This is a genomic window from Sheuella amnicola (assembly GCF_010499255.1).
Taxonomy (GTDB): Bacteria; Pseudomonadota; Gammaproteobacteria; order Burkholderiales; family Burkholderiaceae_B; genus Zwartia; species Zwartia amnicola.
On sequence record NZ_JAAGRN010000003.1, the window covers coordinates 288,357 to 345,222 of the forward strand.

The window sequence follows — 56,866 nt, forward strand, 5'->3', positions numbered from 1 at the left end:
CCCCCAAAGGAAGATAACGGCATTTCGTACGTCAAGATTCCTTTAAACGCACTCTGATTCAATTGAAAATGCCGGAGAACATGTAATGAGTACTTTTGATCATGCAACACTGACGCAAAATATTAGTAAATCAATGGGCGCTTTGCGCAAAGCCCAACCGGAAGCGATGCAAGGTTTTGGGCTGCTTGCTAAAGCAGCCATGACCGAAGGCGCAGTCAGTGAGAAAAATAAAGAACTGATTGCGCTGGCTATAGGCATCACGCAACATTGTTCGGGCTGTATAGGTTTTCACGTTAAAGCACTACACAGATTGGGTTGTACGCGTCAGGAGTTGGAAGAAATGCTGGCGGTCTGTGTTTACATGGGTGGAGGTCCTGCACTGATGTACGCATCCGAAACGATTGCGGCCTGGGAAGCACTTGCTCCAGCTGCATAAAGTCACAAATGTCCACCCAAAATCGTTAATATTGAATTGCCGTTTCAAACAAAAGGAAACATCATGACTAAAAATGTTGGTGGTATGGACCGAGGCCTTCGCATTGTTGCAGGTCTGATTTTGCTTGCCTTGGCAGCAACAGGTAAAGTTGGCATGTGGGGCTATATTGTCGGCGGCATCGTGCTGGCAACTGGTGTCTTCAGTTTTTGCGGTGCATACACCTTGCTGGGTATCAATACCTGTTCGGTTAAAAAACCTTAAGGGTACGAATAAAGACCTAAAAGTACAAAGCCCGATTTAAAAATCGGGCTTTGTTTTGTTATGACGCAGTTAAGATCTATCAGGCTAGACGGACCATCCAGCCGTGACGATCCGGCAGTCGTCCATTTTGAATATCGGTAAGCTCTTGGCGCAACGACATCGTGACCTTGCCGGCCGGTGCGTTCGGATCACCTGCGACAAAATTACGGCCTTTCAAACACGCGATCGGTGCCACGACGGCAGCTGTTCCACAAGCAAAAGCTTCGACAATATCGCCCGAGGCAAAACCATCGATCCATTCGTCAATGCTGATCTTGCGCTCTTCAACCCGGTGTCCCCGGTCCTTTGCCAGTTGAATCAAGCTGGCGCGTGTTACACCCTCGAGAATGCTGCCGGATAAATCAGGAGTCAGAAGTGTGCCGTCTTTCTTGACTAGAAATACGTTCATTCCGCCCAGTTCTTCAAGATACTTGCCTTCGATCGGATCAAGGAACAAGACCTGGGGACAGTCGTTTGCATAAGCTTCTTGTTGAGGCAATAACGAGGCAGCGTAATTGCCGCCGCATTTAGCTGCACCGGTCCCTCCTTTGGCTGCGCGTGTGTAATCCGATGATAACCAGATCGAAACCGGAGCGACGCCCTTTGAAAAATAGGCACCGACAGGACTGGCAATCACGTAATAAGCGGCCTGTTGTGCCGAGCGCACTCCAAGAAAGCTTTCATTCGCGATCATGAAAGGACGAAGATACAAGCTCGTATCGGGAGCGGAAGGCACCCATGCGGCATCCACGCTGACCAGTTGCTTCAATGACTCGACAAAGGTATCAACCGGCAATTCAGGCAAGGCAAGTCGATGCGCAGATCGCTGCATGCGCAACCCGTTAGCCTGAGGACGGAATGTCCAGATCGAACCATCTGCATGTCGATATGCCTTCAGGCCTTCGAAGATTTCTTGAGCGTAGTGCAGAACCGAAGCGGCCGGATCCAACAGCAAAGGTCCATAAGGCTTGACCTGTGCATCGTACCAACCTTTTTCGACTGACCAGTCGATCGAAACCATGTGATCGGTGAAATATTTACCGAAACCGGGATTGGCAAGAATCGCATCACGCTCAGCCAGGGACTTTGGCGAGGCAGAGCGAATAGTTTTGAAATTCAGAGAGGTTTGAGCGGTCATGGTGGGTATCAGATAGAAAAGTTCAGCCAGTTCAACTGATTATAGCCATGTGCCGCCCTGGATCGTGCAAGCACCCCTTTTAGGGGATTTGCACGATCCAAGCCCTTACCTATCCACGGTATCGATTCCCGTGGCCGTGACCCTTTCCGTTTCCATTATTCCCACGCCCCCATTCGCGATGATGATGGTGGTGGTGACGATAAAACCCGGGAGGTGGCCCGTACCAGAAGGGCCTTGGGGCGACCGGAACTACAACAGGCGGGGGCGCAACAATCACACCGGGTGTGACATATCCGGCACCATACACCGGGCCATAAGCCGGTCCAACCGGTTGGGCATAACCCACGCAGCCTGTCAAAATCGTTGTCGCGGCAAAAACCGCTAGACGAACAACAACTGAACGATTGGTAGTCATGGCCACCTCCTCCTGTATTCATGCGGCTTGAAGACAAGTTACGCCTGAATTTCCGGGAGGTGAATAGGGGTGAGGCCTTTCAGATATTTCGAACGATTTCAAACACTTTCAGTTGATTGAAATCGTTCCGTGAATTCAATGCGGGCTTCGCCAAAATACCTATCAGCGCCCCAAAGTCGATTCAACCGCCAAAGCAACCGAAGCCAGTCTGGCATCATCACCATTGACTGAAGATATCATCAATCCCATGGGCAACTCGTCACCCTGATGACAGGGTACGCTGAAAGAGCAACCATCCAAGAAATTGAAGGCGAAAGTATTACGCAAAAGCAGCCCGTTCGCTTTGAAGAAAGCTTCATCTGAAGCCTCGAGAGCGGCAATTTCCGGTGCGATGATCGGAATAGTCGGACACAAAACTGCATCGTAGCTTTCGATGGCTTTCTCGACACGCGCAATCCAATCCCGGCGACCATCTAGCAAGGCAATGTACTGCTGCGCAGTAACAGACGATCCCAACATGATTCGTTGGGCGACACGGTGATCAAACTTATCGGAAGCTTTGGCCAGTCGGGCATGATGTTCGGCGTAGGCCTCGATGGGTGACAAGCCGCCCGGCGCATTAATTTTAGGAATTTCCGCTAATTCTGCTAACGGTATGTCAACAATCAGCGCTCCAGCGGCAGATAACGTGGACAACGTGCGCGCAAACGCCTTGGCAACCGCGGGCTCCATTGCGTCAAGCACGACGGTTTGCGGCACGGCAAAACGCATCCCGGCAAGCGGACGACGACGAACCCGCAGCATGGCTCCCGACAAAACCGCATCGACAGTCAAACAATCCTGCACGCTTCGCGTCATGGCGCAAACAGTATCAAGCGAGCGCGACAATTCAAGTGCGCCAGTCAACGGTACACGGCTTTGCGTACTTTTGAAGCCAACCAATCCGTGCACAGCGGCCGGGATGCGGATCGAACCTCCCGTGTCGGAGCCAAGGCCCGCGACAGCCAAACCAAGTGCAACCGACACACCAGCGCCGGATGAAGATCCACCGGGTATGCGAGCGACTTTCGTATCCGTTGGATTAACAGGCGTGCCATAGTGTGGGTTGATGCCGACGCCGGAAAATGCAAATTCGGTCATGTTGGTTTTGCCGATAATGGCTGAGCCTGAGGCACGCAAACGCGCAACTGCAACCGAGTCGACAGGTTGTACGGGTTCACCTTCGCAGACAATCGAGCCAGACATCGTTGTCTCACCCGCCACGCCATACAAATCCTTAATGGATACCGGCAGACCGGCCAACGCCGGCAAAGACACGCCGGCTGCTTGAGCTGCATCAGCGCTGCGCGCGGCCGCCATGGCGGCTTCGGGATATAACTTGGTGAATACGCTTTTAGCTGCTTTACCCGTTGCCTCTTCAAGCGCCTTGGCGACGAGAGCTTCGCGCGTGATCTCGCGCCGAGCCAAACGTGCATTCAACTGATCAATCGTTTCGGTAATGTGTGTCATGGGGATAAGTTTCAGTTCGATAGGAGAAAATTCGCAATCAGGAAATTACGGGCAGCATTTCAACTTCATAGCGATGTACGATGCGACGCTTGCTGCGGGGATCGAAAATTTCCAACTCCATCAAGGATGCCGGTCGAATGCCTTGCTCTTGCGCATTTTTAATCGCACCAAGTGTTCCGCAAGAAACAAAGCTTCCTTCATCGGGTGTTTCATCCGGATAACATCCATCACGAAGGGACTCCAAAGGACGAATTGAAGCGAACGTTCCCTTTTGATAATCCACCCATTGCCCGTTTTCGAAAATGCGCGAACGCAACTCGATTTCGTCCTGATACTTTGAAATGTCAGACCATCGCCAAGCAACCCGACCGATTGGCTTCGGACACATTTGTTTGGAAACAGCCACGGAATAGGTTTCAACTCTACGATCGGTATGATCCGATCCAACCGTCAACCACCACTCGCCTTGAGCAAAAAACAGTACCGGCTCAACCTCGCCGGAACTATCGGGGCCGAGCACCTCGATCGTGGACAACTGAGTCAGCATTTGAGCGCTTGCACGATAGTACAAAGGCACGGAGGAAGGTGCAGGAACGCCTAGCAGTTCAAGCTCGTGAATATGGTGACGAATGGCATCGGCATCCCGACCGGTCCAACCGGCGATCACGAAATGTTTAGCAGGAACACTGATCAGTTCGGTACGGATCGAACCATCGGAAGAGAGAGCCTCGCAGGCAAAATTTAGTTGATTCATCATTTTTTAATTAAGAAAGAACAGCCGGCAACCACAACGCGATCGATGGGAAGATCATCAGAATAATGATCGCAATCATGTAAACCAGCATGAAAGGCATCACGCCTGAAAACACATCGGTAATGGGCCCGGGCTGTCGCCTCATACCCTGTAATACATAAAGCACTGTTCCATCCGGAGGACTAATCATCGCTATCTCAACCAGCATGGTAATGACCACGCCAAACCAGACCGGGTCATACCCAAGGGCTTTGACCACCGGAAAAAGCAATGGGATGGTACAGATCACCATCGACATGCCTTCCATAAAGGTACCCAAGGCCAGATAGAATCCGATGATCACCAGCATGATTGCCCATCCCGGCAGAGGCAATCCCGTCAAAAACTTTGCCAGCATTTGCGGCACACCAAGGGATGACAAGATGTAGTTCAGTACATAGGCGCCAAAAAGAATCAAGGCAATCATCGACGTCGTTCGGGCGGTGGCGTGAAGCGATTCTGACATCATCTTCCAGCTCAATTTGCGATCCACCAGCGACAGAATGATGCTGCCGGCAACACCAAGCGCGGCAGACTCAGTGGGCGTCGCCCAACCCGCATAAATGGTTCCAAGCACTAATCCGATCAGCAACGCAGTGGGCAAAAGGTCGGACAAGCTGCCGATACGATCACGCCATGTCACGCGAACCCCATTGGACTCGCCGTGCAAACCGAGTTTGTAGCTGTAATACAAAATGACCAGAATGAACAACAGCACTACCAGGATGCTGGGACCAATCGCAGCGATATACAAGGCGCCGACAGACGTTTCGGTGATCAGGCCATAAATGATGAAAGTAATACCCGGAGGAATCAAATTACCTAATGCACCGCCCGCGGCAAGCGAACCCAAAACAAGCTTTGGCGGGTAATGACTCTTTTCGAAATAAGGAAGCGCTACGGATCCCATGGTGGCGGCAGTCGCCACACTCGAACCGGCTACTGCCGAAAAAACTCCGCATGCAAGAACGTTGGTATGCAAAAGTCCGCCGGGCATACGGCCCATCCAGATGTTCAAGCCACGATACAAACGCTCGGATAATCCGGCGCGCAACATGATCTCACCCATCAGCAGGAAGAGCGGAACCGAGACCAGCACAAAATTGGTCGAAGGTCCCCAGATCATCTCTCCGATGAAATTCCAGAACGGACGATCCGATAAACCAAAACCGGCCAACAGGGCTAAAGAAGACAATGCGGCGCCGACATAAATTCCACCGGCGAAAAATCCCGCAAAGGCAACCAATACAGCAACCAGCGCCCACCAAGGCACTGCTGAAGCAGTCGCAACCGAATTCGCATCGCCACCAAAAAGGGACACCGCACCGATTACGATACCCATTACAACAATGAAAACGATTGCGATCATTTGCGCACTCCAGCTTGAACCGGTTCGTGCATCATCGATTGCGCCTCAGCGACAGCTTCAAGTGTTTCGGCCGCTTCATCCTCGTAGGTTCGCGCCATCAAAGCACGATCCATTGCGTCTTGCTGGCCGGTCATCATCTGCTTGAGTGCACGAAACAACAACGCAAACCCCGCCAGTAGTAGTAGCGCAAAACCGGCTGCCCAGAGCCCTTGGGGCCATACTAAAGGTGTGCGAAGCGTCGTCAAGTCCGTTGCATTGAAAGCAAAGGAATCCATCGCCAAGCTCACCGATCCCCATACATAAAAGCCGGTGGAAACAATCAAGGCGATCAACGATAAAAGGTGAAGCCATACCCGTACGCGTAGTGGCATTTTTTGCACCAACACGTCGATACGGACATGACCTCTGTCGAACAAGGTACCCGCCAGACCCCAACTCATTCCGACCGCCATCAGGTAGCCGGTGAGTTCGATGGTCGCTTCAGTTGAAAAGCCGAGCAAATGGCGGGCAATGATGTCAAAACAAATCAGCACCGTGATCACTAGATAGCAGAAGCCCGCGATCGACATGGCGCGGCGACTGATCCATTCAAGACATTCGAACATATTTACTTACCTGCCACGTATTTGATGCCGGTGATCGGGGCAATCACTTCGTTGTAAACAGTGCCGCAACGATCGCCACAACGCTTAACCCATGCAGGCAGAACGGTTTCGGTCAAATCTTTTTTGACTGCCAGGGCTTCGTTTGGCTGAGGCTTGACTTCGATCATGGGTTTTTTCACAAGCGTAGCCAGTTTGCATCCGTCGGCACGCCCCACATTACAGGCTACGCCATCGGCAGTCGATTCAACACCAAGCTTCCACTGGGCGTCTTCGATCGCTGCAAAGGTTTTTTCGAACTCGGCGCGAACGGCAGGATCAAGTTTGTTCCACCATGCCAGATTGACGAAATAGCCCGATGTCGACCACGACAATGGCATGGCATACAAATGCGTCGTGACCTCAGGCCATTTCACGCTGTTGCCTGAACCTGAGCCGGTAATGCCACAGTCAACCGTGCCGCGTTCCAATGCGGTGTACACCTCGCCAAACGCCAGCGATACGGGCTGGCCACCCATTGCCTTGACCAGATCACCGGATGACGGACCGTTGATACGGACTTTCATGCCTTTCAGATCAGCCAGCGATGCAATCGGCTTGCGGCAAAACAACATCTGACCGGAAAAAGGGTAAGTCGCGACGAGCTTGATACCCAGGCGCTCCAACTCTTTGTTCGCCACCGGCTTCATCGCATCGGCGACCTTGCGAGCTTGATTGATATCCGAGTTCATGCCGGCCAGATCGATGCCATCCAGCATGGGAACGTCGCCAGACACGGTTGTCAGTGGCGCGGCTGCGATATCAACCTGCCCTGAACGCACAAGACGCAGAACTTCGGGACCGTTGACGTTACGCTCCGGCCAGGCTGCCAACGTCACTTGAACACGACCATTTGTGGCTTTGGCCATGCCATCACGCAACAAGGGCTGATCCACAGCGGAGTACTGAGGCATATTGGCTGTCACCTGGGTGATGGCCTGGACAGCGATTTTGGGGCCGGCGGTCTGCGCAGACACGGCGGACATCTGCATCGTTGCGGCCAATGCGGCCAGTACGAGCGAGGTCTTGAAGGACTTCATCGTTAGATCTCCTGAGTCATTATTAAAAACTTGCCAGCCGATGATTCAACAGATCGGTAATCAGCATCGAGCCAGGCGAGTGGGTGATACAAAAAGGCGGACGAGCCGCCATTGCAACTGACTGTGGCGTGACGCCACAAGCCCAAAAAACAGGTAATTCACCTTCTTTGACCGCAACAGCATCTCCAAAATCAGGGCGTTGCAAATCCTGAACTCCAATCTGCTCAGGCAAGCCGATATGCACGGGTGCGCCGTGAACGCGTGGAAAACGCGAAGTCACCTGCACAGCCCGAATTGCATCCGCAGGCTTCATAGGCCGCATTGATACGACCATCGGTCCGTGAAAAACACCGGCAGGTTCGGTCTGAATACTGGTGCGATACATCGGCACATTGCATCCTTGCTCGATATGACGCATGGGAATGCCGGCTTCGGTCAAGGCCTGCTCGAATGAAAACGAACATCCAAGCAAAAAACTCACAAGATCATCACGCCATACATCGCCGATTTCACTTTGCTCCGAAACCATGACACCATCTTTCCAAACGCGATAGCTCGGTATGTCTGTTCGTATGTCGATATCATGACCAAGAGCAGGCAACATGGGATTACCCGGTTCGGAAACAGCCAAAATCGGACAAGGTTGGGGATTGCGCTGGCAGAAAAGCAAAAAGTCGTGCGCCAGATCCTTAGGCAAAATCATGAGGTTGCCTTGCACATAGCCTGGCGCCAAACCTGCGGTATTTCCGCGAATTTCTCCGGCGCGAATTTGCAAACGAGCTGCATGGGCAGGATTGATCGGTGTCATTTTGGATTGATTCATTTCAAGTGTTTCCAGCTCGTCATTTCAGTCAATTAATCCTTACGATCCCACCTCACGGAGTGATCGGGCGCATCAATTTTCGATTTTGTAATCAGATACGAAGGAACCCGCAAATTCCAATGTATGGCGATTACCCTCATTGAAAAAGTGAAAAAAGCGCACGCCAACACTGTTTCGGTATGAGCCTCGGGGAATACGCCGAGGAGCAATACTAACGCAGAAGAACCTATCAAAACCGGAATGGCATAGATTTCGCTGGACATGAGCAAAGTTTGCCGACCTGCCAACACATCGCGCATCAGTCCGCCGCCAATCGCGGTCAACACCCCCAACATCACAGCCCCCAACAGCCCGCCAAAGCCCATTTCCCAGGTTTTCAATGCTCCCTGCATGCCAAATAAAGCGGCCCCGACTGCGTCAAGGTAAAGCATCAGAGTAAAAACCTGCGGCTGGGTAAAGAACGAACGCCCCACAAAAGCCGCAATACTCGCAAAAATGGCAATTTGTACCAATAGAAGATTGCCTGACCAGAAAACCGGCTCACCCAGAATAAGGTCGCGCATCGTGCCGCCACCCACCGCGGTGATCACGCCCAACACAATCACGCCAAAAATATCGACGCCACGATCTGCGACAGCCAATACAGCCGTGACGGCAAATGCGACTGTGCCAGCCACCGCAAGCCAGAAACTTAAGGTATCCAAAGACGTCATTTATTCAGACAGAACCCATTGAAATGACCGATATAGTGCCAGAGGGTATTATCTGACGAATATCCGGAAAAAGTCCGGAATACTAAAAAACATACGAAGGGAGATTTTTTGATGAAAGAGAGCAAACCCGCAAAACTGCGCGCCAGACTGAATCAACCAGGACTCATTACCGCCCCCGGCGTATATGACATGGTTTCTTTACGCCTGGCCGACTCCTTCGGCTTCGATGCCTTGTACATGACCGGTTTTGGAGCTGTTGCCTCTCATCTCGGGCTTCCGGATGCGGGACTGGCCTCATACACGGATATGGTCGGACGCGTCAACGCCATGGCAAAGATGGCATCCACTCCGTTCATTGCCGATGGGGACACCGGTTACGGCGGGTTACTGAATGTCAGGCACACGGTTCAAGGCTATGAGCAGGCCGGCGCATCCGGCATTCAACTTGAAGACCAGGAGTTTCCGAAAAAATGCGGCCATACTCCCGGTCGCCGTGTCATCCCAACCGAAGACATGGTTCGCAAAATCAAAGTTGCCGCCGAGTCCCGCGAATCTAAAGATTTTTTGATTATTGCCAGAACGGATGCTCGCACCACTTTAGGGCTAGACGAGGCGTTGCGCCGCGCTGAAGCCTATGCGCGTGCCGGTGCCGACATCCTATTTGTCGAATCCCCCGAGTCTGAAGAAGAGATGCGCACAATTGGCCGCAGCTTTGACCTGCCATTGCTGGCAAACATGGTTGAAAAAGGCCGAACCCCCGTGCTAACCAAAGATGAGCTTGAAGCGATCGGGTACAAGATGGCGATTTTCCCTGTTACCGCCCTGCTCGCCGCTGTTCAAGCAATGAAACAGGTCTACAGCCAATTGAAAAACACGGGCTCTTCTGTTGGTGCACCGGTTGATTTATATGACTTCACGGACTTGACCAAACTGATGGGATTCGAGGATGTCTGGGAATTCGATCGACGTCACGCAGACTGAATGAGAATCGTTCCGAAGTCCTTTTTACATATGTAAATACAGGACTTAAAATTGTCGTGCGGGTTCTATGGTGAGCCCGGCTTTCTTATCAGGATATCGCAATGAAATCGTCACGCCGCCAGTTCATTCTTTACTCAGCCGCAGGTCTGGCCACCATGTCATTGGCCAATCAAGCACAGGCTCAGGCCATGGTCGCCGAAACGGATCCACAAGCTGTTGGTCTTGGCTACAAAGCCGATGCATCAACCGTTGATAAAGCCAAGTTTCCTAAATACGCACCCGGCAACGACTGTGCCAACTGCCAGCTTTATGTGAGCAAGTCCGCCGATGCCGGCACCTGCGGAATTTTCCCCGGAAAACAAGTCGCAGCCAAAGGTTGGTGTAATGCTTGGGTTAAAAAGGCTTGATAACAATGCCTGCATTTACCTGATATGCAAACATGCTCTTAGGTAAACCCAAATAAAAAGCCGTTGCGATGCAACGGCTTTTTTACAACTTGGAACGGCACTTAACAGCTTGCCGTCCAATCGTAAGGCATTACTGGGGCACCACACGAGCATCCGTGCCCGAACCTTCGATGTAGACATGTTGTCCAACACGCAGGTTACCGGTAGGTTGTGTCACCGAGACCAGAACGCCGTTTGATGTGCGAACAAAAATCTGTTGTCCTGCAACAGGCTTGTCGTAATGCTTTTGGATCTCGTTACCGGCGACTGCGCCACCGATTGCACCCAAAACCATTGCAACGGCTTTACCCGTGCCCGAACCAATCAGGGCACCTACTCCCAAACCTCCTAGACCGCCAACCACTGCACCCACGCCGGTTTCGTGACTATTCTTAATCTCGGTCGCATTGATCTGCTCGATTACGCCTTTGCGGATTTCGACAGGTGCAGCCGGACCCGATGGCGCACAGGCGGTCAAGCCAACAAGCATCATCAGAGCAATTAAGGATGTTACAAGTCTTTTCAACATATAAATTTTCTCTTGAGTTGTTTAATAATGCATAACAGGCGTAAAGTTAACATATTGGCAACGGAAAAAGTAATTTGTTTCACAATAGCGGTATTAGTTAACAAATCATCTATCAAAACGGAGATCAATATGAAAAAAGTGCTACTTGCAACCTGCCTGACCTTGGTCGGAGCGGGTGCCTCGTTCGCTCAAACCCCGCCCAAGGCCGCCACTTCGACTGAAGCCTACGTCAAGATGTGCAACAACAAGCAAAATATGGCGGAACAAAACTTCTGCCATGGATTTGGTCAAGGCGTCTATGAAACTTATTTGATTTCCAGACACCCGAAAAACGCAAAACCCTTCATTTGCGCGGGCAATTCCCAAAAAACCCGTCAGGAGTATATCGATGGCTTTGGCGCTTGGACAGCCAAAAACCCTCAATACAATCAGATGTCAGCCGCAGATACGATTTTGCGTTATCTAGGCGAAAGCTATCCCTGCAAGAGCTGAGATTCACGCAACTTTCCGAAAGTTCTCAATTCTTGACACTGAATATTTATGGAGTTCAACATGAAAAAGCTACTTCTCGCCCTTCCCGTTTGCGCTGCACTAACGCTTGGTGGATGCTCGAACATGAGCACCACGCAACAGCGTGAGCTTTCCGGTGGAGCCATCGGCGCGGCAGCTGGTGCAGGCATTACGGCCATTGCTGGCGGCAATCCAATCTGGGGTGCGATAGGCGGAGCCGCAGCGGGTGTCGTTGGCGGTTACCTGTACGACAAAAACCAGAAGGGCAACTAAGCGCTGAACCGACTCGGCGGGCTAGAAAGGGTTTGAGCGTATATTTTTCGTAACCATCTTACAATTGGTCATTACAGAAAAGGAATGCTCATGTCCAAACAGCCCCCCATGCCCGCCATGTCCAATCTGGTTTCGCAGTGGATCAATGGCCAGACCGTGACGCAGCCAGGCGCACGTACGCAAGACGTTTTTAATCCGGCCACCGGTCAAGCCACCCGCAAAGTGGAACTTGCCACTCTCGATACCGTCAACGCAGCAGTCGCAAGCGCCAAAGCCGCTTTTCCCGCCTGGTCCGAAACCCCTCCCATCCGTCGCGCGCGGGTGATGAACAAATTCCTAGCCTTGCTAAACGAGCGCAAAGGTGAGCTCGCCTCCATCATTACGCAAGAGCATGGAAAAGTATTCACCGATGCCGAAGGCGAAGTCATGCGCGGCATTGATATTGTCGAATTCGCTTGCGGTGTGCCGCAATTGCTTAAAGGCGACTATACCGACCAAGTGTCAACCGGCATCGACAATTGGACCATGCGTCAACCATTGGGAGTGGTTGCGGGTATCACCCCCTTTAACTTCCCCTGCATGGTGCCTTGCTGGATGTTCCCCGTGGCCATCGCCGCCGGCAACACCTTCATCCTCAAACCCAGCGAAAGAGATCCCTCAGCGTCGATTTTCATGGCAGAGCTGTTAAAGGAAGCCGGCTTGCCTGATGGCGTCTTTAATGTTGTCCAAGGTGACAAAGTCGCTGTCGACGGTCTGCTCGAACACCCCGATGTGAAAGCTATCAGCTTTGTCGGTTCGACTCCGATTGCCCAGTACATCTACAGCCGCGGTGCCGAGCTCGGCAAACGTGTCCAAGCTTTGGGCGGTGCCAAGAACCATATGGTCGTCATGCCGGATGCGGACATCGAACAAGCAGTCGACGGACTGATTGGTGCGGCATACGGATCTGCCGGCGAACGCTGCATGGCGATTTCGGTTGCCGTTCTGGTCGGTGATGTCGCGGACAAGATTGTCCCTTTACTGGCTGAACGCGCTAAAACCCTTAAGATCAAAAACGGTCTTGAGCTCGATGCCGAAATGGGTCCGATCGTCACGCGTCAGGCGCTTGATCGCATTGAAGGCTATATCGACATCGGCGTCAAAGAAGGCGCCAAGCTAGTTGTGGATGGTCGAGGATACAAAGTAGCTGGACATGAGCAGGGATTCTTCACCGGCGGATCGCTGTTTGACCATGTCACGCCCAACATGCGCATCTACAAAGAAGAAATTTTCGGACCGGTATTATCATGCGTTCGCGCGAAGGATTTTGCCGAAGCGGTCGAACTGATCAATGCGCACGAATTCGGTAACGGAGTATCCTGCTATACCCGCGATGGCAACGTTGCACGCGAGTTCGGTCGTCGAATTCAAGTGGGCATGGTTGGGATTAACGTACCGATTCCCGTCCCTATGGCTTGGCATGGCTTTGGCGGCTGGAAGAGAAGTCTCTTCGGCGACATGCACGCCTACGGCGAAGAGGGCATACGTTTTTACACAAAGCAAAAGTCAATCATGCAGCGCTGGCCGGAAACCATCGGCAAAGGCGCTGAGTTTGCGATGCCCACGGCGAAGTAATTTTGAAGCGCGCCGTTTGCCTACTCAGTGGTGGACTTGATTCCACCACGTCTCTCGCCATTGCCCAGCACGAAGGCTTCGAGGTTTATGCCTTGAGCTTTCGTTATGGACAACGCCATTCAATCGAACTCGAGAAAGCCAAAGAGTTTGCGAAAGATCGCGAAGTCGCGCGACATGTTGTGATCGATATCGACTTACGCAGCTTTGGTGGCTCGGCATTAACGGATGATATTGCCGTGCCCAAGGGACACCGCGTGGAGGACATCGCCGATGAGATTCCCATTACATATGTTCCGGCACGAAACACGATTTTTTTAAGTTTCGCCTTAGGCTGGGCCGAAGTGCTTGGTGCGCAAGACATCTTTGTCGGTGTCAACGCTATGGATTACAGCGGCTATCCGGACTGCAGGCCCGAATACATTGAAGCGTTCGAAAACCTGGGCAATCTAGCCACCAAAGCCGGTGTTGAAGGCCGGCAACGACTCAAGATACGCGCCCCCCTGGTCAACATGACTAAAGCCGATATCATTCGCAAGGGAATCGAGCTTGGTGTGGATTTCGGTGAAACGACCAGTTGCTACGATCCGGGACCGACAGGACGGCCTTGCGAACAGTGCGACTCCTGCCTGCTTCGAGCAAAAGGGTTTGCCGAAGTTGGCATCACTGACCCACTATACAAAAAATTCGGAATCGTTCGATGAGCGATCAACTCCTCTTCGTAGCCGCAGCGCCATTCGAGGCGGCATGTCGAGTCGATTGTCTGCCCGAAGGACATCGCGCATCCCGATTGCATGGCCATAGCTTTCTGGGTGAAGTTAGAGCGGCATTGCCAAAAGACTGGGCTCCTTTTCCCGGGGCAGAGGTCGAATCGCTTTCGAGACATCTGTCTCAATGTGTATCCGTGCTTGATTACAGCGACCTCAACAAAACGATCCCCACACCGACTGATGAAAATATTGCGCGCTGGATCAGACGCAATCTGACAGTACCCGGCATTTCGGTTGTGGGCGTACAAAGCACCACGCACTCCGGCGTAGACCTGGACGCAAGGGATCACGCACATGTCTGGCGTCGGTATATTTTCCAATCCGCGCATCAACTTCCCAATGTGCCTAATGGCCACAAATGCGGTCGCATGCACGGGCATGGCTTCGAGGTGATCTTGCATGCGGATCAGGATGTGGGAACGCGAGACCTATCCATTGATTACGATCATTTGGATGCGCTTTGGGCACCTATCCATGAAGAACTGGACCACGCTTGCCTGAACGATATCCCTGGACTAGAAAATCCAACCAGTGAAAACATTTCGGCATGGATCTGGAACAGACTTAAGCCAATACTGCCTGAGTTGTCATGGGTGACGGTCTACGAAACAGGTAGTTGTGGAGCTCACTTTGATGGACATCACTACAGGATATGGAAAGAGCTGACGCTTGATAGCGCAGTGCGACTGAAGCACGCCCCCGAGGGCGACAAGAGGCGTCGGATTCACGGCCATACCTTTACCTTGAGACTGCATCTGCACGCGCCCCTTGATCAAGTTCACGGATGGACAGTGGACTTCGGCGATGTCAAAGCCGTTTTCGATCCGATTTTCAAACAGCTTGATCACCAGCCCCTTCATAAAGTTATGGATGATCGCGATGCCGATGTCGCGTCAATCGCAAGATACATCAAAGAACTTGTCGCGATGCAGCTACCCCAAATCGACCGGATTGACCTGAACTCTACACGAGGTTGCGGCGTGATTCTTCATTGGGGCGAACTCGGCCCTGCCCTACCAATCTGATTGTCATGACATACAGCGTCAAGGAAATTTTCTATACATTGCAAGGCGAAGGTGGTCAGGCCGGATGCGCCGCTGTCTTTCTCAGGTTCGCAGGCTGCAATCTCTGGACCGGCCTTGAAAAAGATCGAGCACAGGCAGTTTGTCAGTTTTGCGACACGGACTTTGTCGGTACGAATGGCACGCTTGGCGGCAAATACAAAACCGCAATCGAACTGGTCGAAGTCATCGATCGTGAATGGCCTGCAGGCTATTCGGAATCGAAGCTTGTTGTATGCACCGGCGGTGAACCTTTACTGCAACTGGATGATGCACTGATTCGAGAACTGCATGATCATGGCTTCAGAATCGCGGTTGAAACGAATGGCACAATTACAGCCCCATCTGGAATCGACTGGATCTGTGTGAGTCCAAAATCGGATGCTCCATTGAATCAAGATCACGGCCAAGAGATCAAGCTGGTATATCCCCAAAAAAACGTCCGGCCGGAGTTATTCGAAAACCTGAACTTTAAGCATTTTTTCCTGCAACCGATGGATGGACCCGATCAGGCAACAAACATTGCGCTAACAATTCAATATTGCATGAATCATCCGAAATGGCGGCTGAGCTTGCAATCACACAAGCTCACCGGCATTCGCTGAACTTCCAGGCACCCAATACTCTGTATTACTGAAATGCGAGAGAAAATCCGGGTATGTAAGTAACAAGCATCAGCACAATCATCATCATGGCCACAAAAGGCCAGATATGCTTGGATACATCACTGAGCTTGAGGCCGCTGATCGCCATTCCGACAAACAGACAATATCCGATCGGAGGAGCCGCCATACCGATCGACACGTTAGTGACAATGATCGTTCCGAAATGAATTGGATCGATCGAAAAGCTGTTGGCAATCGCAATCAGCAACGGCCCGAGCACAACCATGATCGCAATTTCATCCATCACTGCGGCAAGCAGGAAAAAGGCGATGTTCAAGATAAACAGCATGACCCATTTTTCATGAATATTCGCAGTCAGCCAGGCGGCAAGCTTGGGAGACAACTGCTCTTGCGCCACCAAAACACCGAAGCCAGTTGAAAAAATAATGATCGCCATGACGATTGCGGTGATTTTGGTCGAGTTCCAGACGAGCGCGGGAAGCTCCTTCCATTTCAAGCGCTTTTCGATGAATGCTCCTACCAGGATCGAGTATACGCAGCTAACCACTGCCGCCTCCGTTGGCGTGAACACTCCACCGTAAATCCCGCCCAGTACGATAACGGGAGCAAGTAAAGCCCAAATTCCATCACGCAGCGCATCCTTGATCTCTTTAAGCGAGGCGCGTTTTTGAGTCGGTATGTTTTTAGCCTTGGCATGCCACCAACAGATCACGGAAAAGCTCACTGCCATGATTAAGCCCGGGATGATGCCTGCGCTAAACAACCGGGCAATCGACTGCTCGGCAATCACTCCCCAGATCACAAATGCGATCGAAGGAGGAATCAAAGGGGCGAGCACGCCAGCACTAACAGACAAGGCGGTCGCAAATCCTTTGCTGTAGCCACGTGCAGCCATGGCCGGAATCATGATCGCGCCGATCGCGGCAGTCGTTGCGGGCGCAGATCCTGAAATAGCCGAAAAGACCGTCGCAGCCACAACAGTCACATGCCCCAGGCCACCGGTCAAATGACGCACAAAAACATCGGCAACCTTGATGAGTCGTTGCGAAAGACCCCCAGCCGACATCAACTCGCCGGCAAGCATGAAAAAGGGAATCGCCAACAAGGAAAACGATTGCGTGCCAGCAACAACCGTTTGCGACAACAAAAGAAAATCAATATCCGCAAACCAGAGGGACAGGGCAACCACAATACCGATCGCAAAGGCGAACGGCACCCCAATCAGCATGAGAAAGCCAAAACCGGCGGATAACAAGCAAGCTGTGCTACTCATCGAGAGACTCCGCCCACGGCATCAAACGTTCAAAAGAAAAGATTGCGATCAACACTCCAAAAAATGGTGCACATGCGTAAAGAAATTCGATCGGAAAGCCAATCGCGGCCGATGTCGAGCCCTTGGTTTGCTCGACATAATCCCAGCCCGCGAAAGTCATGAAGATTCCCAATCCCAACATCATCAGGGCGATAAGGCGATCAACCAGATAATGAACCGATCGGGGCAATATCGCCACGATAAGATCCATCCTCGCATGCGTCATGCGACGAATCCCGATCGCGGAAGAAATCACCACGACCCATGCAAAGCCAAGAAGCGCGACCTCTTCACTCCAGGAAAGCGACTTGCCGAAGACATAACGCAAGAACACTTGCGCAACCAATGAGAACAGCATGACGATCACTATCGTGACCGCCACCACTTTCAGCACGCGCTCTATCCAGTCAAAAACTTGACGCATGATGCAAATACCTTAGTCCAAGGATGTGAGAACGGCGACTTTATTTAACTGCATCAAGCGCTTGATTCACCAGAGGGTCGCCAACCGTTTTCTTGGCTTTGTCATAGATGGGTTGGACTGCTTTGCGGAAAGCGGCCACATCGTTGACCTGATTGATCTTCATGCCCTTTTGTTCAAGTCCCGCCAACAATGCTTTTTCGTTTTTCGCCGATTCAGCTCGCTGCTCAACCGTGGCGGTTTTACCCGCTGCAATCACGGCGGCACGTTGTTCCGGCGTGAGCTTATCCAGGGTTCTCTTGGATATCAACAACTCGATTACGGAATACGTGTGATTTGTCATCGACAAAAACTTGGTGACCTCGTACATCTTGCTGCCATCAATCACTGCAACCGGAATTTCAAGCCCATCGATCGTGCCTTGCTGCACAGCTGTAAAAGTTTCGCCCCATGCCATCGGTACGGCCGCACCACCCAGAGAGTTGAACATGTCGATAAACAGGGGGTTTTGCATCACCCGATACTTCACGCCAGTGACATCGGATGGCGCACTGACCGGCTTCTTGTTGTTGATCATCTGGCGAAATCCGCCTTCCATGTATCCAAGCACAATCATGTTTTTCTTGGCCAACATCGCGGCCAGATCTGCGCCTAGCTTTCCATCAAGCACCTTTTGCGCCTGTGCCTCGTTGGTATAAAGGAAAGGCAAATCATTGATCTGAAAAGCGGGTTCGATCTGGGCAACTACAGCGTTAGTGATGATGCCGGCATCAACCGTTCCGAAACGCACACCTTCCATGACTTGTTTTTCATCACCGAGTTGCCGATTTGGAAACAATTGCACCTGTACCGAACCGTTGGTGTTTTTCTCGACAGCAGCCTTGAATGCACGCGCCCCGACAGCATAAGGGTCAGTCGGACCATCGGTCGTGGTCCATCCAAGCTTGATGACCGTCTGAGCGGATGCAGTTGTAGGCACCGAAAAGCCAAAAGCGGCAGCGACAAGGGCGGAAACAGCCAATAATTTACGACGATTGATCATGATGTAGTCTCCTCGATACTGGACTTAAAGATGTTTTTTGTCTATGAAATAAAATGGGCTAGCGTTTAACAAACGCCGGAAAGTCATACAACACTTCAGGGTTACGAACTAGGATTTGCTGTCTTAATGCCTCGGTAGGCAGCCAATCGAAAACCGCATCTGCAATATCTCCATCATTAGGCATGGGAGCAGGAATATTCGGATGGGGCCAATCGGTGCCCCAAACCAGACGATCGGTTCGCGTATTCAATAATGCATCTACAAAGGGCTTGATCGCCGACCATTTATTAATCGGATCAACGACTCGATACGCACCCGATAACTTGACCCAGGCACCGCCTTCTTTAACTAGCGCGCACATATTGCGAAATCCGGCATCTTGTATGTCAGGCTTGGAAGGATGACCGAAGTGATCGAACACGACTGGCACACCGAGCTTGGATGACCAGGCAGGAATCTCGGGTTGAGTGGACACGTCAACAAGAAACTGTATATGCCAGCCGAAAGGTTTGATTTTTTTTGCCAAGGCCTCAGCATCGGCTAATTGATTGCCACCTGCGAAAAGAATATTGACTCGCGCACCACGCGTACCGGCCCGATGCAGCCTTTCGATTTCAGCTTCGGTTGTGTCGGTCGAAAGCACCCCCACCGCACGCAAACGATCCGGATGCGCGGCAAGCGTGTCATAAAGCGTACTGTGGTCGTAACCATATACGGAGGGATGAACGAGCACGGCACGATCGGCGCCGATAACATCATTCATCCTCTGAAACGCTTCCCAAGGAGCAAGCGTGGGCGTGTAGGATCGATTCGCGGTGTAGGGGTAGATTGCCGGATCTTCAAATACATGAAAATGACAATCCACAGTCCCCGCAGGTAAACGGTTCTTCGGTTCGACACGCGGATCGAATGGTAAATATTCAGCACTGCTCATATTTTGCCCCCTGGCTTCTTTTAGTATTTGTGAAACTCGAGCCAAATATGACACTAGCCGAAAAACAACTCCTTCGATAGTGTTTTTTTTACTTATTTACCCTGATTTCAAGACCCCAGAGTCTTGAGTTCATCCAGAATCGCCTGAGTGTGCTCGCCTAGTTTAGGGGCTGGACGCCTGAAACCACCCGGAGTTTGCGAGAGCCTTGGCACTATATTGTGCATCGGCAAACTGCCCAGATCCCGATCCTCCAGCTCCACAATCGCCTCTCTTCCAGTCACGAATGGATGACCCATCAAGTCCGCCACCGAACACACCGGTCCGACAGTTACACCCGCCGCCTCGAAAATATCAAGATTTTCTTGCTGCGTACGCGCACCGATGTAAGCTCCGATCAGTTGATCGAGTTCATCACGATTGATAACGCGCGCATCATTGGTGGCAAACTTAGGATCCGACTTTAATTCTGGCCGACCTATCGTATCGAAGATCTTCATGGCCATGGATTGCATTGATCCGGACATTGCGACAAACTTCGAATCCGAACAAGCGTAAATATTTCTAGGCGCAGTATGCGTGGATTGATTTCCAGCCCGCATGGTTGCCTCGCCCGTGACTTTATATTTGGCAGCCTCGGAAGAAATGACCGAAAATATGGGTTCAAACAAGGACAGATCAATCACCTGACCACGCCCCTCTTTTTCAGCGACTCTTAGTGCGGTTAAAACACCAGCCGCACCATATACCCCTGCGATCATGTCAGCCAAGGCTAGTGGCGGCAGCACCGGCGGGCGATCTGGGTAACCATTCAGGTGAGCAAATCCGGACATCGCTTCAACTAGGGTGCCGAAACCCGGCTTATGGCTATAAGGTCCGGTTTGTCCCCAACCCGAAACGCGCACAATGACCAAAGCAGGATTGAGTTCCAGCAAAAGGTCGGGCGACAGGCCGATTTTTTCGAGACCACCTGGAACAAAGTTTTCGATCAAGACATGCGAATGGCGAACAAGCTTTTTAAACGCATCCATGCCATCCCCGGACTTAAGATCCAGGACTAAAGAACGTTTATTGCGACCATAAACTTTCCAGTAAATATCCCAGCCTGCTTCACGCCAGTTGCGTAGATCGTCCCCCCTCCCCTCACGCTCAATCTTAATGACATCCGCCCCGAAATCGGCCAGATAGGCCGACAACATATTGCCGGCCACCAGTCTGGACATATCAAGCACGCGCACATCGGATAAAGGACCTGTCTGGGAGGGGTCGAACTTTTTCACTTCAAACTCCGGGATTAAAGTAGGCTACAAGATCTTGCGCAGACCTGTTGCCGCATCGAAATAATGTACCTTATCGGAACGCGGCGCCGCCAAAATCGATGAGCCGATCGCAGGGACCGGTTCATCCTCCTGGATTCTGACGATCAGTGAATCCAGACCCATTTTGCAGTACAAAAGCCTTTCCGCACCTAGCAGCTCGACCGCCTCAACCTCAAGCCGCCAATCACCCCGCCCCACATCGATATGCTCGGGCCGCACTCCAAATATCGTTCCTTCGGTCAATCCCGATACATGCTTGAGCAGATTCATTGGAGGCGAGCCGATGAAACTTGCGACAAAGGTCGTTGCAGGCTTGTTATACACCTCTTCTGGCGTGCCGAATTGTTCCATCACCCCGCCATGCATCACCATCATGCGTTGGGCAAGCGTCATCGCTTCAACCTGATCGTGGGTCACAAACAAAGAAGTGATGCCAAGCTCGCGATGAAGCTTCTGAATTTCAAGCCGTGTTTGTGCACGCAGTTTTGCATCCAAGTTTGATAGCGGCTCATCGAATAAAAAAACCTGTGGCTGCCTCACAATGGCACGCCCCATTGCAACGCGCTGCCGCTGTCCGCCGGACAGAGCTCGTGGCTTGCGATCCAAAAACGGCATCAACTCTAGAATACCTGCTGCTTTTTCAACACGTGCGCGAATTTCGTCTTTCGGTATCTTGGCAATTTTCAAGCCATACGCCATATTTTCAAAGACCGACATATGGGGATACAGCGCGTAATTCTGAAACACCATCGCAATGTCGCGTTCGGCGGGCTCAAGGTCGTTGACAATGCGATCGCCGATGGAAATCGTTCCCTCGGACACTTCTTCAAGTCCCGCCACCATGCGCAATAACGTGGATTTGCCGCAGCCTGAAGGCCCCACAATGACGACAAATTCGCCATCGCGTATTTCGGCCGAGACATTGTGAATGACCTGATTCGTGTGCTTGCCCGAAGCATAGCGTTTGATAATGTTTTTTAGCGAGATGGCTGCCATATTATTTCTCGGTCTCTACAAGGCCCTTGACGAACCATTTCTGCATCAGAATCACAACGATTGCCGGCGGCAACATCGCCAGCATGGCTGTGGCCATCACGACGTTCCATTCAGTATAGACATCCCCGGAAATCAAACGCTTTATACCCATCACCACCGGATACATATCTTCATTAGTTGTCACCAACAATGGCCACAGATACTGATTCCAACCATAAATAAACTGAATCACGAATAATGCAGCGATACTGGTTCGCGAAAGCGGAAATAAAACATCCTTGAAAAACCGCATCGGACCGGCGCCATCCATACGTGCAGCTTCGACAAGCTCGTCAGGCACCGTGAGGAAAAACTGGCGAAACAAAAAAGTCGCCGTGGCCGAAGCGATCAGCGGCACAGTCAAGCCTGCATAGGTATTGAGCATGCCAAGACTGGCGATCACCTCATAGGTCGGCCCGATCCGCACTTCAACTGGCAGCATCAGCGTGATGAAAATCATCCAGAACACTAGTCCCCTGAACGGAAACCGGAAATACACGATCGCAAACGCCGAGAGCATCGAAATAGTGATCTTCCCAACCGTGATGACAAGAGCGCTGATCAGACTTACCCACATCATGGGCCATGCCGGTGCGATCTTACTGCCGGCCGCGGTCTCTCCGCCAAATAGCGCAACCCGATAAGTGTCAATCATATGAGTACCGGGCAATAAAGACATGGGTACGGTCTGGGCGATTTCGACCGAGCTTTGCGTGGATGCGATCAATGTGATGTAAACAGGAAACGCGATGATCAATACACCAAGCAATAGCACCAGATGGGATAAGACAGTCAGGCCGGGACGACGCTCGATCATGTCAGTATTGCACCTTGCGTTCGACGAATTTGAATTGAACTACAGTAAGTGCGATGACGATCATCATCAGGATGACGGACTGAGCCGCAGAGCCGCCAAGATCCATTGCCTTAAAGCCATCGTAGTAAACTTTATAAACGAGGATGGATGTTGCCTTACCCGGACCACCATGCGTGGCGGCATCAACGATTGCGAAGGTATCGAAAAACGCATACACCACGTTGATTACAAGCAAAAAGAATGTTGTCGGCGACAAAAGCGGCAATACGATTGTCCTGAAGCGATACCAGGGAGAAGCGCCATCGATTGCCGCGGCCTCGATCAACGAACGGGGAATGGACTGCAATCCGGCCAGAAAAAATAGGAAGTTATAGGAAAGCTGTTTCCATACAGCGGCCATCACGATCAAAGCCATCGCATCGGCAGGGTCAAGCAAATGATTCCAATCCATGCCCATCATGCGCAACAGATACGCAACGACTCCCATGGGAGAAGCGAACATGAACAGCCAGACAACCCCCGCCACGGCGGACGCCACTGCATAGGGCCAGATCAGCAAGGTTTTATAAATACCCGCACCACGCACCACTCGATCCGCCATCACGGCCAATAAAAGTGCAATGGACAAACCACATACTGCAACCAGAACGGAAAAAATCGCAGTGGTCTGAAAGGACTGCAAGTAAGTGGCATCCGCAAATAATCGCGTAAAGTTTTCAAGACCGACGAACTCGGTCGATGTACCGAATGCATCCTGGCTCAACACGCTTTGATAAAGCGCGCGACCGGCCGGCCAGAAGAAAAACACCAATACTACTGCCATTTGCGGCGCAATCAACACCCACGGAAGCCAACGTGAATTAAATCGAACATTCTTTTCCATTCGAATTCCCGTCAGTGCTCCGTGAGTGACTCGTGATGCAATCGATTAACGGCTATTGGCTTTCTGAAAACGTTCCAGCTGTTCATTGCCCCGCTTGACCGCGTTATCCAGTGCAACTTTGGGAGCAACTTTGCCCGACCAGACCTGTTCGAGTTCTTCATCGATGATTGTTCGGATCTGCACAAAATTGCCTAAGCGAATTCCACGAGATTTGTCGGTCGTTTTGCGGATCATCTGGGTCACCGCAACTTCAGTTCCGGGGTTTTGCTTGTAAAAGCCGGACTTGTCCGTCAGTTCGAACGAGGCAATCGTCAGTGGTAAATAGCCGGTTCTCTGATGACTCTTGGCGGCCTCCTCAGGCTTGGACAAGAATGCGAAAAACTGGGCCACACCTTTATAGTCGTCAGCCTTTTTACCCGACATCACCCACAGGCTGGCGCCACCGATCACTGTGTTTTGCGGAGCGCCTTGGACATCTGCGTAATAAGGCAAAGTCGAAATACCCGAGGCAAATTTGGCATTTCGCTTGATATTGCCGTAAAGAGCAGAAGATCCGGTGATCATCGCGCATTCGCCTGATACAAATACTGCATCAGCGGCATTGCCACGACCTTTGTAAACAAATTCACCTTTCTTGGCCATTTGAGCCAGGTTCTCGATATGTTTGACGTGCAAGGGAGAATTGAACGTCAAACGTGCATCCGTGCCCTGCATGCCATTACCCTTGGACGCAAATTCGGTGTTATGCCAGGCGCTGAAACTCTCGAGTTGCGTCCAGCTTACCCAACTGGTCGTAAAAGGACAGGCGTGACCGGAAGCCTTCAGCTTTGCAGCGGCCGCCATGACTTCAGGCCAGGTGACGGGAGGCTTTTCGGGATCCAGGCCGGCAGCTTTGAATGCATCTTTGTTGTAGTGAAATACCGTAGTCGAACTATTGAACGGAAAGCTCAACATTTCACCATTCGGCGCAGTGTAATAGCCAGCAACTGCAGGAACGTATGCATTTGGGTCGAAGGGAGCGCCAGCAGACTTCATAACGCCGGCAACAGGCTGAATCGCCCCCTTGCTAGCCATCATCGTCGCAGTCCCTACTTCGAAGACCTGCAGGATATGCGGGGCATTGCCGGCTCGAAACGCCGCGATCGCGGCTGTCATGGCCTCGTCATAGGTTCCCTTGAACGTAGGCACAACTTTATATGTCGTTTGGCTCGCATTAAAGTCTTTAGCCAGGTCGTTCACCCACTCGCCCAAAGCGCCGCCCATGGCGTGCCACCATTGAATCTCAGTTTGCGCTTGCGCAGAGCCCCCTAAAAATGCACCTAAGGACAAAGTCATTGCACCGGCAAAAGCCGACAGATTACGTTTCGATTTCATGGAAGTTACCCTCAATTTTTTGACCGGCAGACTTTACAGTTTATTTATGACACACAGATTGTGCCAGCTGTAATATTCTTGTAACACGACTGGTTGGTCTGAAGCAAAACTTTGTGTACAGTGAATACTATTGATTCGCGGATTATTGCCCTGCGGCGCAAACGGGTGCGATACGCACTGATGCAGGAAACTTATGACATACATACTCGCACTGGATCAGGGCACGACAAGTTCCAGAGCTATCCTATTTAACGAGTCGGGTGAATTCATTCAATCTTTTCAGAAGGAATTCGATCAGATCTTCCCGCAACCCGGATGGGTCGAGCACGATCCGATGGCCATCTGGAATTCTCAACTATCCGTCGCAAAAGAGCTTCTCGACGGGCATAAGGCTGCGAATAAGCATCAAGGTAATGATATTGCCGCGATCGCCATTACGAATCAGCGCGAAACAACTGTTCTATGGGATCGAACCACCGGCTTGCCTCTTGCCAACGCCATCGTCTGGCAAGATCGTCGCACCACCGACTATTGCGAGTCATTGCGCCAAACAGGTCATCAGGCTCTGATACAAACAAAAACCGGCCTGATTCCGGATTCATACTTTTCAGCAACTAAATTACGCTGGCTTTTGAATAACATACCCGGAGCACGTGCAAGAGCAGAGCGCGGTGAATTAGCTTTCGGCACAATCGACTCTTGGCTCGTCTGGAACCTGACCGCAGGCCAAGTGCATGCCACCGACCCGAGCAACGCCTCTCGCACCATGCTGTACAACATCCACTCACAGGACTGGGATGAATCATTACTCGAATTGTTCGACATACCACGCGCTGTACTGCCCAAAATCGTCCCAAGCTCCGGGATCCTTGGCACAACCGATTCCAAACTTTTGGGGATAAGCATTCCAATCGCATCGGTCATAGGCGATCAACAAGCAGCCACTTTCGGACAAGCTTGTTTTAAGCCCGGAATGGCAAAAATCACCTTCGGAACAGGTTGCTTCATGTTGCTGAACACCGGGTCAACACCCGTACCCAGTGTGAATCGGTTGCTGACCACGATCGGCTGGCAATATCCTGCGTCGGGGACACACTATTGTCTGGAAGGATCCGTCTTTATGGGTGGCGCAACCATTCAATGGTTGCGCGACGGGCTAGGAATCATTCAATCCGCTGCCGAAGTCGAAGCACTTGCCAGGTCGGTTAAGGATGTCGAGGATACTTATCTGGTTCCCGCTTTCACAGGCATCGGCGCACCCATATGGGACGGCCATGCGCGAGGAACCATTGTTGGAATGTCACGCGGAACAACCCGTGCGCACATCGCACGCGCAGCGCTGGAAGGAATTGCGCTTCAAGTTGCTGGCGTGCTTGATGCCATGGTGCGTGATTCAAGCATCGATCTCACCGAAATCCGGGTGGATGGAGGAGCCTCCAAAAATGATTTATTGATGCAGATGCAAGCTGACTTTATCGGAATACCGGTCATCAGGCCACATGTCACTGAAACAACTGCGCTTGGAGCCGCATATCTAGCCGGTCTTGCGACTGGAGTCTGGAGAGATGCAGAACAGATCACCTCACAATGGACCATCGACAGGAAATTCGAGCCCACAATGTCAAGCGACGCTCGCGCCTCCAAACTCAAGCGCTGGTCTCAGGCGGTAGAACGTGCGCGCGAATGGGCCATGGACTAATCATGCAAAATAACTTCGAAAAAACCGCCGCACCATTCAAGCGCGCCGAATTATTCGATCGCCTAATTCAAAAGAATGAATATGACCTCGCCATTATCGGCGGCGGTGCAACGGGTTTAGGCATTGCGCTTGATGCCGCTAGCAGAGGGTTATCGGTCGTATTGTTCGAGTCGGATGATTTCGCCAAAGGAACCTCTTCACGGTCAACCAAGCTTGTGCATGGCGGCGTGCGATACCTCGCGCAAGGCAATGTTTCACTTGTCCATGAGGCTTTGCACGAGCGTGCGACGATTCTGCGTAACGCCCCTCATTTGGCCCAACCACTATCCTTTCTGATGCCCTGCTACAAATACTGGGAAATCCCGTTCTTTGGCACGGGGCTGATCATGTATGACGCACTTGCCGGCAAACGTGGACTGGGTCGCACGAAGTTTCTGGGTTCCCAATCAACCAAAAGCACGCTTGGCAACATTATCGCAAAGGGATTAAAAGGCTCGGTTCAATACTGGGATGGCCAATTCGACGATGCGAGATTATCGATCGCCATCGCACGCACGGCGGCGCAGCAAGGCGCATTACTGATCAATTACTGCAAAGTAGTCGAGCTGATACATCAAAACAATATAGTTGCAGGCCTGCGGGTGCAAGATTGCGAAACAAACCGGCAATATGAAATCAAAGCAAGCTGCGTAATCAATGCCACTGGCGTCTGGGTCGATGCCATTCGGCGACTCGACCTGCAAGATTCCGATAAACCGGTCGAGGATATGGTTGCGCCCAGCCAAGGGGTTCATATCGTAGTAGACAAAAAGTTTTTGCCGGGCAATCACGCCATGATTGTTCCTCACACTACGGATGGACGTGTTCTATTCGCAGTACCGTGGCTAGGCAAAGTCATCATCGGAACGACGGATACGCCCCGCCATGATCTAAGCAGAGAACCCGATCCGTTCAAGGAAGAGCTTGAATTCATTCTGCGCGAATCCGCTCGCTACCTAGAGATTGCACCCAAGCGCTCCGATATTTTGAGCATATGGGTTGGACTGCGTCCGCTGGTCAAGCCCATACAAAACGATGGCACGAACACAAAAAAAATGAGCCGCGAGCACACTGTCCTGATCAGTCCCGGCCATCTTGTCACCGTCACAGGCGGAAAATGGACCACTTATCGCGCGATGGCACAAGATGCCTTGCAGCATTGCGTGTCGGCCGGCCTGTTGCCTGATATTGAGCCTTCAAAGACCGATGAAATCCGACTAATTGGCGCGCAAACAAATGCAAACGTTTCGCATTCGATCGGTCAGGCGCCCGGTATAGCGGCCTATGGAGATGAAGCCGATACTGTCTTGAGTCTGCCGGGATCGAATCATGAGTTAGGTGGCGGCCTGACCGAAGCCATGGTGCGCTTCGCAGCTCGTTATGAGTACGCGCGACGCGTCGAAGATGTTTTGGCAAGACGATCGCGCATCCTGTTTTTGGATGCGCGACTGGCAGAATCAATGTCATTCGCAGTGGGTACAATCTTAAAGGAAGAAACCGGCATTGATCCTGAAATTGATGCGTTCAATGAATTGGCAAAGCATTATCGCCATCTACCCGGGTAATTAAGTAGCCCTCGTTAAGTCAGGATTATGAGCAAACAGCCTAAGCATCTTCATTTGAATAAGAAATCTTTCATTCGCTATAGCATGGATGCGTTCAAACTTGAGATCGCATCCTGGAAGGAATTATTCAAAAACGAATGGCCCCTGGCCCTGGTGTTCATCGGCCTCGTCGCTGCCTTGATTATTTATGCCAAACCGTATCCGCCCAAAGAGGTCAAGATTGCGGCCGGTCAGGTCGACTCCTCTTTCAACATCATGGCGAACCGATATGCCAAATATTTTAAAAAGCATGGCATCGACCTGAACATCGTCGAAACAATCGGTTCTCAAGACAACCTGACCAAGCTGATACATAAAAACGATATTCAAAGTGCTCTTTTACTTGCGGGAACGATCAAAAAGAAAGAGTTCCCAAAAATCATCTCGCTCGGAAGCGTCCAGCAGGTTCCGCTTTGGTTGTTCTATCGTGGCACGCTTTATGAGGGCGATGACCCGTTTGTTCACTTCTCTCAAAAGAAAGTTTCGGTAGGTGCGCCAGGATCCGGCACGCTAGCCTTGCTGAAAGAATTGATGACGTTGCACAAACCACTGATTGAAAATCCAAAAAACCTGCATTATCTGACTCATGCTACAGCAGCTGATGAGCTGCTTAAAGGCGACCTCGATGCAATGTTCATTGCCGATGGTTTAGATTCGCCTATCGTTCAAAGACTCCTCAAGGCCCCGGACATTCACGTTTATAACTTTTCAATGGCTCCTGCTTACGAAAAGAAATTACCTTACCTCGACATGGTCACCATTCCTAGAGGTTCTTTGAATCTGGAAAGCATCTTTCCGAAATCCAATATCAAAATGGTTTCGTCGAGTATGGTTCTATTGGTTGAAGAGGATTTGCATCCTGCAATTCAGTTGCTATTCATGATGGCCTCCGACGAATTCGGCGATGCAAGAGATCAGTTTTTTGCACGTCCGGACGAATTTCCTTCATATCGGGATCACTCCGTTCCTCTAAGTCCGATTGCTAAACATTATTTTGAATCCGGAACTCCGATTGCTGCACGATTCCTGCCATTCTGGGTGGCAAGTTTCATAGACAGAATGTGGCTGCTGCTTTTAGCGATCGTCACTGTCGCATTTCCCTTATTCAAAATGCTACCGAACTATAGACTGACGCGCGTACGAATCGAGCTCAGTACCGCCTATGAAAATTTGCGACAGATTGAATCCCAGATGCTACGGGCTCAAAACAAAGAGGAATTCGAGGAAAATCTGGCCGAGCTCAATGCGCTCGAAGAAGCCATCAGTGAATTGATCATCCCCCCCAACCACTTGAATCAATACTATTCTCTATGGAGTGCCGTGAATATCGTCAGAAAAAACACGGTTGACCGATTGGCTCGAATTCTTAATCAAGAAAATAAATAGAACGCATTGACGAAAATGATCTTGACTCGCTATTTTCAAGCATTGTTGATATTGCAGGTAGTGCTCTTCGCGCTATCTTCTCCGGTGCATGGACAAAGCGTGAATGATTCAACGACTCGAACGGACAGCGCAACCAAAATGACTAATGTCATAAAACACCATTATTTCAAAACATCCGATGGTGTTCGGCTGCATTACATCGAGGCCGCAAACAATCCGGATCAAAGCAAACAAACGCTCGTGCTGATTCCGGGCTGGATCATGCCCGCCGCCGTATTCAATGCACAAATTGAAAGTCTATCCAGGCACTATCGCGTGTTGGCTCTCGATCCAAGATCACACGGTCAATCCGATATAGCAAAATCCGGACACGATCCCTTACGTCGAACCCAGGACATAGATGAATTCTTAAAAGCAGCCAATGTCCAGGATTTCATTCTCGCAGGATGGTCGCTAGGGGTTCTCGAATCGCTTGACTATGTCGCGCGCTATCACCCCAAAAACCTCAAGGGCCTGATACTAATCGATAATTCGGTAGGTGAAGGCAAACCACCCGGTGGACGCGCCTCGAACTTCACGCAAACGATGAATGATCCCAAGAAGCGCGAAGTATATTTACGACAGTTCAGCAAGGATATTTTTCGCAAACCTGCCCCTCCCGAAATCGCACAGGCAGTGGTCGAGTCGGCACTGCGCGCCCCTCCCAAAGCGGCGATCGAGTTGATTAATCAACCCTATCCCCGTACTTACTGGCGCGAAACCCTTGAAAAGCAAGATATACCGGTCATGTACGCAATTACCCCGCGCTATAAAGACCAAGGTGAAGCACTGGAAACAAAACGGCCACCCGACAAGGTGACCGTCTTAATTTTTGATCAAGCGGGACATGCCATATTCGTAGACGAGGCCGATCGATTCAATGCCGCCGTTCTGGACTTCAGTCGACGGACGTTTACGGGCGCACAGCCCTGATTCAATTACGGTGAAACACGGCGTACGATTTGCACGCTTCTGCGCTCATTGGTCTTGTTGTAACTGAAAGCAAAAGGAACCGGCTTTACGTTACCGGCTTCTTTGTATGCTTTTGCCAGAGACTCCTGCTTTTTGCGATTGAACAACTCGTGTGGATACAGAAAGCCGCCATACAACTCGACTTTGCCGATTTTTTCCAAGTATGTGTAATTCAACCCGGTTTCATCCTGAACCACCATAGTTGCATTCTCGACGAGCATATCGCGCAATGTCGAAAAATAAGGCTCCTGCAATAAATGCGAAGCCGCCTTGAGCAAAACAGGATTATGCGAAACCTTATTCAACCAGTTGCGCATTGGTTCGATCGTCGCCAGATGGCCATCGGACAAATCAACACTGACGTAGTCGAGCGTAACCGGTTTGTTGCCCTTGGACATCACGAGTCGCACCGATTTCCACGGGCCTTGTGAGCGCACAAAATCACCCGTCTGGGGATCAAGAGCAATCGGATACACCTCGTTGACGTCATAACCTGAATACAACGCGAATGTAATCAGAATCGTCGTGACACCAATTTGAGATTGTCCATCCCGCAAATCCTGATTCAGATCATCAGTGCGAAAGAAACCTAGTCGACTGAACTTTAACCATTCACGTAAAAATTTAGCTTGAAAATTCTGGATGCGATTTGCACTTGCATTCACTAGCGAAGCCGGTTCGCCGGCTGCTTGCATCGCAACCATGACATACCGGGTCGCACCAGGATACAGCTGCGATACCGTCACGAAATCAGGCCCGGAAAATGGATAGAACACAGTGCCGTCACCTTTGTAACGAATCTCTTCCTTTGCCCAGGAAGACATGGGCTGACCCATGTTCTTGCGATATACATCCCACGCCTCATCTGCCTGTGTTTTGCTTGAACCTTGTAAAAAGGGAAACGGGGGATTGGGATGGGATGGATTCGCTAGATATTTTCCCTGAACCCCACCGGCGTTCACGTTAGGGATCACTAACAATGACGTCGCCGACAAAAGGAAAATGGCCAGTATTTTCGAAATTAAACGCATGGAATCCTTAAATCTCTATTTTCAATTCAGAGCCCACTTTACTTGAATTTGTACCGATGTGAGAATGCAGGGTACGAATTCCAGGGTAGATAATCAAAACAAATGGAGCCATCGATGTCGCCGGAACAAAAACTGAAAGAACTAAACATTCAATTACCGACCGTACCAACCCCGATCGCCAATTTCGTGATGTGGCGCCAGGTTGGTAACTTGCTCTATCTGTCCGGACAAGGCCCTCGCCGCCCGGATGGCAGCATTCCAGTTGGCCGTTTGGGACTGAACTACTCTGTTGAGCAAGGCTATGCGGATTCACGTCAAATCGGCCTGCAAATTTTAGCGACTGTGAAACAAGCCGTTGGATCGCTAGACCGCATTGAGGGTATCGTCAAACTACTTGGCATGGTCAATGCAGAGCCGGATTTCGGTCAACACCCCAAGGTCATCAATGGGTGTTCGGATGTGCTTGTCGAAATACTAGGCGAACGAGGAAAACACGCACGTTCGGCCGTTGGCATGGGATCCTTGCCAAACGGTATGCCAGTCGAAATCGAGGCAATTATCCAAGTGAGTACTACATAAGTCGTACTCTCATCGCTCGACGAAGGCGCGCTCGATCACGTAGTCACCCTGCACGCCGGCACTTGGAGAAACCTTGAAACCGGCGGAGTCCAACATGTCTGATGTTTCCTTTAGCATGGCAGGACTTCCGCATATCATGGCCCTGTCGGTTTCAGGGGACAACGCAGGCTGTCCAATATCCTTGAATAGTTTTCCCGTCTGAATCGCCTCAGTGAGTCTACCCGTGTGTTTAAAAGCCTCACGCGTGACTGTCGGATAGTAAATCAACTGACGACTGACCATCTCGCCTATAAATTCGTTTTTGGGCAATTCTTCGCGAATAAAATCCGAATAAGCCAACTCGCTCACTGTACGCACGCCATGAATCAGGATGACTGTTTCAAATCGTTCGAACGTTTCAGGATCCTGAATGATGCTCATGAATGGAGCCAACCCTGTTCCTGTTGAAAACAAAAACAGTCTTTTCCCCGGAGTCAGGTCATCCAGAACAAGCGTTCCGACTGTTTTCTGACCGATCAGTATCGGGTCACCGACCTTGATATGTTGCAACCGCGAAGTCAATGGACCATTGTCCACTTTGATTGACAAAAACTCGAGGTGCTCCTCGTAGTTTGGACTGGCGATGCTGTATGCACGCATGAGCGGCTTTCCATCAACCTCCAAACCAATCATCACAAAATGACCGTTACGGAATCGCAGACCCGGGTCCCGCGTTGTTTTGAAGGAAAACAAAGACTCGTTCCAGTGATGAACCTCTGTGACTGTTTCCTGATTATGACTGGCCATAACCACCTCCTCCGGGAAGAGCCAATTCCAACGTATCACCTTCTTTCATGTCTACAACACTTTTGGGGTTATCGACCGGGCGGCCATTTAAATAAACATGGCCAACCTTACCGGCCTGACCTCCGCGTATTCCTTTAGCAGGAATGCGTGTTCGATCAGTCAACAACGAAACCCTCAATCGTCCCGGCCAGCGCGATGTGAAGGACACGACCTGTCCTAGTCCCCCCTGATGCATTCCCTGTCCGCCGGATCCGTCAGCTAGACTTTTCTGGCCAAACACAACGGGAGCGAGTGTTTCGGCCACCTCAATAGGTGTATTGGAAATATTGGCCGGAAATCCGGCCGCAGGAGGCCCGTCGCGATCGGACATCGCCCCCATCCCTCCATTGAAAAACAGAATAGTGGAAAATGATTTTCCCTTATGAACATCGACGCCTCGCAGCAAGACCGACCATAATGGTGTGCCGCTATCTGCCTGTACGCGATCCGGCAATACCGATGCTAGCGCCTCGAACACCGCCGCCTGTAACTGATGCCCGATAAGATGGCGCGCACCAACCGCAGCAGGTGGTCGAGCGTTGACGATCGTGCCTTCGGGCGCAATCACCTTGAACAATCTTGTGAACCCGTCATTATTGGGTAGACCGGGTGACAACAGGCACTTGAATGGAAAAATCGTGTACGCATACGTGTGGTTAAACGTTTCGTTGATGCCGTAGCGCACTTGGGGCGAACTGCCGCTGTAGTCAACTGTCACGCCCTCATGCGTCACCGTGATGGTGGCTTGAATGCTGACCTTTTCATCGAATCCATCGGACTCGACACTACCGTGGTATACGCCCGGTGGAATCAATCTCAATTCCCTGAGGGCGGCTTCCTTTGATGCATTGAAAATCGCCTGGGAAATTTCCTCGATATCGTCGAGTCCGTATTCTTCGAGCATTTCAACCAATCTGCGCTCAGCGACGCCCAAGGCCCCAACCTGCGCTTCGATATCGCCTCGAACCTGTTGCGGTAAACGAACATTGGTTTCAAGCATTTGCATCACAAGCGTATTGAATCTGCCCTGCTCGGCCAGTTTGATGACCGGAAATCTGATCCCCTCTTCATAAAGTTCATTTGCGTCGGCAGACCATTGTCGACCACCAATATCCGACAAATGCGCAACGGCAATCGCAAACGCGATCAATTTGCCTTTCAAAAATATCGGTGCCGCCATGGTTGCATCCGGCAAATGCCCGGTTCCGATCCACGGATCATTCGTAAAAAGAATATCGCCCGGGCGCAGTGTCTCTTTGGGAAAGACTTTCAGCATGCCTTGCAAAGACAAGGGTGCGGTACCGATAAAGCCGGGAATGCTCAAGGAGGACTGGGCAATGAGCCTTGCCTGCGTGTCGAGCAAAACGCAGGCGAAATCATTCGATTCGCGCACGACGGTCGAAAATGAAGTGCGCTTCAATGCGGCTCCGGCCTCATCCGTAATCGATATCAGACGATTCCAGTAAATTTCAAGATCAATCGGGTTCATCCTGTTTCCCTTTTGCCAGATTCAGCTAGTGGCTCGAACGACGGTTCAGAGTGACACGAATATTGCCGTAAGCATCCAGGCCATATGCGTCACCCGGCCCCACGACAACAGTCGAGCCGGCCTGTTCAATCAAAGCAGGTCCCTCATAGCGCTGACCCGCAATCAAGGCGGATTCGTGGATAACCGGCGTTTCGACAAATGCCTGGATATCCGGAAAATATGCCTGACGAGTTCGTGTCTGTGCTGCATGCCGATTGACTGCAAGAGCATGCTTACCTGAAACGGAAGAAATATTTGCATATCCTTCAACCCGCCAATTCACGATTTCAGTCTTTTGATTATTCAAGAAGCTACCGAAAAGCGCTTCATATGCATGATTGAAGCGACTTTCAAGCGCCGATAACTCACCTGCATGCAATCTGGCCGGCAATTCAGTTTCGACTTCAAACCCTTGTCCGACATAACGCATATCGGCGGTTCTTCTGAAACGCATCTGCTCATCGGCAACCCCTGCGGACCTCAGTTGATCGCGAAGATACGCCTGCATCTCGATCATCAGGGCTTCGCAGGCGCCCCAATCAATTGACTCCAGCCTTGTAAACCGCGTGCGGACGGTGTCAACCTTGATGGGGGCGACCAACAATCCAAACGCGGAAAACACGCCGGCATTGGCCGGAACAAGCACTTCGTTGCAGCCACTTCGCCTGGCAACCTCTCTGGCATGGATTGGACCGGCTCCGCCAAATGCCAGTAACGTATAGCGCCGGACATCCTGGCCTTTTTCAACAGCATGTATTTTTGCAGCGGCAGCCATATGCTCGCACACGATTCTGTGAATTCCGTTCGCGGCTTCTATGACCGACATCCCCAGCGGCTTGGCGATATGCTCGTACATTGCCGCCTGCGCCAAATCCGGACGTAATGTGACCGCCCCGCTCAGGTTGCCCTGAGGATCGAGATAACCCATCAATAAAGCCGCATCCGTTACCGTTGGCCGCTGACCACCCAAACCATAACAAGCTGGTCCGGGGTTCGATCCCGCGCTATGCGGCCCGACTTTCAGCAACCCGGTCGAATCGATATGGGCGATACTTCCCCCGCCGGCGCCAATCTCTATCAGGTCGACTGTCGGCAATCGTACCGGCAGCCCACTCCCTTTCTTGAATCGTTGAAGCCGCGCCGCTTCAAAATCAGTCGTCACAGAGGGCTTGCCATCGGCGATCAAGCATGCTTTCGCGGTCGTTCCACCCATATCAAAGGCAAGCACATCCGGCATTTCGGCGAGTTTTGCGGCATGAGCCGCTCCCAAGGCACCGGCGGCCGGACCCGATTCCAGCATGCGTATGGGCATTCTTTCGCCTAGCTCTCTCGAGATCACGCCACCATTGGACTGCATGATCCGTAACGTTGCCCGAACACCGGCCGCACGCAACCCGTTTTCAATCGTGCTGAGATAGCTACCTACCATCGGCATGACATAGGCATTCAACACGGTAGCCACCGAGCGCTCGTATTCTCGCAACTCCCCCAGCACTTCAGACGAGAGGGAAATAGGCACTTGCGGCGCGATTCGCATCAGTACCTTCTTTACTTTTTGCTCATGCTCGGGATTGGTGAAGCTATGCAACAAACATACCGCGATCGATTGAGCGCCTCTGGATATCAAATCACCGATGACCTGTTCGATTTCACTATCCGATGGAGCACGCAATACATTGCCCGCAGCATCCAAACGTTCGTCGATCTCTGCCCGTAAGTTTCTCGGAATAACGGGATCCGGTCCGGGAGCGGTCAAGTCATAAAGGTCGTAACGAATTTCTCGACCGATCTCGATGACATCACGAAACCCTTTGGTCGTGATCAACCCGGTTACCGCCCCCTTGCGCTCGATGACCAGATTGGTCACAGCTGTTGTCGCACCGACAACCACATCGGAAACCTGCCGAATATCCAAGCCATTGGTTTGGAGCATTTGCTTTAATCCGGCTAGGATCGGGCCGACCACATTATCGTGATCACTCAGAACTTTCGCCGTCAACAGCGATCCCTCTGAGCCCAACAACACGCAATCGGTGAACGTTCCACCGATATCGAACGCAAATCGATAACTTTGGTCCATATGCTTATCCGCCATCCCAGCCTCTTAACGAACCTTTGAAAGCTTGATGCCACGTTCGAACGGTTTCTCGAATTTTTCCGGTTCGAAAACACCCTGCGAAATCTGGAAGTATTCTTTGCCGGAACGCTGCGCCTCGGTTGTCGTGTGCATACTTGTCGAATCGAACGGGCAGGTTTGAGTGCACATTTCGCATCCGATACAATTCTTGCTGATGGCATTAACGATATCGGGGCCTTGAGCCAACGCATCGTAAAAGCATGTCTGGATACAAATCGTGCATGTGGGATTCTTGCAGGTGTCGGCGTTGATCTCACTGTGCATTCTGGGCTTTTTGAACTGATCCCCATAATCCTTTACGGCCGCCTTTGAAGCGATGCCCAGCATGGATTCAATGTTCGGATATCCATGAGTATCCATGAAGTTTTCCAGTCCGCTGATCATGCTGGGCAGATACTTGATCCCCTTGAGCATCAATACCGAGCCGACCTGCACAAGCGGGGCTCCGGTCATGATGAATTCGACGATATCGCGATGATCGTAAATTCCATTCGATCCGGTAATGGGCATGCCCAATTCGTTATAGATGCGATGAACCCAACGCAACGAAAGCGGCTTTGCCCATACGCCACCGATTCCGGCAGGTCCGCCCAGTCGAGGCTGGCCCGTTTCGATATCGACAGAAAATCCTGTATAGCGATTGGTCGCGGTCACCCCTGCGGCACCCGCATCCCTCACCGCTCTTGCGATATCCATCACCCTCGATTGATCAGGCGTCAACTTGATCAGAACCGGAATATCGACAGCCTCGCATACCCGGGCAGTGACTTCCGCCGCCACCTCCGGATCCTGACCGATCATCGATCCGCCATGCACTCCGGGCATCATTGCAGGATGCGGACATCCGAAATTGAGCTCGACCATCGGCAGCCCGCAATCTTCGATTGTTCGACAAATATCGACCCAGCTTTGAACCGTTTTTCCGCCCGCGCTACCGATCAGCCTGGATCCATGGTCATTGGCATAAGCGTTGAGCTCTTTAAGATAAGGCACCCACTCGCGAAATCCCGTGCTCGAATATCCCGAACGGCTATAGAAGACGAAATTTTTATTGACCTTGCCTTTGATGAGTTCGTTCTTCTCGTTGAGAATCGCGTATTTCGAATTTTGCGTCAACCGCGCCATGTCTTCGATATCGGTTAACGTTTTAATGATCATCCCGGCTGCGCCCGCATCGACACACTCTCGAATGACTTCAGGACTATTTGTCGTCTCGATCGAAGCGATGATGACGGGTGATTTGAACTTGATGCCACAAAAATCCAACGATAAGTCGGCCATGTTTCGACTCCAATTACGCGAGGGGTTGCGGTTAATTGTTTGTGTACTAATCAAATACTTAAACGCAGAATAGCCTCAACCGAAGCTTGAATGCAAGATCAAATACGATTTTTTTTAATTTTTTCGGTGCGCCCAGATGAAAAAGCATCGCCATTGGGCTTTAGGGATGTTCGTCCACTTTCGTTGTTCGCCTCCACAAGTCGCGAAAGCAAATCCATGAACAACTGACGCTCGGAAGGCTGCAGAGGGCTAAGCAATCGTTTCTGACAATCCTGCATTTGTCTTTCATAGCGCTTGACTAGTGCAAGTCCGGCGGGCGTTGCCAGACAAATCTTGCGGCGCCTGTTTTCAGGATCCACCACACGTGTAATGAGCTTGCGCGACTCCAGACGCTTGAGTATGTCGGTGACATTGGCACGATCCAGGCCCAACTCCTCGCCGATCGTTAACTGATCGATATTGGGGCGGGACGCCAGAATGCTGAGCAATCCATACTGGATGGGCGTCACCTCGCCATCAGCCACCTGCTCGAGAAACATTGCGACATGGATCTGATGAAGACGTCGAACGAGATAGCCGGGACGATCCCAAATGGTATGTCCGGGTTTAGCGTTTTTCTTAACCACACCATCGTTTCTTCCCACACTCGCACCTGTCAGACAATTGAAGTTGAAGCAATTCGCTCCTAACCGTATATGTGATGGTACAACCGAATGCACCGATCCAGCGCCTGATACCCCGCGCCGGCTCCATATTAGTGCTATCCCTAACCGGTGTAACTTTAATTGTTAGCCTACTAATTAATATTGTTGATTTTTGTCTAGCCTGTCAGTATGCTGAAAAAAAGCGGATATTCCACGTAGCAATTTGTAGTGAAGTTTTCACTCATTTCATGCAGTTTGTTTGATGTACGTCTTCAATCTCAGGAGCCTGTCATGCAACGACGTCGATTTCTCACCCAAGCCGCAACCATGTCCGGAGCCGGCTTGTCTGCGGTTGCAATTCCGGCTATCGCCCAGTCAAATCCGGCGATCAAATGGCGGATGTCAACAAGCTGGCCTAAAAGCCTCAACACCATTTATGGCTCAGCCGATGAACTGTGCAAACGTGTCGCCGCGCTGACTGACGGAAAATTCGACATTCGCGCGTTTCCAAGCGGTGAGATCGTACCCGCACAGCAAAACATGGATGCGGTTTCAAACGAAGCAGTCGAATGCAATCATGTGCTGAGCACTTTCTACGTCGGTAAAAACACCGCACTTGCCTTCGATACGGGCCTGTCCTTTGGCATGAACGCGCGTCAGCACAACGCCTGGCTTTACTACGGTGGTGGCATGGATATGCTGCGTAAAGTCTATGCAAAATACGGGATTCTGAACTTTACATGCGGCAACGTCGGCGTGCAGATGGGTGGGTGGTTCCGAAAAGAAATCAAAACTGTCGCCGATCTCAAGGGTTTGAAAATGCGTATCGGTGGGATCGGTGGCATGGTGATGAGCAAACTGGGCGCCATTCCGCAACAAATTCCTGCAAGCGATATCTACTCCGCACTTGAAAAAGGGACGATCGATGCGTCAGAATGGATTGGCCCTTACGATGACGAAAAACTTGGCTTAAATAAGGTCGCTCCTTATTACTACTCCCCGGGTTGGTGGGAGGGTAGCGCCTCGATCACCACCATGGTGAACCAAAAAGCATTTAACGCGTTACCAGCCCAATACAAGGCAGCCTTTGAAGTCGCCTGCAACGAGCAGAACTTGAAAATGCTCGCTCATTACGATGCGGTCAATCCCGGAGCGTTGCGCAGACTGATTGCTGCGGGAGCTCAGTTGCGCTATTTCTCCAAGGAGATCATGGATGCGAGCTATAACGCGTCGCAGGAGCTCTGGACCGAACTCAGCGCAAAGAATCCGGATTTCGCCACCATCTTTCCCGACTGGAAAAAATTCCAGCAAGAAGAAGCCATCTGGTTCCGTGTCGCAGAACAGTCTCTTGATAACTACACGTTTGCTGCTGTGACGCGCCGTTAAATTTCATCCATCCTAAATAACGAATGACGCACAGCAACAACTCGGGGACGCACACCAAAAAACAAGGAATCGGTGCGCGTGTTGCACGCAAAGAGGATGCCAGGCATTTGCACGGCAAGGGTCAGTTCGTTGCCGATATGTCCATGCCCGGTCTGAGCGAAGTCGCTTTTTTGCGCAGCCCAATCGCGCATGCACGCATCCAGCACATAGGGATACCTGAAACACTTAACGGCCGGGTCTACTCGCGCGCAATGATGGATGCCCAGGACATCGTCGCCGACTCGACCCTTCCAAGCTATCAGGCCTCGTCCCAACCGCCGCTCGCTAAAGACAAAGTCAGATTTGTAGGCGAGCCGATGGTTATGGCCTATGCGCAATCGCGCGCAGAAGCCGAAGACTTGCTCGAACAGGTTCACGTTGAATTCGATGAACTTCCCGTTTACACAAATACCGACAGCGCCAAGCAAGCTAATAGAAATCTTGTTCACGACCACTGGCAAAACAACCATTTTGTGACGCTTAAAGCCGAACGGGATTTCGATACATACGCAAAACAGGCTGAGGTCATTGTTCATCGCAAGATCAGTCTTTCGCGCCAATGCATGGTGCCCATGGAAGGAAAGGCTGTGCTGGCCTATTGGGACCATCAGGCCGATCAACTTGTCGTCGTCAGCGCGACCCAGGTACCACACATGATTCGCACGGCCATCGCCATGTTTCTGAATATGGAGCAAGGACAAGTGCGAGTGGTCTCGCCCGATGTTGGTGGGGCATTCGGATACAAGTGCGTCTTGCAACAGGAAGAAATTTGTATCGCCTGGCTGGCCAAAACGTACAAACGGCCATTTCGCTATATCGAAGATCGAAGGGAACATTTGATTGCCGGTGCGAATACTCGCGAGCACGACTACGAAATGACCGCCTATGCGGACAAGACAGGGCGACTACTTGCCCTAGATGCAAAAATCACGATTGATGGCGGTGCCTATTCGGTCTGGCCCTTCACCATTGGCCTGGAACCTGGACAAGCGATCGGCAACCTTCCGGGACCTTATGACTTCAAGGGTTACCGGTGCGTTTCCGAATGCGTTGCCACCAACAAACCTGGATTTGTTCCGTACCGTGGCGTAGCTCGTACCGGAGTATGTTTTGCGATGGAACTGACCATGAACGCTCTGGCCAAAGAGGTCGGGATCGAGCCGTGGGAAGTGCGCCAACTCAACCTTGTCAAGCCGGATCAAATGCCTTATGTCAATGTCACAAACAAACACTTCGACAGTGGCAACTACCCTGCAAGCGTGACGCGCGCTCTGGAGATGATTGATATTGATCGTATCCGCGCCATGCAATCCGCCCCCCGCTCGGACGGTAAATTAATTGGCGTTGGCTTGGCGACCTACACCGAACAAGCTGCGCACGGCACCTCTGTTTTCGCGGCATGGGGCACGCCCATCATTCCCGGATATGACCAGGCCTTTGTGCGAATCACGCCGGATGGTGGCCTTGAAATGCGCGTAGGCGTTCATTCCCACGGCCAGGGCATGGAGACAACGTTCGCACAGATTGCGCATGAAACACTGGGGATAGACATATCGCGAATCCGCCTGGTTCATGGCGACACGGCTCTCACGCCCTTTTCGACCGGAACTTATGCATCACGATCTCTGGTCATGTCGGGTGGCGCCGTATCGCTGGCCTGTAAAAAATTATTACCCCGTCTGCTACACATCGGCGCCCACATGATGAAAACATCAATCGATGATGTTCATCTAGAAGGATCGAATGTGGTCTGCTCAAAAGCAAGCGTATCGATCAATGACATCGCAAATGCCTGGTACATCAATCCGCAATTGCTGCCTACCGATGTCGATCCCGAAGGTCTGGAAACATCCGCCGCCTACAAACCGAAAGTGGATACGGGATGCTTCACCTACGCAACACATGCTGCTGTTGTTGCGGTCGATCCTGAACTGGGTGCGATTGAAATTCTAGATTATGTCTGCGTGGAAGATTGCGGCGTAATGGTGAATCCTATGGTGGTTGAAGGCCAAACAATCGGCGGAATCGTTCAGGGCATCGGTACCGCGATGTTCGAAGAAATGAACTACGACAGTCTCGGTCAACCACTCGCATCCACCTTGGCTGACTACATCATGCCAGGTGCAGCCGAGTCTCCTAAAATACGAGTGGATCACTTTGAAACACCTTCGCCGCACACCGAATTCGGCGCGAAGGGCATGGGTGAAGGAGGTGCCATCGCACCACCCGCCGTCATTTTCGGTGCAGTAAACGATGCGCTTAGAAGAATTGGAGCATCCGAACTGCTGGAAACACCGCTCACACCGCGCAAAATTCTCTCTGCCATTGCTCAGGGAGCGTCTTCGTGAAAGCCGCGGCATTCGATTTCGCATACGCGAAAACCCTCGATCAAGCGTTAAACGTTTTGAGTGATCCGCAAGCGGATTGCAAAATCATGGGAGGCAGCCAATCCCTTGGTCCGATGTTGAACTTGCGCCTGGCGCGTCCTGCACAAATTATCGATGTATCCGGTCTGGATGAGTTGCGTCAAGTTCACTGTGAAAATGGGTATCTTCGAATCGGTGCTTGCATCACGCATGCGGAAATCGAAGATGGCGTATATGCCCCCCTCGCCCATCACCCCTGGAGAAAAGTTGCTGCAAATATCGCCTATCGCGCAGTTCGCAACCGCGGAACGATAGGCGGTAGCATCGCCCATGCGGATCCGGCTGCGGACTGGGTGTTGGCGGCAAGTGCTGTGAATGCCCGGATCGACATTGCGACTAAACCCGATCGATCAAATATGAAACAGTCAACCCGATCAGTCGACATGAGCGAATTCATGCTGGCAGCCTACACGACAGTGCTCGAATCCAGCGAGATCATTACAGCCATCACAATTCCGGAAATGCCGGAAACAAGCAAATGGGGCTACTACAAATTTTGCAGAAAGATTGGCGAGTTTGCTGAGAGCAGTTGCGCAGCTTATTTCGATCCGGTCAATCGCGTCGCCAATGTTGTAATTGGTGCGCTTGATGGAGCCCCCCGTCATCTCGCATCTTTAGCCACAACCATCGCCAAAGATGGCTGGCAAGGCTCAACACACCCAAATGCTAAAGAACGAATCAGAAAAGTTCTCGAAGACGCTTTACCCGAGCGGGATATGCTTGACTTGAACATGTATGCCACGACCGTAATGCGCTGTCTGGATCGCGCCTTCGACATCAGGGAGTCGGCATGAACACCACCCGGATATCGATTCGCATCAATGACCAATTTGTTTCGCAAGAGGTCACCCCCAGAACACATCTGGGTGATTTCATTCGCGACCAAGTCAAGCTGACCGGCACCCATCTGGGTTGCGAGCATGGCGTTTGTGGTGCTTGCACTGTATTGCTGGACGGCAAACCTGTGCGCTCTTGCATCACTTATGCCGCATCATGCGATGGCCACGCCATCACGACAATTGAGGGCTTTGACACTGATCCGATCATGTCGCGCCTGCGCAAAAAGTTTTCAGAACATCATGCGCTGCAATGCGGTTACTGCACACCCGGCATGCTCACGACATCGCGCGACATCGTTTTAAGATTACCCGAGGCCGACGAACATACCGTGCGTGCTGAACTATCCGGAAATCTATGTCGATGCACTGGATATGTCGGAATAGTCGGGGCCATCATGGCTGTCCTGTCTGACCTGAAACTACACCCTGACGCTGACGTTGACAAACTACGTGCACTGATTAAAGCCGGCCACGGCGGCGCATTGAAACAGGCATCATCGACTGGCGCACAGAGCCCCTCCTACATCGGCTTCGATGCATTGACACCAACCACATCCGCAAGAGTTGAATCCCCGTTAAACAAGCACACCGCTGGGGCAAAAATCCAGCCCGGACAAGGCACACAAATCAGGGAGTCATTTGATTTACCTTTTTCGGCGGATCAAGTCTGGCAACTGATGATTGATCTGCCAAACGTCGCTCGCTGCCTGCCCGGCGCAACTGTGCACGATATGCAGGGCAATCATGTCAATGGCAATGTATCAGTCAAGTTCGGGCCGATGAAAGCATCCTTCGAAGGTACAGCTACGCTTGACCGGAATGATTCACTTAAAAGCGCAACCCTCACCGGAACCGGAAACGACCGACTCAGTCAGTCTCATGCCACAGGTCAAGTGAGCTACCACATCGAATCACTTTCTGCTCAAACGACTCGCATCCATGTTGATATGACATACACGCTGCAAGGCCCGCTTGCGCAATTTTCCAGATCCGGAATGGTGCAGGAATTCGTTCGAAGATTAGTGAAAGATTTTGCCAAAAACATCGAACAGATTCTCAGAGATCCCGCGTCCGCTACATCACTGCCGCATCGGGAGCTTCACCCATTCTCTCTATTCCTGCAGATTATTTTCGATCGCCTGCGCGGACTATTTTCGTCCAAGTCCAAATAAAGGTCGCCTAAAGATCGCTCGAAATCGGCTTATAGATAGTCTCAACCGACCCCCTTCACCCAATCGAAACAAGTTGAAACACCTGATACTCGATTTGGTCATGGTTTTTATCCCATTTCGTACCTTTTTTACGTGACTTATTTAAAATGGTCTCAAGGGGAAGTCGTTATTTTGATCCCCTTTGGAGATAGTCATGAAAAGACTCTTAGTCGCTGCCGTAAGTGCAATTGGTTTGATGGGAACTGCTTCAGCCCAGGCTTGGGTTGGGGGTGCTTATGTGGTAAGTAGCCCCGGTTACACAGTTGTGAATCCGTATGCACCACCCGTATTTGTCGCGCCTCAGCCCGTGCAGCCGATGCCCCCCACTTATGTCGTCCCGGCGCCCGCTGCGCCAGCGGTTGTCTATTCGGCTGCCCCGCCCGTCTACATGGCCCCGGCACCCGTTTATGTCGGACCGAACTATGGTGGCGTGTTGGCTGCCACAGCGCTGATCGGTGGTGCAGCAGCGTTAATTGCTACGAGTAACAATCGGTACTACGGGGGCTATCGCCCTTACCACGGCCACTATCGCCGCTAAATGCGACTCCGGTTTGTCGGGAAGGTCAGTTCGACTTCCCTAAAACCGAGACTCCGCCCATGTACGGACGCAACACCTCTGGCACGACAACCGAGCCGTCCGCTTGTTGGTAGTTCTCCAACACCGCCACCAAAGCCCTTCCTACAGCAAGACCTGAACCGTTCAAAGTGTGAACGAACTCTGGCTTGCCGCCTTCGGTACGTGCGCGAGCCTGCATCCGGCGAGCCTGAAAAGTTTCGCAGTTGGAAACCGATGAGATTTCACGCCAAGTATTCTGTGCAGGCAACCAAACCTCAAGATCGTAGGTTTTAGCTGCGCCAAACCCCATATCGCCCGTACACAACAACATCACGCGGTACGGCAAGCCGAGCAATTGCAACACTTTCTCCGCATGACCCGCCATTTCTTCCAGCGCGTCATATGAATTCTGTGCCGCAACGATCTGCACCATCTCGACTTTGTCGAACTGATGCTGACGGATCAATCCACGCGTGTCGCGACCGCCGCTACCGGCTTCGGAACGAAAGCATGGCGTGTGCGCTGTCAACTTGATGGGCAATTCTGAAGCCGCAACGATCTTGTCCTTGACCAAACTGGTCAAAGTAATCTCCGAAGTCGAGATCAAGTACTGCTCTTCATTGACCACATTGCCTTGCTCGTCAAGCGTGGGCTCGTCGCCCCCACGCGTTACCCAGAACATATCGTTCTTGAATTTAGGCAATTGTCCCGTGCCAAGCAGAGTCGATGCATTGACGATGTAAGGGGTATAACACTCGGTATAACCATGCTGACCGGTTTGCAGGTCCAGCATGAATTGGGCTAGTGCGCGATGCAGCCTAGCAACAGGACCACGCATGAAACTAAACCGCGCACCCGACAGTTTGACCGCTGTATCAAAATCAAGCCCGATGGACTCGCCAATCGTCACATGATCTCGAGGTTCAAACCCCAAAGGCGCCGGATTTCCGGTGGCTGCATCAGGGGTCGGTACCCATCGGCGCACCTCAACGTTTGCGTCACTATCATCACCTTCCGGTACGGTTTCGTGTGGAAGATTCGGGGTGGTCATCAGGATGCCGTTCAACTGCAACTGGATGTCGGCCAAATCCCCTTCGAGAGTTTTGAGGCGTGCAGGTATGGCCTGTGACTGCGCCATCACAGCCGAAGCGTCCTCGCCGCGTGATTTAAGCGCACCAATTTGTTTTGCCAACGCATTGCGCTCGGCCTGCAGATTTTCGGTTTCGGTCTGCACGGCCTTGCGGCGCGCTTCCAGCGCATTGAATTCATCAACCGGAAAGTCGACTTTACGTGATGCCAGTCGGCGCACAACGGAATCCAGGTCTTTACGCAACAAAGCGGGATCAAGCATGATATTCGGGCTACGGATACAGTAAAAATCCTATTGTAGCCGCCTCGGGACCTCGCCTAGGCAACCAAACCGATCACCAGCGGATCAGCCAGCGCAAAAGCCATGCGATCAAACCAACAGCAGCCACGCCGGCTAGCCAGAATGCCACAAACCAGACCCAACGGTACCGAAGATTGAGGGGCTCACGATTGCTCATCGTTTTTTTTACCTTTCGCCTCAATGCGTGCCGCTCGATCAAGTTGACGCAAATGGTTTAATTTCTCAGCGATTTTAATTTCAAGCCCTCGCTGAACCGGCTGATACCAACCCGGATCGCGCACCCCATCGGGCAGGTAGGTTTCCCCGGCAGCATAGGCCTCGGGTTCATCATGAGCATATCGGTAGGCATGGCCATATCCGAGTTCTTTCATGAGTTTGGTCGGTGCATTGCGCAGATGGACCGGCACCGGCCGGGATTGATCTTTTTTAACGAAACTGACGGCCTGGTTATAAGCGTTGTAACCAGCATTACTTTTAGCCGCGACCGCCAGATAAATCACAGCCTGACCTAGCGCCAATTCACCTTCGGGAGAGCCCAGCCTTTCGTAAGTTGTCGCCGCATCATTGGCAAGCTGGATCGCGCGCGGATCCGCAAGGCCTATATCTTCCCAGGCCATACGCACAATGCGGCGGGCAAGATACTTGGGATCCGCTCCGCCATCGAGCATTCTGGTTAACCAATACAACGCGGCATCCGGGTTCGATCCGCGAACAGATTTGTGCAAAGCGGATATCTGATCATAAAAATTATCCCCGCCTTTATCGAAGCGCCTGGCATTCATGCTCAAAGCGTTTTCGACAAGCTTGGCGTCCACTAGGTTCGTGCCTGCATTTTGTGCGGCAGTGCTCGCCTGCTCAAGCAAATTCAAAAACCTGCGGGCATCGCCATCGGCATAACCGATCAATGTATCGACCGCCGCATCCTCGAAACTCAAATCCTGAAGCACTGTTGCTCTGGCACGTGCAAGCAAATCCCGCATTTCGTCTTCGCTTAACGACTCGAGCACATACACCTGGGCGCGGGACAACAACGCGGAATTCACTTCGAAAGATGGATTTTCGGTCGTCGCACCGATAAACGTCACAAGCCCCGATTCGACAAACGGCAATAAAGCATCTTGCTGCGACTTATTGAAACGATGAATTTCATCCACAAACAACAAAGTGCGTTTGCGGCGTTGATCAAGCGTGAACTGTGCTTCTTCCATCGCCGCCCGGATTTCCTTCACACCTGCAAATACCGCCGAAATCGCAATGAAAGCACAATCAAAGGCATGGGCGGTCAATCGAGCCAACGTGGTTTTGCCGACTCCCGGCGGTCCCCACAAAATCATCGAATGCGGACGTCCTGACTCGAAGGCAACACGCAAGGGTTTACCGGGCCCCAATAAATGGCGCTGACCGATCACCTCGTCAAGGGTATTGGGCCTCAACGCCTCAGCTAGCGGCGCGATAGGGGTGGTTTTGAACAGATCAGCCATGAAAGCTTACTGCATGCGCACAACATCCACACCAGCGGGCGGATTGAAAGTAAAGGTCAATGCCGGCAAGGACGGATTAGGAATAACATTGGACAAATCGACACGCGTTGTTTGCCCAAAGGCATCTAGCAGTCTTACCTGAACAGGTAAGTTGTCACGCATACCGATTTCAATATGCACAAAGCCCGCTTCTCCATCACGGGGAACGGCACGCAACCAAGCCAAGCCATCTTGATCAGGCAAAGCCGATACCTTGAAATTCTGCTCAAGCGACCCCGAACCGAAGAGAATCGCTGCGGGAGAGGATCCAATCGCCTTGTTCACTGGACGAACCGTCACTTGATTCAAATCGGGATCGATCTGAAAAACCTCTTTACCATCAGAGACAATTTGCTGAGCATAGGGTTGGGTCACATCCCATTTAAATTTACCCGGGCGTTGAAATGAAAAATTGCCGCGCTGCGGAGCACGGGCCTGACCTTTGGACCCGCTCACAACGTACTGGGCAAATGATCCTGTCGCAGACTTGATCTGGTCGACGAAGGCACGCAACTGCTCCTGAGCGCCAGTAGCGGCAGATGCCGGCATAGAAACTAACGACAGAGCCACCGCCATAACAAACGTTGCCAACAGCAATACGCGCGAATACGACGATCCGATTTTCACATTCTGCATTGAGGCTAATCCTCTTTTTGCGGGGCAGGCGCTAAGACTTCACGATTGCCGTTGGACTGCATTTTGGATACCAATCCTGCGTTTTCCATTTGCTCGAGCAATCGTGCGGCCCGGTTGTAGCCGATGCGCAAATGACGCTGCACAAGAGAAATGGATGCGCGCCTGCTTTCAAGCACTATACCGACAGCCTGGTCGTACATCGGGTCGGATTCGGCATCAGCCATTCCGGTCACACTGCCGACGCCATCACCGGTTTCTCCCTCCAATCCGCCTTCAAGCAAACCTTCAATGTAATCAGGCTCGCCTTGTGCTTTAAGCGACTCGACCACACGATGCACTTCGTCATCTGAAACAAATGCGCCGTGCACGCGAACAGGCAAGCCTGTACCGGGTGGCATGTAGAGCATATCGCCCTGACCTAGCAAGGTTTCGGCCCCCATCTGATCCAGAATGGTTCTGGAATCAATCTTGGAAGAAACCTGAAACGCGATACGGGTGGGAATATTGGCCTTGATCAGACCTGTAATCACATCCACGCTTGGACGCTGCGTTGCCAGAATCAGGTGGATGCCGGCGGCTCGCGCCTTTTGAGCCAGACGTGCAATCAGTTCTTCAATCTTTTTACCAACCACCATCATCAAGTCGGCCAACTCGTCAATAACAACAACGATAGTTGGCAACTCTTTAAGCGGCTCAGGCTGATCCGGAGTCAGGGAAAAGGGATTTGGGATCGGTTCTTCTCGCTTAATCGCATCTCTAATCTTGGAGTTGTAGCCTGCAAGATTGCGCACCCCCATCTTGCTCATCAGGCGATAGCGCTTTTCCATCTCGCCAACGCACCAATTGAGCGCATTGGCAGCCTGACGCATATCCGTCACCACCGGCGCCAGCAAGTGCGGTATCCCCTCATACACGCTCATTTCAAGCATTTTCGGATCGATCAGGATCAATCGGGTCTGGCTGGCATCCGCCTTGTACAGCAGGGATAGGATCATTGCATTGATACCGACGGACTTGCCCGAACCGGTCGTGCCGGCGACAAGAAGGTGGGGCATCTTAGCCAGGTCAGCCACAACCGGGTGGCCGGCAATATCTTTGCCTAAGGCCATCGTCACAACAGAATGGCTGGAGTGATAGGTCTGGGAGCCCAGGATTTCCGACAATTTGACCGTCTGGCGTCGGGGATTGGGCAATTCGAACCCCATCAGATTTTTGCCAGGAATGGTCTCGACCACACGAATACTGACCAGACTGAGCGCGCGCGCCAGGTCTTTGGCCAGATTAACAATCTGGCTTCCCTTCACGCCGGTTGCCGGTTCAATTTCATAACGCGTAATCACCGGCCCGGCCTGGGCGGCCACAACCTGAACCTGAACGCCGAAATCGGCAAGTTTTTTCTCGATTAAACGGGACGTAAATTCAATCGTTTCGGGAGAAACGGTCTCAAAAGCAGCCGGGGCTGGGTCAAGCAAACTCAATTCAGGCAAATGCCCCAACTCGGTAGGCTCGACAAACAGGGTCTGCTGCTTTTCTTTTTGAACCCTTTCGGATTTTGGCACCTCAACAATGGCAGGTTCAATCCGAACAGGGTGCGGATGCTCTTGGACAATCTTTTCGATTTTGGCTTCGACCTGTTCGTGACGAACCGCCTTGGCAACTTCGCCAACGCGCCGGTCTTGTCTGGCAACGCGCAGATTTTTAAATTTCAGGGCAATTGCATCCATCCAGCCACCGATGCGTTCGGCAACATTCAACCAGGAAAATCCGAAGAATAGGCTGGTTCCAAGCGCGATCAGGGAAATCAGGATCAGGGTACTGAGCGAAAATCCGACCGCATGAGACAGAAAATCGGACAAGGCGCGACCAAGCACCCCACCCGCACCTCCGGTCTCACTATTGCCGCTAGGCAATAGCTTGCCATAAGAACTCAGTCTGTAGGATTCAAGGCCGATCGAGCCGAGCAGGGCCATGACAAAACCAACACCCTGCTCCCAGCGGACACGGGCCAGCGCCTCCGGCTCTCCTCGGGCGCGAATCTGATTGGCCAGGCGAAGATACCCGGCTCGCACGCGATGCAATAGCAGAATTACCCACCACCAAGCCGAAAAACCGAATAAATACAATAGGATATCCGCCAGATACGCACCGACGACACCGCCCCGGTTTTGCATGACAGAATTCCTGGCCGAATGGGACCAGCACTGATCATCAGGATGCCAGGTGGCAAGCACCAGAACGAGCCAGGCAGCCAGGGCTGCGAACAGAATCCAGCGCGCCTCGCGCACAAGGTAAACCACCCGCGTTTGGAACACGGAAGGGCCATTTCTGGTGTTTCTGGTGGATCGCGAAGGACGCGGCGTAGCAGCAGATAATCGAGACATGAAGAACATTATAATTTGTAGCTTAACTTAGAGGGTAAATCAGATGTCGACAGCCAAACACGCCAAAGTTTTGATTCTAGGTTCGGGTCCTGCAGGCTACACCGCCGCGGTCTATGCGGCTCGAGCCAACCTGAATCCTGTTCTGGTCACGGGTCAGGCCCAAGGCGGTCAGCTCATGACCACTACCGAGGTCGATAACTGGCCAGCCGATGCCGCTGGCGTCCAGGGTCCCGAACTGATGCAGCGATTCGCAGCTCACGCAGAGCGCTTCAATACGGAAATGGTCTATGACCATATTTCCAGCGTTGATTTTTCCACCCGTCCCTTCCGACTTACCGGCGACAGTGGTGCCATTTACACTTGTGATGCCCTGATCATTGCCACCGGAGCCTCCGCTAAATACCTGGGCCTGCCGTCCGAAGAGGCTTTCATGGGTCGAGGTGTTTCAGGGTGTGCAACCTGCGACGGTTTTTTCTACAAAAACCAGGATGTGGTGGTCGTAGGTGGCGGCAATACCGCTGTTGAAGAAGCGCTCTATCTGTCCAATATTTGCCGAACCGTGACGGTTGTGCATCGTCGCGACAAATTCCGTGCTGAACCCATCATGATCGACAAAATGATGGAAAAAGTCGCTAACGGAAACATGAAACTGGCCACACACCGAGAGCTTGATGAAGTGCTGGGTGACGACTCGGGCGTCACGGGAGTGCGTTTACGCAACACACAAACCGGCGCAACTGAAGATCTGGCAGTGACCGGTGCATTCATTGCGATTGGTCACTCGCCCAACACCGGTATTTTCGAAGGCAAACTCGACATGGCAAACGGCTATATCGTGACGCGTGGCGGCTTGAATGGCATGGCCACCATGACCTCCGTTGCAGGCGTATTTGCAGCCGGCGATGTACAGGATCATGTTTACCGCCAAGCCATTACCAGTGCAGGCACAGGTTGCATGGCTGCTCTGGACGCACAACGCTGGTTGGAGAATGAGCAAAAATAAGCCCGGCCTGTCCGACCTCAAACGACTCCGTGCAATAGCTCAAGTCGCCCGGGAGGCCGAGCAGGCTAAAGAGCTGGCTCGGTCGAAACTAGCGACATCGAAAAAAGCCGAACCAATCGGCGAAGACGATCTTCGACTTTTCGCACGCGCAACTCAATTGGTTGAGCCATTGAAAGCCGCTCGACTGCGAGTCGCTCATCCACCCTTGTCCTCACGCCCCGACATCGATAGGCTGACACAAAAACGAGCACGCGCCACCGGCGAGACCATAAAGGTAAACACTCCACAGGTTTCGGATGGGTACACACCAATTGCCGACACAGACCAAGATATCAGCTGGAGCGCACAAGGAGTCGGGCCCGATACGCTTCGTAAACTCAAGCGCGCCTGGTGGCCCATCGGTTCGCAAATCGATCTTCATGGACTTACAAGAGATCAAGCGAGACAAGCATTACTGGACTTCATCGAGGCCAGTCGCCTGCATGCCACTCGCTGCGCACTGATTATTCATGGTCAAGGATTCGGCTCACAGAACTCCGAGGGCGTACTGCGCTCTCAAGTCGCGCAATGGTTGACGCAGCTCGATTCGATCGCTGCTTTTGCCACCGCTCCCCCAACGCATGGCGGTCGTGGAGCTTTGCTTGTATTAATCAGGCTGCCTTAAATAATCCACTAATTCTTTAGTGGCCGAATCCGGTGGAGCTGTCAGCAACGACACCACAATGATCGTTATAAACGCCACGCACGCACCAAACACGCCAGCCGCTGCCGGTTGCACATCCCAGAGCAGCCTGATTGGCGCACTTTTCGAAACACCTAAAAACATCTCACGCAACCAAGGTTGTGTGTAGACCATATAAGCCGAGGTGGTCAACATACCTGCAATCATTCCGAATGTGGCGCCCCATTTGTTTGCGCGTTTCCAGAAAAAACCGAGAACAAGAACCGGAAAAAAAGAAGATGCAGCAAACGAAAAGGCAGCGGCAACCAAAAATAAAATATCGGCCGGAGTTCTGGTGGCAGCCCACGCTGCGGCAAAAGCAACGATCAAGAGCAGCACTTTGGATAAAAGAACCCTTCGCCCCGCACCCATGCGCGGTGAGAGTATTCTGAACAGCGTATCGTGAGACAAGGAATTCGATAACGTCAGCAAAAGACCATCCGCTGTCGATAATGCCGCAGCAAGTGCACCGGCAGCGACCAGACCGGAAATGACATACGGCAGCCCCCCTATTTCAGGTCCGGCCAACACAACGACATCCGCGCCAACATGAATTTCGGATAATTGGACTATGCCATCCCGATTAACATCCACGATATCAATCAGGGACCGATCTACAGACGACCAGGCATGCACCCAACTCGGAAGGTCCGAAAAATATGTCCCCACCAGATCAGTATAAATTTCGTACTTGACCAGAATGGCCAATGCAGGCGCTGTCATGTAAAGCAAAAGAATGAACAACAGGGACCAGAAGACCGATTTACGCGCATCGCTGACCGAAGGTGTCGTGTAGGATCGCATCAAAATATGTGGCAAGCCTGCTGTGCCCATCATCAAACAAAGCACAAGCGCAAGAAGATTGTTACGCACAGATTCCGGTGAATCACCGGTAACCGAGGTAAATGGTTCGGAATGCGGAATAGGCGGAGCGGCTCTGATTGCATAATCATCGCGCGCACGAGACCACATTGTTTTTGCTGCTTCGACACTTGCCGGGTAAGACGCCAGGGCGCGCTCCAAGGCGCGCACTTCGATCATGGGAGCGTCATTGGCTCGCGCGCGCAATATCTGAAGTCGAAGCTTTTGTTTTTCGGTCTCGAACGATTCTGGCAACGCATTGATTCGACTCTGCATTTCGTCCGATCGACTTTGCCACACCAATCGAACATCCCGTTCACTATTGTCATACGTGAGTTCACGCTCCCGTTCAGTGACTTGTTGCAAAACCGAACTGGCCGCGATTTGAGGCACCGGAACACTCGTCTGCTTGACTGCAAGCCAAATCACCGGAACCAGGTAAGCAATCAAAAGAATGATGTACTGCCCGACCTGTGTCCAGGTCACAGCCCGCATCCCCCCCAGAAACGAACAGACAAGCATGCCACCTAGCGCAATGAAGATACCGAGCTCGAACGAAATCCCGGTCATGCGTGTCGTGATGATGCCCACGCCATAAATCTGCGCCACGAGATAGGTGAAAGAGCACAACACGGCGCAACAGACACCGATAAATCTGGGCAAATTCCCGCCAAACCGAACACCTAAAAAATCCGGAATCGTAAACCGACCGAATCGACGCAAATAGGGCGCAAGCAAAAGCGCCACCAGAACATATCCGCCCGTCCATCCCAGAATGTAGGCTAGGCCGTTATACCCGGTCAGGTAGAGGGTACCTGCCACACCAATAAACGAAGCCACCGACATCCAGTCTGCCGCGGTAGCCATGCCGTTATATACGGCTGGAACCCTTCTGCCGGCGACGTAATACTCGATGGGATCGGATGTGCGGCAAAAAATACCGATACCGGCGTATAAAACTACCGTCACCAGCAAAAAGATATAGCCAATCCATTGGCGTGCCAAACCCATGATCTCGAGCAAAGCCAGCACGAAAATCAGCAAAGTGAAACAAAATGTGTAAAGGCCGTAACCCCGCAATAGTCCGGCACGAAACTCGGCTTGGGGAAATTGACCGCTATTCATGTCCGGACGCTGAGCCTGATAGGTTTTTACGCAGTTTTTTGTCCTCGCCATCCATCCGCCAGGCATAAAAGCCAACAATGATCAAAAAGAATGTGGGGGCTCCAAAAGCCGCCATCCAGAAAGAAAAGGGCCATCCGAACAGAAAAAAATGACCAAGACTTCGCGCAAAATAGAACGGCACAAACGTAATCAAGAACCAGACAAGCAACAAAACAGCGATCAACATTGAATTGCGGCGCCAGTAAAGCTTGAATCGTGGATTTTTCTGCATCAAAGTTCGTTCCGGGCGGAAATGGACGACTGGAAACAACAACGGCTGACACATTGTGTCAGCCGTTGCGTACTTTCTTTTATAAACTGCTTTTTTTTATGTAGCCGATCCAACTGGCTTGCTCGTTTTGAGCTTTGTCTCCAACACCTGCATGCATTCATTCTGCACCAGCATAAGCTTATGCACATCAGGGAATGCCCTAGTAAGAGGCATAAAAACTAAATCGATCCCAAAAAAGGTGCCAAACGTTTCACATATTGGAAATCATTGCTTGGCCAAACCCTGAACATGACACCTGAGTGCAGCCTTCCAGCAACCGGGCGAAGTCATAAGTCACTTTTTTGGACAAAATGGTTTTTTCCATACTGCGAACGATTAAATCCGCAGCTTCTTTCCATCCCATATGCCTGAGCATCATTTCGGCAGACAAAATCAACGACCCCGGATTCACGTAATCCTTGCCGGCGTATTTAGGAGAGGTTCCGTGCGTCGCCTCGAACATGGCAACGGAGTCAGAAAGATTAGCGCCCGGCGCAATGCCCACACCACCGACCTGAGCCGCAAGCGCATCGGATAAGTAATCACCGTTGAGATTCAAGGTTGCGATGACACTATATTCCGACGGACGCAAAAGGATTTGTTGCAAAAATGCATCGGCAATCACGTCCTTGACCACGATGTCTCGTCCGGTATGAGGATTTTTAAACTTGCACCAAGGGCCACCGTCGATCTGCTGCGCACCAAACTCTTCACGCGCGAGCTCATAGGCCCAGTCCCTGAACTTGCCCTCGGTAAACTTCATGATGTTGCCCTTGTGCACAATCGTGCAAGACGGCAAGTTGTTTTCGATTGTGTAAAGCAGCGCCTGACGCACCAAACGCTTGGTACCTTCGCTAGAAACAGGCTTAATCGCAATTGCCGATGTATCGGGGAAACGGATGTTGGTCACGCCCAGCTCTGCCTGCAAAAAACCGATCAACCGCTTGACCTGATCCGTTCCGGCGGCAAACTCCACCCCAGCATAGATATCTTCGGAATTTTCTCGAAAAATCACCATATTTGTTTTTTGCGGTTCGCGCAGGGGCGATGGAACCCCTTTGAAATAACGAATCGGACGCATGCAAACATAGAGATCCAGCTTTTGACGCAAAGCCACGTTCAATGAACGTATGCCCCCGCCTACCGGCGTGGTCAAGGGCCCTTTAATCGCCACTACATATTCACGGATCGCTTGTAGCGTCTCATCAGGAAGACTCATCCCACCGCCATAGAGCTTCACCGCCTTTTCACCTGCGTAAACTTCCATCCAGTGAATTTTGCGCGCCCCTCCGTAGGCACGCTCAACCACGGCATCAACGACTCTTTGCATCACTGGCGTGATATCCACGCCGGTGCCGTCTCCCTGAATAAAAGGGATGATCGGCTGATCGGGCACGATCAATGAGTGGTTGGAATTGACAGTGATTTTTTCACCGACTGAAGGAACCTGAATATGCTTGTAAGACATGCGTTGCCTGAAAATCTATAAGAGATGCCAGCTATCTTAGCAAAGCGCGGCGGCTAAAATAAGGACTTCAACAAGCACCTTGCCATCAAAGGCGGCCAGTCCGATATGTTTA

General features: G+C 51.7%; 57 protein-coding genes (2 of these 57 only partly in view). 24 read left to right on the forward strand and 33 right to left on the reverse strand.

The features are described 5' to 3' along the window. From G3I67_RS06165 to G3I67_RS06175, 3 genes are all read left to right on the forward strand, one after another. A protein-coding gene (locus tag G3I67_RS06165; RefSeq protein ID WP_163652622.1) for an MBL fold metallo-hydrolase crosses the window boundary here: on the forward strand, positions 1-57 show its 3' portion. Its footprint begins 819 nt before the window's first position; the window shows 57 of its 876 coding nt (coding positions 820-876); its start codon lies off the left edge, out of view; it ends in the stop codon at positions 55-57. Between the two features lie 28 nt (positions 58-85). After that, on the forward strand, positions 86-436 hold the full coding sequence (locus G3I67_RS06170; protein ID WP_163652624.1) for a carboxymuconolactone decarboxylase family protein: 351 nt from the start codon (positions 86-88) through the stop codon (positions 434-436). 63 nt (positions 437-499) lie between these two features. After that, on the forward strand, positions 500-697 hold the full coding sequence (locus G3I67_RS06175) for a YgaP family membrane protein (protein WP_163652627.1): 198 nt from the start codon (positions 500-502) through the stop codon (positions 695-697). A gap of 79 nt (positions 698-776) precedes the next feature. Here G3I67_RS06175 and G3I67_RS06180 read toward each other — a convergent pair whose 3' ends face one another. The 9 genes from G3I67_RS06180 to G3I67_RS06220 form a co-directional block, all read right to left on the reverse strand. Then, positions 777-1,874, reverse strand: a complete 1,098-nt coding sequence (locus G3I67_RS06180; protein WP_163652629.1) for a branched-chain amino acid aminotransferase — start codon at positions 1,872-1,874, stop codon at positions 777-779. A gap of 109 nt (positions 1,875-1,983) precedes the next feature. Next, positions 1,984-2,289: a hypothetical protein gene (locus tag G3I67_RS14925; protein ID WP_203583560.1), complete on the reverse strand. Its 306-nt coding sequence runs from the start codon at positions 2,287-2,289 to the stop codon at positions 1,984-1,986. 162 nt (positions 2,290-2,451) lie between these two features. Beyond that, positions 2,452-3,798 (reverse strand): amidase, encoded by a 1,347-nt coding sequence (locus tag G3I67_RS06190; protein WP_163652632.1) that lies wholly within the window; start codon positions 3,796-3,798, stop codon positions 2,452-2,454. 37 nt (positions 3,799-3,835) lie between these two features. Continuing rightward, the gene (locus G3I67_RS06195) at positions 3,836-4,555 is read right to left on the reverse strand and encodes a DUF2848 domain-containing protein (RefSeq protein ID WP_163652634.1); all 720 of its coding nucleotides are present in this window, start codon (positions 4,553-4,555) and stop codon (positions 3,836-3,838) included. 7 nt (positions 4,556-4,562) lie between these two features. Then, a complete protein-coding gene (locus tag G3I67_RS06200; protein ID WP_163652636.1) occupies positions 4,563-5,960 on the reverse strand; it encodes a TRAP transporter large permease in 1,398 nt (465 codons plus the stop codon). Continuing rightward, positions 5,957-6,565 (reverse strand): TRAP transporter small permease subunit, encoded by a 609-nt coding sequence (locus tag G3I67_RS06205; protein ID WP_163652638.1) that lies wholly within the window; start codon positions 6,563-6,565, stop codon positions 5,957-5,959. Before G3I67_RS06205 ends, G3I67_RS06200 begins: the two co-directional genes overlap by 4 nt. A gap of 2 nt (positions 6,566-6,567) precedes the next feature. Further along, positions 6,568-7,641: a TRAP transporter substrate-binding protein gene (locus G3I67_RS06210; RefSeq protein ID WP_163652640.1), complete on the reverse strand. Its 1,074-nt coding sequence runs from the start codon at positions 7,639-7,641 to the stop codon at positions 6,568-6,570. Positions 7,642-7,663: 22 nt separating this feature from the next. Beyond that, positions 7,664-8,464, reverse strand: coding sequence for a putative hydro-lyase (locus G3I67_RS06215; RefSeq protein ID WP_375539299.1), 801 nt, complete (start codon positions 8,462-8,464; stop codon positions 7,664-7,666). Between the two features lie 32 nt (positions 8,465-8,496). After that, positions 8,497-9,177 (reverse strand): trimeric intracellular cation channel family protein, encoded by a 681-nt coding sequence (locus G3I67_RS06220; RefSeq protein ID WP_235931728.1) that lies wholly within the window; start codon positions 9,175-9,177, stop codon positions 8,497-8,499. A 111-nt stretch (positions 9,178-9,288) separates the two neighbouring features. Between G3I67_RS06220 and G3I67_RS06225 the strand changes: the two genes are divergently transcribed. Then, on the forward strand, positions 9,289-10,158 hold the full coding sequence (locus tag G3I67_RS06225) for an isocitrate lyase/PEP mutase family protein (protein WP_163652643.1): 870 nt from the start codon (positions 9,289-9,291) through the stop codon (positions 10,156-10,158). Between the two features lie 101 nt (positions 10,159-10,259). Then, positions 10,260-10,565: a high-potential iron-sulfur protein gene (locus G3I67_RS06230; protein ID WP_163652646.1), complete on the forward strand. Its 306-nt coding sequence runs from the start codon at positions 10,260-10,262 to the stop codon at positions 10,563-10,565. A gap of 130 nt (positions 10,566-10,695) precedes the next feature. Here G3I67_RS06230 and G3I67_RS06235 read toward each other — a convergent pair whose 3' ends face one another. After that, positions 10,696-11,133, reverse strand: a complete 438-nt coding sequence (locus tag G3I67_RS06235; protein ID WP_163652649.1) for an outer membrane lipoprotein — start codon at positions 11,131-11,133, stop codon at positions 10,696-10,698. Positions 11,134-11,262: 129 nt separating this feature from the next. Here G3I67_RS06235 and G3I67_RS06240 point away from each other — a divergent pair, with 129 nt between their 5' ends. From G3I67_RS06240 to queE, 6 genes are all read left to right on the forward strand, one after another. After that, positions 11,263-11,625, forward strand: a complete 363-nt coding sequence (locus G3I67_RS06240; RefSeq protein WP_163652652.1) for a Rap1a/Tai family immunity protein — start codon at positions 11,263-11,265, stop codon at positions 11,623-11,625. A 60-nt stretch (positions 11,626-11,685) separates the two neighbouring features. After that, complete coding sequence (locus tag G3I67_RS06245; RefSeq protein ID WP_163652655.1) at positions 11,686-11,916, forward strand: YMGG-like glycine zipper-containing protein; 231 nt, start codon at positions 11,686-11,688, stop codon at positions 11,914-11,916. Positions 11,917-12,033: 117 nt separating this feature from the next. Next, positions 12,034-13,530, forward strand: coding sequence for a CoA-acylating methylmalonate-semialdehyde dehydrogenase (locus G3I67_RS06250; RefSeq protein WP_375539303.1), 1,497 nt, complete (start codon positions 12,034-12,036; stop codon positions 13,528-13,530). After that, positions 13,530-14,231, forward strand: coding sequence for a 7-cyano-7-deazaguanine synthase QueC (gene queC, locus G3I67_RS06255; protein WP_163652978.1), 702 nt, complete (start codon positions 13,530-13,532; stop codon positions 14,229-14,231). The genes G3I67_RS06250 and queC overlap by 1 nt, the downstream gene beginning before the upstream one ends. Beyond that, positions 14,228-15,322 (forward strand): 6-carboxytetrahydropterin synthase, encoded by a 1,095-nt coding sequence (locus G3I67_RS15070; protein WP_163652658.1) that lies wholly within the window; start codon positions 14,228-14,230, stop codon positions 15,320-15,322. Before queC ends, G3I67_RS15070 begins: the two co-directional genes overlap by 4 nt. 5 nt (positions 15,323-15,327) lie before the next feature. Beyond that, a complete protein-coding gene (queE, locus tag G3I67_RS06265) occupies positions 15,328-15,963 on the forward strand; it encodes a 7-carboxy-7-deazaguanine synthase (RefSeq protein WP_163652660.1) in 636 nt (211 codons plus the stop codon). Between the two features lie 25 nt (positions 15,964-15,988). On the opposite strand, the gene G3I67_RS06270 is transcribed toward queE, so the two are convergent. From G3I67_RS06270 to ugpB, 9 genes are all read right to left on the reverse strand, one after another. Beyond that, positions 15,989-17,257: a TRAP transporter large permease gene (locus tag G3I67_RS06270; protein WP_163652662.1), complete on the reverse strand. Its 1,269-nt coding sequence runs from the start codon at positions 17,255-17,257 to the stop codon at positions 15,989-15,991. Further along, positions 17,250-17,720, reverse strand: coding sequence for a TRAP transporter small permease (locus G3I67_RS06275; protein ID WP_163652666.1), 471 nt, complete (start codon positions 17,718-17,720; stop codon positions 17,250-17,252). Before G3I67_RS06275 ends, G3I67_RS06270 begins: the two co-directional genes overlap by 8 nt. A gap of 40 nt (positions 17,721-17,760) precedes the next feature. Continuing rightward, positions 17,761-18,759, reverse strand: coding sequence for a TRAP transporter substrate-binding protein (locus G3I67_RS06280; RefSeq protein WP_163652670.1), 999 nt, complete (start codon positions 18,757-18,759; stop codon positions 17,761-17,763). Between the two features lie 58 nt (positions 18,760-18,817). Continuing rightward, positions 18,818-19,693, reverse strand: a complete 876-nt coding sequence (locus G3I67_RS06285; protein ID WP_163652672.1) for an amidohydrolase family protein — start codon at positions 19,691-19,693, stop codon at positions 18,818-18,820. Positions 19,694-19,800: 107 nt separating this feature from the next. Further along, on the reverse strand, positions 19,801-20,970 hold the full coding sequence (locus tag G3I67_RS06290; RefSeq protein ID WP_163652675.1) for a CaiB/BaiF CoA transferase family protein: 1,170 nt from the start codon (positions 20,968-20,970) through the stop codon (positions 19,801-19,803). Between the two features lie 24 nt (positions 20,971-20,994). Next, a complete protein-coding gene (ugpC, locus tag G3I67_RS06295; RefSeq protein WP_163652678.1) occupies positions 20,995-22,005 on the reverse strand; it encodes a sn-glycerol-3-phosphate ABC transporter ATP-binding protein UgpC in 1,011 nt (336 codons plus the stop codon). Position 22,006: 1 nt separating this feature from the next. Further along, the gene (gene ugpE / locus G3I67_RS06300) at positions 22,007-22,861 is read right to left on the reverse strand and encodes a sn-glycerol-3-phosphate ABC transporter permease UgpE (RefSeq protein ID WP_163652680.1); all 855 of its coding nucleotides are present in this window, start codon (positions 22,859-22,861) and stop codon (positions 22,007-22,009) included. Between the two features lies 1 nt (position 22,862). Further along, a complete protein-coding gene (gene ugpA / locus G3I67_RS06305) occupies positions 22,863-23,744 on the reverse strand; it encodes a sn-glycerol-3-phosphate ABC transporter permease UgpA (protein WP_163652682.1) in 882 nt (293 codons plus the stop codon). 45 nt (positions 23,745-23,789) lie between these two features. Further along, entirely contained in the window at positions 23,790-25,118 is a 1,329-nt protein-coding gene (gene ugpB, locus G3I67_RS06310) for a sn-glycerol-3-phosphate ABC transporter substrate-binding protein UgpB (protein WP_163652685.1), read from the reverse strand. A gap of 193 nt (positions 25,119-25,311) precedes the next feature. Here ugpB and glpK point away from each other — a divergent pair, with 193 nt between their 5' ends. The 4 genes from glpK to G3I67_RS06330 are packed head-to-tail and all read left to right on the forward strand — an operon-like array spanning position 25,312 to position 30,818. Further along, positions 25,312-26,817 (forward strand): glycerol kinase GlpK, encoded by a 1,506-nt coding sequence (glpK, locus tag G3I67_RS06315; RefSeq protein ID WP_163652688.1) that lies wholly within the window; start codon positions 25,312-25,314, stop codon positions 26,815-26,817. A gap of 2 nt (positions 26,818-26,819) precedes the next feature. Beyond that, the gene (locus G3I67_RS06320) at positions 26,820-28,421 is read left to right on the forward strand and encodes a glycerol-3-phosphate dehydrogenase/oxidase (protein ID WP_163652691.1); all 1,602 of its coding nucleotides are present in this window, start codon (positions 26,820-26,822) and stop codon (positions 28,419-28,421) included. Between the two features lie 27 nt (positions 28,422-28,448). Continuing rightward, entirely contained in the window at positions 28,449-29,846 is a 1,398-nt protein-coding gene (locus G3I67_RS06325) for a TAXI family TRAP transporter solute-binding subunit (RefSeq protein ID WP_163652694.1), read from the forward strand. 21 nt (positions 29,847-29,867) lie between these two features. After that, positions 29,868-30,818, forward strand: coding sequence for an alpha/beta fold hydrolase (locus G3I67_RS06330; protein ID WP_163652697.1), 951 nt, complete (start codon positions 29,868-29,870; stop codon positions 30,816-30,818). 5 nt (positions 30,819-30,823) lie between these two features. Here G3I67_RS06330 and G3I67_RS06335 read toward each other — a convergent pair whose 3' ends face one another. Beyond that, on the reverse strand, positions 30,824-31,888 hold the full coding sequence (locus tag G3I67_RS06335; protein ID WP_163652700.1) for a hypothetical protein: 1,065 nt from the start codon (positions 31,886-31,888) through the stop codon (positions 30,824-30,826). A 114-nt stretch (positions 31,889-32,002) separates the two neighbouring features. On the opposite strand from G3I67_RS06335, the gene G3I67_RS06340 reads away from it, so the two are divergent. Beyond that, positions 32,003-32,467, forward strand: coding sequence for a RidA family protein (locus G3I67_RS06340; protein WP_163652703.1), 465 nt, complete (start codon positions 32,003-32,005; stop codon positions 32,465-32,467). Between the two features lie 9 nt (positions 32,468-32,476). On the opposite strand, the gene G3I67_RS06345 is transcribed toward G3I67_RS06340, so the two are convergent. The 5 genes from G3I67_RS06345 to G3I67_RS06365 form a co-directional block, all read right to left on the reverse strand. Continuing rightward, positions 32,477-33,253 carry a ferredoxin--NADP reductase gene (locus tag G3I67_RS06345; protein WP_163652706.1) on the reverse strand — a complete coding sequence of 259 codons (777 nt, stop codon included), beginning with the start codon at positions 33,251-33,253 and terminating at the stop codon, positions 32,477-32,479. Continuing rightward, entirely contained in the window at positions 33,240-34,781 is a 1,542-nt protein-coding gene (locus G3I67_RS06350; protein WP_163652708.1) for a hydantoinase B/oxoprolinase family protein, read from the reverse strand. The genes G3I67_RS06345 and G3I67_RS06350 overlap by 14 nt, the downstream gene beginning before the upstream one ends. Positions 34,782-34,806: 25 nt before the next feature. Next, a complete protein-coding gene (locus G3I67_RS06355; RefSeq protein WP_163652711.1) occupies positions 34,807-36,900 on the reverse strand; it encodes a hydantoinase/oxoprolinase family protein in 2,094 nt (697 codons plus the stop codon). A gap of 24 nt (positions 36,901-36,924) precedes the next feature. Further along, positions 36,925-38,238 carry a tRNA-dihydrouridine synthase gene (locus G3I67_RS06360; protein WP_163652713.1) on the reverse strand — a complete coding sequence of 438 codons (1,314 nt, stop codon included), beginning with the start codon at positions 38,236-38,238 and terminating at the stop codon, positions 36,925-36,927. Positions 38,239-38,336: 98 nt separating this feature from the next. Next, on the reverse strand, positions 38,337-38,882 hold the full coding sequence (locus tag G3I67_RS06365; protein ID WP_163652716.1) for a MarR family winged helix-turn-helix transcriptional regulator: 546 nt from the start codon (positions 38,880-38,882) through the stop codon (positions 38,337-38,339). A gap of 291 nt (positions 38,883-39,173) precedes the next feature. On the opposite strand from G3I67_RS06365, the gene G3I67_RS06370 reads away from it, so the two are divergent. The 5 genes from G3I67_RS06370 (at position 39,174) to G3I67_RS06390 (ending at position 45,321) form a co-directional block, all read left to right on the forward strand. Further along, the gene (locus G3I67_RS06370; protein WP_163652719.1) at positions 39,174-40,268 is read left to right on the forward strand and encodes a TRAP transporter substrate-binding protein; all 1,095 of its coding nucleotides are present in this window, start codon (positions 39,174-39,176) and stop codon (positions 40,266-40,268) included. A gap of 23 nt (positions 40,269-40,291) precedes the next feature. Then, positions 40,292-42,655: a xanthine dehydrogenase family protein molybdopterin-binding subunit gene (locus G3I67_RS06375; RefSeq protein ID WP_163652722.1), complete on the forward strand. Its 2,364-nt coding sequence runs from the start codon at positions 40,292-40,294 to the stop codon at positions 42,653-42,655. Next, complete coding sequence (locus tag G3I67_RS06380; RefSeq protein WP_163652725.1) at positions 42,652-43,527, forward strand: FAD binding domain-containing protein; 876 nt, start codon at positions 42,652-42,654, stop codon at positions 43,525-43,527. The genes G3I67_RS06375 and G3I67_RS06380 overlap by 4 nt, the downstream gene beginning before the upstream one ends. After that, positions 43,524-44,744 (forward strand): xanthine dehydrogenase family Fe-S subunit, encoded by a 1,221-nt coding sequence (locus G3I67_RS06385; RefSeq protein WP_163652728.1) that lies wholly within the window; start codon positions 43,524-43,526, stop codon positions 44,742-44,744. Before G3I67_RS06380 ends, G3I67_RS06385 begins: the two co-directional genes overlap by 4 nt. Positions 44,745-44,937: 193 nt before the next feature. Further along, on the forward strand, positions 44,938-45,321 hold the full coding sequence (locus G3I67_RS06390) for a hypothetical protein (protein ID WP_163652731.1): 384 nt from the start codon (positions 44,938-44,940) through the stop codon (positions 45,319-45,321). A 25-nt stretch (positions 45,322-45,346) separates the two neighbouring features. On the opposite strand, the gene serS is transcribed toward G3I67_RS06390, so the two are convergent. From serS to G3I67_RS06415, 5 genes are all read right to left on the reverse strand, one after another. Continuing rightward, positions 45,347-46,690, reverse strand: a complete 1,344-nt coding sequence (gene serS, locus G3I67_RS06395) for a serine--tRNA ligase (protein WP_163652734.1) — start codon at positions 46,688-46,690, stop codon at positions 45,347-45,349. A 73-nt stretch (positions 46,691-46,763) separates the two neighbouring features. Beyond that, the gene (locus G3I67_RS15075; RefSeq protein ID WP_163652736.1) at positions 46,764-46,886 is read right to left on the reverse strand and encodes a DUF2474 domain-containing protein; all 123 of its coding nucleotides are present in this window, start codon (positions 46,884-46,886) and stop codon (positions 46,764-46,766) included. Next, positions 46,873-48,210: a replication-associated recombination protein A gene (locus G3I67_RS06405; protein ID WP_163652739.1), complete on the reverse strand. Its 1,338-nt coding sequence runs from the start codon at positions 48,208-48,210 to the stop codon at positions 46,873-46,875. The genes G3I67_RS15075 and G3I67_RS06405 overlap by 14 nt, the downstream gene beginning before the upstream one ends. A gap of 6 nt (positions 48,211-48,216) precedes the next feature. Beyond that, complete coding sequence (gene lolA, locus G3I67_RS06410; protein WP_163652742.1) at positions 48,217-48,885, reverse strand: outer membrane lipoprotein periplasmic chaperone LolA; 669 nt, start codon at positions 48,883-48,885, stop codon at positions 48,217-48,219. A gap of 5 nt (positions 48,886-48,890) precedes the next feature. Further along, positions 48,891-51,266, reverse strand: coding sequence for a DNA translocase FtsK (locus G3I67_RS06415; protein WP_203583562.1), 2,376 nt, complete (start codon positions 51,264-51,266; stop codon positions 48,891-48,893). Between the two features lie 43 nt (positions 51,267-51,309). Here G3I67_RS06415 and trxB point away from each other — a divergent pair, with 43 nt between their 5' ends. Next, positions 51,310-52,269, forward strand: coding sequence for a thioredoxin-disulfide reductase (gene trxB, locus G3I67_RS06420; protein ID WP_163652748.1), 960 nt, complete (start codon positions 51,310-51,312; stop codon positions 52,267-52,269). After that, positions 52,256-52,933 (forward strand): Smr/MutS family protein, encoded by a 678-nt coding sequence (locus tag G3I67_RS06425; RefSeq protein WP_163652751.1) that lies wholly within the window; start codon positions 52,256-52,258, stop codon positions 52,931-52,933. Before trxB ends, G3I67_RS06425 begins: the two co-directional genes overlap by 14 nt. Here G3I67_RS06425 and G3I67_RS06430 read toward each other — a convergent pair. The 3 genes from G3I67_RS06430 to icd all read right to left on the reverse strand — a co-directional run bounded on the left by G3I67_RS06430 (position 52,916) and on the right by icd (position 56,754). Continuing rightward, on the reverse strand, positions 52,916-54,976 hold the full coding sequence (locus G3I67_RS06430; RefSeq protein WP_163652981.1) for a sodium:solute symporter family protein: 2,061 nt from the start codon (positions 54,974-54,976) through the stop codon (positions 52,916-52,918). The genes G3I67_RS06425 and G3I67_RS06430 overlap by 18 nt on opposite strands. Beyond that, entirely contained in the window at positions 54,969-55,247 is a 279-nt protein-coding gene (locus tag G3I67_RS06435; RefSeq protein ID WP_163652752.1) for a DUF4212 domain-containing protein, read from the reverse strand. Before G3I67_RS06435 ends, G3I67_RS06430 begins: the two co-directional genes overlap by 8 nt. A 250-nt stretch (positions 55,248-55,497) precedes the next feature. After that, entirely contained in the window at positions 55,498-56,754 is a 1,257-nt protein-coding gene (gene icd, locus G3I67_RS06440; protein ID WP_163652757.1) for an NADP-dependent isocitrate dehydrogenase, read from the reverse strand. Positions 56,755-56,859: 105 nt separating this feature from the next. Between icd and G3I67_RS06445 the strand changes: the two genes are divergently transcribed. Beyond that, a protein-coding gene (locus G3I67_RS06445; RefSeq protein WP_163652760.1) for a DUF1841 family protein crosses the window boundary here: on the forward strand, positions 56,860-56,866 show its start. 422 nt of this gene lie beyond the right edge of the window; 7 of the gene's 429 nt are visible here — the first part of the coding sequence; its start codon is at positions 56,860-56,862; its stop codon lies off the right edge, out of view.

What these genes read in the sequence shown, in the direction of transcription:
- G3I67_RS06200 (WP_163652636.1), bottom strand. Translation starts at nt 5,960, where the DNA reads ATGATCGCAATCGTTTTCATTGTTGTAATGGGTATCGTAATCGGTGCG.
- G3I67_RS06250 (WP_375539303.1), top strand. Translation starts at nt 12,034, where the DNA reads ATGTCCAATCTGGTTTCGCAGTGGATCAATGGCCAGACCGTGACGCAG.
- G3I67_RS06340 (WP_163652703.1), top strand. Translation starts at nt 32,003, where the DNA reads ATGTCGCCGGAACAAAAACTGAAAGAACTAAACATTCAATTACCGACC.
- G3I67_RS06415 (WP_203583562.1), bottom strand. Translation starts at nt 51,266, where the DNA reads ATGTCTCGATTATCTGCTGCTACGCCGCGTCCTTCGCGATCCACCAGA.
- G3I67_RS06230 (WP_163652646.1), top strand. Translation starts at nt 10,260, where the DNA reads ATGAAATCGTCACGCCGCCAGTTCATTCTTTACTCAGCCGCAGGTCTG.
- ugpA (WP_163652682.1), bottom strand. Translation starts at nt 23,744, where the DNA reads ATGGAAAAGAATGTTCGATTTAATTCACGTTGGCTTCCGTGGGTGTTG.
- G3I67_RS06180 (WP_163652629.1), bottom strand. Translation starts at nt 1,874, where the DNA reads ATGACCGCTCAAACCTCTCTGAATTTCAAAACTATTCGCTCTGCCTCG.
- G3I67_RS06280 (WP_163652670.1), bottom strand. Translation starts at nt 18,759, where the DNA reads ATGATCAATCGTCGTAAATTATTGGCTGTTTCCGCCCTTGTCGCTGCC.
- G3I67_RS06355 (WP_163652711.1), bottom strand. Translation starts at nt 36,900, where the DNA reads ATGGACCAAAGTTATCGATTTGCGTTCGATATCGGTGGAACGTTCACC.
- G3I67_RS06210 (WP_163652640.1), bottom strand. Translation starts at nt 7,641, where the DNA reads ATGAAGTCCTTCAAGACCTCGCTCGTACTGGCCGCATTGGCCGCAACG.
- ugpB (WP_163652685.1), bottom strand. Translation starts at nt 25,118, where the DNA reads ATGAAATCGAAACGTAATCTGTCGGCTTTTGCCGGTGCAATGACTTTG.
- G3I67_RS06390 (WP_163652731.1), top strand. Translation starts at nt 44,938, where the DNA reads ATGAAAAGACTCTTAGTCGCTGCCGTAAGTGCAATTGGTTTGATGGGA.
- G3I67_RS06425 (WP_163652751.1), top strand. Translation starts at nt 52,256, where the DNA reads ATGAGCAAAAATAAGCCCGGCCTGTCCGACCTCAAACGACTCCGTGCA.
- G3I67_RS06350 (WP_163652708.1), bottom strand. Translation starts at nt 34,781, where the DNA reads ATGAACCCGATTGATCTTGAAATTTACTGGAATCGTCTGATATCGATT.
- G3I67_RS06370 (WP_163652719.1), top strand. Translation starts at nt 39,174, where the DNA reads ATGCAACGACGTCGATTTCTCACCCAAGCCGCAACCATGTCCGGAGCC.
- G3I67_RS06430 (WP_163652981.1), bottom strand. Translation starts at nt 54,976, where the DNA reads ATGAATAGCGGTCAATTTCCCCAAGCCGAGTTTCGTGCCGGACTATTG.
- G3I67_RS06235 (WP_163652649.1), bottom strand. Translation starts at nt 11,133, where the DNA reads ATGTTGAAAAGACTTGTAACATCCTTAATTGCTCTGATGATGCTTGTT.
- G3I67_RS06375 (WP_163652722.1), top strand. Translation starts at nt 40,292, where the DNA reads ATGACGCACAGCAACAACTCGGGGACGCACACCAAAAAACAAGGAATC.
- G3I67_RS06270 (WP_163652662.1), bottom strand. Translation starts at nt 17,257, where the DNA reads ATGAGTAGCACAGCTTGCTTGTTATCCGCCGGTTTTGGCTTTCTCATG.
- G3I67_RS06225 (WP_163652643.1), top strand. Translation starts at nt 9,289, where the DNA reads ATGAAAGAGAGCAAACCCGCAAAACTGCGCGCCAGACTGAATCAACCA.
- G3I67_RS06360 (WP_163652713.1), bottom strand. Translation starts at nt 38,238, where the DNA reads ATGGCCGACTTATCGTTGGATTTTTGTGGCATCAAGTTCAAATCACCC.
- G3I67_RS06245 (WP_163652655.1), top strand. Translation starts at nt 11,686, where the DNA reads ATGAAAAAGCTACTTCTCGCCCTTCCCGTTTGCGCTGCACTAACGCTT.
- G3I67_RS06325 (WP_163652694.1), top strand. Translation starts at nt 28,449, where the DNA reads ATGAGCAAACAGCCTAAGCATCTTCATTTGAATAAGAAATCTTTCATT.
- G3I67_RS06335 (WP_163652700.1), bottom strand. Translation starts at nt 31,888, where the DNA reads ATGCGTTTAATTTCGAAAATACTGGCCATTTTCCTTTTGTCGGCGACG.
- icd (WP_163652757.1), bottom strand. Translation starts at nt 56,754, where the DNA reads ATGTCTTACAAGCATATTCAGGTTCCTTCAGTCGGTGAAAAAATCACT.
- G3I67_RS06320 (WP_163652691.1), top strand. Translation starts at nt 26,820, where the DNA reads ATGCAAAATAACTTCGAAAAAACCGCCGCACCATTCAAGCGCGCCGAA.
- ugpE (WP_163652680.1), bottom strand. Translation starts at nt 22,861, where the DNA reads ATGATCGAGCGTCGTCCCGGCCTGACTGTCTTATCCCATCTGGTGCTA.
- G3I67_RS06275 (WP_163652666.1), bottom strand. Translation starts at nt 17,720, where the DNA reads ATGCGTCAAGTTTTTGACTGGATAGAGCGCGTGCTGAAAGTGGTGGCG.
- G3I67_RS06385 (WP_163652728.1), top strand. Translation starts at nt 43,524, where the DNA reads ATGAACACCACCCGGATATCGATTCGCATCAATGACCAATTTGTTTCG.
- glpK (WP_163652688.1), top strand. Translation starts at nt 25,312, where the DNA reads ATGACATACATACTCGCACTGGATCAGGGCACGACAAGTTCCAGAGCT.
- G3I67_RS06215 (WP_375539299.1), bottom strand. Translation starts at nt 8,464, where the DNA reads ATGAATCAATCCAAAATGACACCGATCAATCCTGCCCATGCAGCTCGT.
- G3I67_RS06170 (WP_163652624.1), top strand. Translation starts at nt 86, where the DNA reads ATGAGTACTTTTGATCATGCAACACTGACGCAAAATATTAGTAAATCA.
- G3I67_RS14925 (WP_203583560.1), bottom strand. Translation starts at nt 2,289, where the DNA reads ATGACTACCAATCGTTCAGTTGTTGTTCGTCTAGCGGTTTTTGCCGCG.
- G3I67_RS06175 (WP_163652627.1), top strand. Translation starts at nt 500, where the DNA reads ATGACTAAAAATGTTGGTGGTATGGACCGAGGCCTTCGCATTGTTGCA.
- G3I67_RS06240 (WP_163652652.1), top strand. Translation starts at nt 11,263, where the DNA reads ATGAAAAAAGTGCTACTTGCAACCTGCCTGACCTTGGTCGGAGCGGGT.
- G3I67_RS06435 (WP_163652752.1), bottom strand. Translation starts at nt 55,247, where the DNA reads ATGCAGAAAAATCCACGATTCAAGCTTTACTGGCGCCGCAATTCAATG.
- G3I67_RS15070 (WP_163652658.1), top strand. Translation starts at nt 14,228, where the DNA reads ATGAGCGATCAACTCCTCTTCGTAGCCGCAGCGCCATTCGAGGCGGCA.
- trxB (WP_163652748.1), top strand. Translation starts at nt 51,310, where the DNA reads ATGTCGACAGCCAAACACGCCAAAGTTTTGATTCTAGGTTCGGGTCCT.
- G3I67_RS06205 (WP_163652638.1), bottom strand. Translation starts at nt 6,565, where the DNA reads ATGTTCGAATGTCTTGAATGGATCAGTCGCCGCGCCATGTCGATCGCG.
- G3I67_RS06190 (WP_163652632.1), bottom strand. Translation starts at nt 3,798, where the DNA reads ATGACACACATTACCGAAACGATTGATCAGTTGAATGCACGTTTGGCT.
- G3I67_RS15075 (WP_163652736.1), bottom strand. Translation starts at nt 46,886, where the DNA reads ATGAGCAATCGTGAGCCCCTCAATCTTCGGTACCGTTGGGTCTGGTTT.
- G3I67_RS06345 (WP_163652706.1), bottom strand. Translation starts at nt 33,253, where the DNA reads ATGGCCAGTCATAATCAGGAAACAGTCACAGAGGTTCATCACTGGAAC.
- G3I67_RS06220 (WP_235931728.1), bottom strand. Translation starts at nt 9,177, where the DNA reads ATGACGTCTTTGGATACCTTAAGTTTCTGGCTTGCGGTGGCTGGCACA.
- queE (WP_163652660.1), top strand. Translation starts at nt 15,328, where the DNA reads ATGACATACAGCGTCAAGGAAATTTTCTATACATTGCAAGGCGAAGGT.
- G3I67_RS06285 (WP_163652672.1), bottom strand. Translation starts at nt 19,693, where the DNA reads ATGAGCAGTGCTGAATATTTACCATTCGATCCGCGTGTCGAACCGAAG.
- serS (WP_163652734.1), bottom strand. Translation starts at nt 46,690, where the DNA reads ATGCTTGATCCCGCTTTGTTGCGTAAAGACCTGGATTCCGTTGTGCGC.
- G3I67_RS06405 (WP_163652739.1), bottom strand. Translation starts at nt 48,210, where the DNA reads ATGGCTGATCTGTTCAAAACCACCCCTATCGCGCCGCTAGCTGAGGCG.
- ugpC (WP_163652678.1), bottom strand. Translation starts at nt 22,005, where the DNA reads ATGGCAGCCATCTCGCTAAAAAACATTATCAAACGCTATGCTTCGGGC.
- lolA (WP_163652742.1), bottom strand. Translation starts at nt 48,885, where the DNA reads ATGCAGAATGTGAAAATCGGATCGTCGTATTCGCGCGTATTGCTGTTG.
- G3I67_RS06195 (WP_163652634.1), bottom strand. Translation starts at nt 4,555, where the DNA reads ATGATGAATCAACTAAATTTTGCCTGCGAGGCTCTCTCTTCCGATGGT.